This is a genomic window from Verrucomicrobium sp. 3C, from assembly GCF_000379365.1.
Lineage (GTDB): Bacteria > Verrucomicrobiota > Verrucomicrobiia > Methylacidiphilales > Methylacidiphilaceae > Methylacidimicrobium.
Genome location: NZ_KB901875.1, coordinates 1,769,317 through 1,820,132, shown reverse-complemented (window position 1 = coordinate 1,820,132; position 50,816 = coordinate 1,769,317). Strand labels below are relative to the sequence as shown.

44 protein-coding genes, 3 tRNA genes, 3 rRNA genes and 2 pseudogenes are annotated in these 50,816 nt (G+C 60.3%); 22 read left to right on the top strand and 30 right to left on the bottom strand.

What is annotated here, in order from left to right; all coding sequences use genetic code 11:
* Window positions 1-421 (top strand): annotated as a pseudogene (locus tag A37A_RS21415) (hypothetical protein); the annotation flags it as partial.
* Window positions 422-485: 64 nt separating this feature from the next.
* On the opposite strand, the gene A37A_RS16875 reads toward A37A_RS21415, so the two are convergent.
* The 7 genes from A37A_RS16875 to A37A_RS0109565 form a co-directional block, all read right to left on the bottom strand.
* The gene (locus tag A37A_RS16875) at window positions 486-1,331 is read right to left on the bottom strand and encodes an S-adenosyl-l-methionine hydroxide adenosyltransferase family protein (RefSeq protein ID WP_020494253.1); all 846 of its coding nucleotides are present in this window, start codon (window positions 1,329-1,331) and stop codon (window positions 486-488) included.
* A 10-nt stretch (window positions 1,332-1,341) separates the two neighbouring features.
* Entirely contained in the window at window positions 1,342-2,373 is a 1,032-nt protein-coding gene (locus A37A_RS16870; RefSeq protein ID WP_018291286.1) for a lysylphosphatidylglycerol synthase transmembrane domain-containing protein, read from the bottom strand.
* A gap of 24 nt (window positions 2,374-2,397) precedes the next feature.
* Window positions 2,398-3,717 (bottom strand): aspartyl protease family protein, encoded by a 1,320-nt coding sequence (locus A37A_RS16865; protein WP_018291285.1) that lies wholly within the window; start codon window positions 3,715-3,717, stop codon window positions 2,398-2,400.
* A gap of 25 nt (window positions 3,718-3,742) precedes the next feature.
* On the bottom strand, window positions 3,743-4,723 hold the full coding sequence (locus A37A_RS0109580; RefSeq protein ID WP_018291284.1) for a hypothetical protein: 981 nt from the start codon (window positions 4,721-4,723) through the stop codon (window positions 3,743-3,745).
* Window positions 4,724-4,747: 24 nt separating this feature from the next.
* Window positions 4,748-4,930 (bottom strand): hypothetical protein, encoded by a 183-nt coding sequence (locus A37A_RS20115; protein ID WP_155996551.1) that lies wholly within the window; start codon window positions 4,928-4,930, stop codon window positions 4,748-4,750.
* Window positions 4,931-5,006: 76 nt separating this feature from the next.
* Window positions 5,007-5,984 carry a hypothetical protein gene (locus tag A37A_RS0109570; protein ID WP_196799569.1) on the bottom strand — a complete coding sequence of 326 codons (978 nt, stop codon included), beginning with the start codon at window positions 5,982-5,984 and terminating at the stop codon, window positions 5,007-5,009.
* Window positions 5,985-6,402: 418 nt separating this feature from the next.
* Complete coding sequence (locus A37A_RS0109565) at window positions 6,403-7,362, bottom strand: hypothetical protein (RefSeq protein ID WP_018291281.1); 960 nt, start codon at window positions 7,360-7,362, stop codon at window positions 6,403-6,405.
* Window positions 7,363-7,809: 447 nt separating this feature from the next.
* On the opposite strand from A37A_RS0109565, the pseudogene A37A_RS16860 reads away from it, so the two are divergent.
* From A37A_RS16860 to A37A_RS16845, 5 genes and pseudogenes are all read left to right on the top strand, one after another.
* A pseudogene (locus tag A37A_RS16860) lies at window positions 7,810-8,365 on the top strand (IS607 family transposase).
* Window positions 8,362-9,216 (top strand): hypothetical protein, encoded by an 855-nt coding sequence (locus A37A_RS20650; RefSeq protein WP_040887708.1) that lies wholly within the window; start codon window positions 8,362-8,364, stop codon window positions 9,214-9,216. Before A37A_RS16860 ends, A37A_RS20650 begins: the two are co-directional and overlap by 4 nt.
* Window positions 9,213-9,995 carry a hypothetical protein gene (locus A37A_RS20645; RefSeq protein WP_196799568.1) on the top strand — a complete coding sequence of 261 codons (783 nt, stop codon included), beginning with the start codon at window positions 9,213-9,215 and terminating at the stop codon, window positions 9,993-9,995. Before A37A_RS20650 ends, A37A_RS20645 begins: the two co-directional genes overlap by 4 nt.
* 34 nt (window positions 9,996-10,029) lie before the next feature.
* Complete coding sequence (locus A37A_RS0109550; RefSeq protein WP_018291280.1) at window positions 10,030-10,269, top strand: hypothetical protein; 240 nt, start codon at window positions 10,030-10,032, stop codon at window positions 10,267-10,269.
* Between the two features lie 37 nt (window positions 10,270-10,306).
* Window positions 10,307-10,669, top strand: a complete 363-nt coding sequence (locus tag A37A_RS16845; RefSeq protein ID WP_051076262.1) for a type II toxin-antitoxin system VapC family toxin — start codon at window positions 10,307-10,309, stop codon at window positions 10,667-10,669.
* Between the two features lie 70 nt (window positions 10,670-10,739).
* Here A37A_RS16845 and A37A_RS0109540 read toward each other — a convergent pair.
* The 3 genes from A37A_RS0109540 to iscB all read right to left on the bottom strand — a co-directional run bounded on the left by A37A_RS0109540 (window position 10,740) and on the right by iscB (window position 13,653).
* A tRNA-Gln gene (locus A37A_RS0109540) sits at window positions 10,740-10,813 on the bottom strand.
* 12 nt (window positions 10,814-10,825) lie between these two features.
* The gene (locus tag A37A_RS0109535) at window positions 10,826-12,271 is read right to left on the bottom strand and encodes an NADP-dependent isocitrate dehydrogenase (protein WP_020494252.1); all 1,446 of its coding nucleotides are present in this window, start codon (window positions 12,269-12,271) and stop codon (window positions 10,826-10,828) included.
* A complete protein-coding gene (iscB, locus tag A37A_RS16840; RefSeq protein ID WP_081616243.1) occupies window positions 12,268-13,653 on the bottom strand; it encodes an RNA-guided endonuclease IscB in 1,386 nt (461 codons plus the stop codon). Before iscB ends, A37A_RS0109535 begins: the two co-directional genes overlap by 4 nt.
* Before the next feature lie 137 nt (window positions 13,654-13,790).
* Between iscB and A37A_RS21410 the strand changes: the two genes are divergently transcribed.
* The 6 genes from A37A_RS21410 to A37A_RS0109500 all read left to right on the top strand — a co-directional run bounded on the left by A37A_RS21410 (window position 13,791) and on the right by A37A_RS0109500 (window position 17,775).
* On the top strand, window positions 13,791-13,973 hold the full coding sequence (locus A37A_RS21410; protein ID WP_020494249.1) for a hypothetical protein: 183 nt from the start codon (window positions 13,791-13,793) through the stop codon (window positions 13,971-13,973).
* Between the two features lie 206 nt (window positions 13,974-14,179).
* Window positions 14,180-14,770 (top strand): hypothetical protein, encoded by a 591-nt coding sequence (locus A37A_RS0109520; protein ID WP_018291276.1) that lies wholly within the window; start codon window positions 14,180-14,182, stop codon window positions 14,768-14,770.
* A complete protein-coding gene (locus A37A_RS16835; RefSeq protein WP_018291275.1) occupies window positions 14,767-15,375 on the top strand; it encodes a hypothetical protein in 609 nt (202 codons plus the stop codon). Before A37A_RS0109520 ends, A37A_RS16835 begins: the two co-directional genes overlap by 4 nt.
* Window positions 15,376-15,533: 158 nt before the next feature.
* Window positions 15,534-16,073 carry a hypothetical protein gene (locus tag A37A_RS16830; RefSeq protein ID WP_020494248.1) on the top strand — a complete coding sequence of 180 codons (540 nt, stop codon included), beginning with the start codon at window positions 15,534-15,536 and terminating at the stop codon, window positions 16,071-16,073.
* 9 nt (window positions 16,074-16,082) lie between these two features.
* Window positions 16,083-16,742 carry a hypothetical protein gene (locus A37A_RS16825; RefSeq protein ID WP_020494247.1) on the top strand — a complete coding sequence of 220 codons (660 nt, stop codon included), beginning with the start codon at window positions 16,083-16,085 and terminating at the stop codon, window positions 16,740-16,742.
* A 7-nt stretch (window positions 16,743-16,749) separates the two neighbouring features.
* Window positions 16,750-17,775 (top strand): methyltransferase domain-containing protein, encoded by a 1,026-nt coding sequence (locus A37A_RS0109500; protein WP_018291272.1) that lies wholly within the window; start codon window positions 16,750-16,752, stop codon window positions 17,773-17,775.
* Window positions 17,776-17,820: 45 nt separating this feature from the next.
* Here A37A_RS0109500 and A37A_RS0109495 read toward each other — a convergent pair whose 3' ends face one another.
* Window positions 17,821-18,603, bottom strand: coding sequence for a hypothetical protein (locus tag A37A_RS0109495; RefSeq protein ID WP_020494246.1), 783 nt, complete (start codon window positions 18,601-18,603; stop codon window positions 17,821-17,823).
* 174 nt (window positions 18,604-18,777) lie between these two features.
* On the opposite strand from A37A_RS0109495, the gene A37A_RS0109485 reads away from it, so the two are divergent.
* Entirely contained in the window at window positions 18,778-19,356 is a 579-nt protein-coding gene (locus A37A_RS0109485) for a MarR family transcriptional regulator (protein ID WP_018291269.1), read from the top strand.
* Window positions 19,357-19,532: 176 nt separating this feature from the next.
* On the opposite strand, the gene rrf is transcribed toward A37A_RS0109485, so the two are convergent.
* From rrf to A37A_RS0109460, 5 genes are all read right to left on the bottom strand, one after another.
* A 5S ribosomal RNA gene (rrf, locus tag A37A_RS0109480) occupies window positions 19,533-19,648 on the bottom strand.
* 95 nt (window positions 19,649-19,743) lie between these two features.
* Window positions 19,744-22,601: ribosomal RNA gene (locus A37A_RS0109475) — 23S ribosomal RNA — on the bottom strand.
* Between the two features lie 178 nt (window positions 22,602-22,779).
* Window positions 22,780-22,856, bottom strand: a tRNA-Ile gene (locus tag A37A_RS0109470).
* A gap of 31 nt (window positions 22,857-22,887) precedes the next feature.
* A tRNA-Ala gene (locus A37A_RS0109465) sits at window positions 22,888-22,960 on the bottom strand.
* 201 nt (window positions 22,961-23,161) lie between these two features.
* Window positions 23,162-24,692: ribosomal RNA gene (locus A37A_RS0109460) — 16S ribosomal RNA — on the bottom strand.
* Together the 16S, 23S and 5S rRNA genes with 2 tRNA genes alongside form the textbook arrangement of a ribosomal RNA operon.
* Window positions 24,693-25,269: 577 nt before the next feature.
* Here A37A_RS0109460 and A37A_RS16820 point away from each other — a divergent pair.
* Complete coding sequence (locus A37A_RS16820) at window positions 25,270-27,015, top strand: glycosyltransferase family 39 protein (protein WP_018291267.1); 1,746 nt, start codon at window positions 25,270-25,272, stop codon at window positions 27,013-27,015.
* A gap of 79 nt (window positions 27,016-27,094) precedes the next feature.
* Here the strand turns inward: A37A_RS16820 and nadB are convergent, their stop codons facing one another.
* Genes nadB through A37A_RS0109430 form a run of 6 tightly spaced genes read right to left on the bottom strand, consistent with a single transcriptional unit; the run spans window position 27,095 to window position 32,439 of the window.
* On the bottom strand, window positions 27,095-28,711 hold the full coding sequence (gene nadB, locus A37A_RS0109445) for an L-aspartate oxidase (RefSeq protein ID WP_020494243.1): 1,617 nt from the start codon (window positions 28,709-28,711) through the stop codon (window positions 27,095-27,097).
* A gap of 23 nt (window positions 28,712-28,734) precedes the next feature.
* Window positions 28,735-30,480, bottom strand: a complete 1,746-nt coding sequence (gene yidC / locus A37A_RS0109440) for a membrane protein insertase YidC (RefSeq protein WP_018291265.1) — start codon at window positions 30,478-30,480, stop codon at window positions 28,735-28,737.
* Between the two features lie 50 nt (window positions 30,481-30,530).
* Window positions 30,531-30,812 carry a membrane protein insertion efficiency factor YidD gene (gene yidD, locus A37A_RS21895; protein WP_304412317.1) on the bottom strand — a complete coding sequence of 94 codons (282 nt, stop codon included), beginning with the start codon at window positions 30,810-30,812 and terminating at the stop codon, window positions 30,531-30,533.
* Window positions 30,813-30,829: 17 nt separating this feature from the next.
* The gene (gene rnpA / locus A37A_RS19260; RefSeq protein ID WP_196799566.1) at window positions 30,830-31,189 is read right to left on the bottom strand and encodes a ribonuclease P protein component; all 360 of its coding nucleotides are present in this window, start codon (window positions 31,187-31,189) and stop codon (window positions 30,830-30,832) included.
* A complete protein-coding gene (rpmH, locus tag A37A_RS19255; protein WP_081616240.1) occupies window positions 31,182-31,355 on the bottom strand; it encodes a 50S ribosomal protein L34 in 174 nt (57 codons plus the stop codon). Before rpmH ends, rnpA begins: the two co-directional genes overlap by 8 nt.
* A gap of 16 nt (window positions 31,356-31,371) precedes the next feature.
* Window positions 31,372-32,439: a polyprenyl synthetase family protein gene (locus A37A_RS0109430; protein WP_018291263.1), complete on the bottom strand. Its 1,068-nt coding sequence runs from the start codon at window positions 32,437-32,439 to the stop codon at window positions 31,372-31,374.
* A gap of 465 nt (window positions 32,440-32,904) precedes the next feature.
* Between A37A_RS0109430 and A37A_RS0109420 the strand changes: the two genes are divergently transcribed.
* Both A37A_RS0109420 and A37A_RS0109415 read left to right on the top strand, forming a co-directional pair.
* Window positions 32,905-34,104: a hypothetical protein gene (locus A37A_RS0109420; RefSeq protein ID WP_020494241.1), complete on the top strand. Its 1,200-nt coding sequence runs from the start codon at window positions 32,905-32,907 to the stop codon at window positions 34,102-34,104.
* Between the two features lie 213 nt (window positions 34,105-34,317).
* Window positions 34,318-34,980 carry a MotA/TolQ/ExbB proton channel family protein gene (locus tag A37A_RS0109415; RefSeq protein WP_018291259.1) on the top strand — a complete coding sequence of 221 codons (663 nt, stop codon included), beginning with the start codon at window positions 34,318-34,320 and terminating at the stop codon, window positions 34,978-34,980.
* Between the two features lie 35 nt (window positions 34,981-35,015).
* On the opposite strand, the gene A37A_RS0109410 is transcribed toward A37A_RS0109415, so the two are convergent.
* From A37A_RS0109410 to A37A_RS0109385, 6 genes are all read right to left on the bottom strand, one after another.
* Window positions 35,016-36,125 carry an ABC transporter permease gene (locus A37A_RS0109410; protein WP_020494240.1) on the bottom strand — a complete coding sequence of 370 codons (1,110 nt, stop codon included), beginning with the start codon at window positions 36,123-36,125 and terminating at the stop codon, window positions 35,016-35,018.
* 13 nt (window positions 36,126-36,138) lie between these two features.
* The gene (locus A37A_RS0109405; RefSeq protein ID WP_018291257.1) at window positions 36,139-37,260 is read right to left on the bottom strand and encodes an ABC transporter permease; all 1,122 of its coding nucleotides are present in this window, start codon (window positions 37,258-37,260) and stop codon (window positions 36,139-36,141) included.
* The gene (locus tag A37A_RS0109400) at window positions 37,257-39,002 is read right to left on the bottom strand and encodes an ATP-binding cassette domain-containing protein (protein ID WP_018291256.1); all 1,746 of its coding nucleotides are present in this window, start codon (window positions 39,000-39,002) and stop codon (window positions 37,257-37,259) included. Before A37A_RS0109400 ends, A37A_RS0109405 begins: the two co-directional genes overlap by 4 nt.
* 9 nt (window positions 39,003-39,011) lie before the next feature.
* Window positions 39,012-39,890 (bottom strand): efflux RND transporter periplasmic adaptor subunit, encoded by an 879-nt coding sequence (locus tag A37A_RS0109395; RefSeq protein ID WP_040888847.1) that lies wholly within the window; start codon window positions 39,888-39,890, stop codon window positions 39,012-39,014.
* 47 nt (window positions 39,891-39,937) lie between these two features.
* Window positions 39,938-41,248 (bottom strand): TolC family protein, encoded by a 1,311-nt coding sequence (locus A37A_RS0109390; RefSeq protein WP_040888844.1) that lies wholly within the window; start codon window positions 41,246-41,248, stop codon window positions 39,938-39,940.
* Window positions 41,249-41,390: 142 nt separating this feature from the next.
* On the bottom strand, window positions 41,391-42,146 hold the full coding sequence (locus A37A_RS0109385; protein ID WP_020494239.1) for a YSC84-related protein: 756 nt from the start codon (window positions 42,144-42,146) through the stop codon (window positions 41,391-41,393).
* Window positions 42,147-42,327: 181 nt separating this feature from the next.
* On the opposite strand from A37A_RS0109385, the gene A37A_RS16810 reads away from it, so the two are divergent.
* The 3 genes from A37A_RS16810 to A37A_RS0109370 all read left to right on the top strand — a co-directional run bounded on the left by A37A_RS16810 (window position 42,328) and on the right by A37A_RS0109370 (window position 46,742).
* Window positions 42,328-42,957 carry a DUF3365 domain-containing protein gene (locus A37A_RS16810; protein ID WP_018291252.1) on the top strand — a complete coding sequence of 210 codons (630 nt, stop codon included), beginning with the start codon at window positions 42,328-42,330 and terminating at the stop codon, window positions 42,955-42,957.
* A 31-nt stretch (window positions 42,958-42,988) separates the two neighbouring features.
* A complete protein-coding gene (locus A37A_RS0109375) occupies window positions 42,989-44,101 on the top strand; it encodes an LptF/LptG family permease (protein WP_018291251.1) in 1,113 nt (370 codons plus the stop codon).
* 109 nt (window positions 44,102-44,210) lie between these two features.
* Window positions 44,211-46,742: a TonB-dependent siderophore receptor gene (locus A37A_RS0109370; RefSeq protein ID WP_018291250.1), complete on the top strand. Its 2,532-nt coding sequence runs from the start codon at window positions 44,211-44,213 to the stop codon at window positions 46,740-46,742.
* 22 nt (window positions 46,743-46,764) lie between these two features.
* Here A37A_RS0109370 and A37A_RS16805 read toward each other — a convergent pair whose 3' ends face one another.
* Together A37A_RS16805 and A37A_RS0109355 are read right to left on the bottom strand one after the other, a co-directional pair.
* Complete coding sequence (locus A37A_RS16805) at window positions 46,765-47,667, bottom strand: vitamin K epoxide reductase family protein (RefSeq protein WP_020494237.1); 903 nt, start codon at window positions 47,665-47,667, stop codon at window positions 46,765-46,767.
* 150 nt (window positions 47,668-47,817) lie between these two features.
* The gene (locus A37A_RS0109355; RefSeq protein ID WP_018291247.1) at window positions 47,818-49,341 is read right to left on the bottom strand and encodes a peptidylprolyl isomerase; all 1,524 of its coding nucleotides are present in this window, start codon (window positions 49,339-49,341) and stop codon (window positions 47,818-47,820) included.
* Between the two features lie 294 nt (window positions 49,342-49,635).
* Here A37A_RS0109355 and A37A_RS21405 point away from each other — a divergent pair, with 294 nt between their 5' ends.
* The 3 genes from A37A_RS21405 to A37A_RS22030 form a co-directional block, all read left to right on the top strand.
* Complete coding sequence (locus A37A_RS21405) at window positions 49,636-49,893, top strand: hypothetical protein (protein ID WP_020494235.1); 258 nt, start codon at window positions 49,636-49,638, stop codon at window positions 49,891-49,893.
* Window positions 49,894-49,989: 96 nt separating this feature from the next.
* On the top strand, window positions 49,990-50,589 hold the full coding sequence (locus A37A_RS19250) for a reverse transcriptase domain-containing protein (protein ID WP_020494234.1): 600 nt from the start codon (window positions 49,990-49,992) through the stop codon (window positions 50,587-50,589).
* 6 nt (window positions 50,590-50,595) lie between these two features.
* Window positions 50,596-50,816, top strand: a 221-nt coding sequence (locus A37A_RS22030) for a reverse transcriptase domain-containing protein (protein ID WP_343122725.1), incomplete at its 3' end; no start/stop codon positions are given.

Below are 50,816 nucleotides of genomic sequence, written 5' to 3'. Positions count from 1 at the left end.
TGACGGCTGGTATCTACTGGAAACCAATCTGCCCCCCACCGAGGCGTCCGCCAAAGAGGTCCTGGCCCACTATAAAAGCCTCGGCGAGGTCGAGCAGGCCTTTTGCGAATTAAAAAGTTACCTCGAGGTCCGGCCGGTCTTCCATTGGCGGCCCGACCGTGTCCGCAACCACGTGAGGATCTGCTTTCTCGCGTATTGGATGACGGCTCGTTTGGCCGCCGAGTGGAGCAAGCTCGGTGTTTTTGAACACGTTCCTGCGCTCCTGCGCCGCCTCCAGTCGATCCGCCTCGGCGTTCTCTCCGTGGAAGGCAAGCCGATCGTTCGTCTTTTGAGCAAGATTCCTCGGGAACTGAATCGGCTCCTGGAAAAACTTCGTCTGCTCCCGCTCTTCGCGCAGCCGCCGGCCTGGGCAGCAATGTAGCCAGTAGCGGAAAGGCCTGTCCTTCCGCATCAAGGAGTTATGCTGCTACTCAGGGGAAGTCAGGCTAAGGCCGCACCAGGATCCGGGCCCCTTCCGAAATCTTGAGCTGGCGGGCCGCCGAAGCCTTGTTCATGACGAGCTCGAGGTAGTCCGAGCTGTTGAAGAGAGCCCCCAGCTTTCCAGAGGGGATGTCCGCGTAGGTCCCAACGAGGGGCGCGCGAATCGTCTGCTCCCCGATGGAGATTCGCAGCAGAATTCCTTCCTGCAAGCGGGAAGAGAGATCCCGGGGGATATTGGTAATCACATTACCGAAGCGGTCGACGGAGATCACCTGTCCTTGAACCCCCTGGCCGAGAACGCCAGCCGGGATCAGGTTGAGCGACTCCACCTTCTCGATTCGGGAGCCGAGTTGCTCCGGATCGGTGCCGGCGGCCAAGTGGGCGGCTCCAGGTCCGAAGATGTCCCGGCCGTGAAAGGTGCGCGAAGGCGTTCCCGCTCGACGGAATGCGGGCTTATCGAGCTTCCAGGCCCGCCGCATCCCTTCGCGCTCGACCACAACCGAGAGGATTCCGTTATCCGGCGCAAAAAAGAACTTGTTCGAGCGAGTCTCGAGCAGGAGCGGCACCCGCGGGGTTCCGACGCCCGGATCCACGACGGTAACGAAAATCGATCCCTTCGGAAACTCCCGCGCGGCCTCCTCGACCAGATAAGCGGCCTGCCAAATCTGGAATGGCTCGATTTGATGGAGCAGGTCAACGACTCGGGCGCTGGGATGGACCGAATAGATCACTCCTTTTACCTCCGCCACATAGGGATCGCGCAGCCCGAAATCGGTGATCAGTCCGATCACGGGCTCATTCCGCGGCTCCTTCGGGGAACAACCGGCCAGGACCATGGCAAACCCTAGCACCCAGAAAAGCTTACCGATTGTGAGATCTCCTGCATTCCGCGCCCACAGGGCTCGCTCGATAATAGAGATAGACGATTCCGCCGATCAGGCTCCAGACGAGTCCGACCACAAACAGGAGCAGGGAGAAGGCAACCGCCTCTTCCCGGCTCACTCCGAAGGAGCCGAGAAGGTAGAGAAGCGCCCCTTCCCGAATCCCAAGGCCCGAAATGCTGACCGGCAGGGCGACCGCCACGTTCACGACGACCATCGTTGTGACCAGGAGCCAGAACGGCAGCTCCAAACGAAGCGCTTGCATGAGCGCCCAGAGCAAGGCGGCGGAACTTCCGTGAGCGAGCACCGAGAGACCGACGGCGATCCAATTCGCCCGCGCGGCCTTCCGATAGAGACGCGTCGCGATGAGGATCTCTTCTAACGCACTTTGGGCGCGCGCGGCCGTCCCCCAATGGCCCGGCAACCGAAGATGTCCGCGCGCAAAGCAATTGAGCAGAATAGGAATCGCCGCCAGGGTAGCGAGCGTCAAGAGGAAGAGCGCCAGCGCCGCGTTGCGAAGCACCCCGCGCGCCGCGAGCTGCGGATAAAAGGCTGCCGCGAGCAGCGAACCCAGAACGAGAAGAACGACCCCTTCGAGGAAGCGATCGTAGAGGACCGAGAAGCCGGCCATCGCCCCCTTGCCCGGAAACGCCCGCGTCGCATAGAAGATTCGGACAAAATCGCCGCTGGTCGAACCCGGCAGAATCGCATTGAAGAATTTCCCGACGAACCCCAATGCCAGCGCCTGCCGAAAGGAAAGGGGAAGATCCAACACCTGAATCAGGATGCGCCAGCGAACGGAAGTAATTGGAGTCGAGAGCCCGGCAAAGAGGATGGACATCCCGAGCCAGATAGGCCTCGCGGAAGCCGCCAGCTTGCCGATCTGTCGCCAATCCACTCGGGTCGCAATCCATCCCAGGAGAATCGCGGAGACCGCCGCTCGCGCCGCCCACTTCCAGGCATCTGTCCTCGACGGGACATCTCGGCCTTCCGCCGCTCCCTCGCGCTCCATTCTCCTCCGCCTCTCGATTCCGAGTTATCGCTCCGCGACCGGGTTCGCGACGCGCACCCGGTCGTCCGTCGCTCCGATACTCTTCGAGGGCTCGAGCATGACACGCGTGTGGCGAAAATCCAAGGTTAGCCGATATGCTTGGAAGAAGGCGTTTCCCAGGATGCCGTCGATCGGAAACCCCTGCATATGATCGATCGAGGGGGGGAAATCGTACATCGTGCCAATATCCGCCTTCTGCTCGCTTTGGACGATGGGTCCGATCCGCAGCTCCCGGAACTCCGTATACACCCAAGGGAAAAGACCCGCTCGCCGCAGGCTGATGATGTAGCCGCCATGCGCGGGAAGATGCGCTCGATGGATTAGCCGGCGCGAGAGGGTCACCGGCCGCCCCACGGCAACGGTGTCCAACAAAAAGACCGCATCCGTGCCGTTGACCTGCCCTTGCAGCACGATCTGTCCGCCCGGCGTCCAAAAGAAGGGGAGAACGATCCGTTCCCTTCCCGGGTCTTTGTCCGCTCGCCGAGCTTCCGCCAAATCTGGGTCGGCCTTACGGAGAAAGAGCTCCCTGCGCGGGTAATCGATCACCGTTTCGAAATGAGAAAGGAAATCAGTCCCGAGCAAGCCGTCCACCAACCCTTTCCAATTCGGCAGGAGCACAGGGACTCGCCTGACCTGCATTGACCCCAAGTTCAGAGTTTCCACCCGTCCGAAGCGATTTTTGACCGACCATTTTCCGGCGGCCCAGAACCAGAACTGGAGAAAGTTGCTCTGCTGCCGCTCGACCTTTGCCGCCCGCGCAACGGTGTCATTGATGGCGCTCATGCCTCCCCGCGTATCGAGGAAGAACTGCGCATCCTTCCCATTCACGCGCACCGGAAACTTTGGCCGGAGAGATTCAGGGAACAAGCCGAGACGAACCGAAGTCGCCCCCTCCAGCGCGTACGCCTTCGGCTCAAGCGTCGCCACGAGCTCGGCTAGCGCATCATATCCGAGGTCATCCTGCATCGCCGCGGACTGGCTCAGATCCCCCGTCCGATACCAAGCAAGGGAGAGCAGCGCCTTGGTCTCCCGATCCGACGGATCGAGCTTAAGCGCGCGTCGCAAGTGGGCCCTGGCTTCCGGGAGCCGGTTTTCCATAAGCTCGAACCAGCCCAGATTCTTCCAGGAAGACGCGGTGTTCGGATCGCGCTTTGGCAACTCGCGGACCTCCTCGGAGGCTCCGAGGAGGTCGCCATCACGCAAGCAGCGCTCGAACGCCGTTTGAGCGGACGAGCCACCCGCTGCCGTCCAGGGTGCGTTAACCAGCGCCAGTCCGATTGCCGCCGCTGCCAACCTCGCAAACATCGCTCTCCATTCTTAGCTTCTTCCTTTAGAAAAGCAGATGAAATTTCGCGATGAGGGCGTTGGCATATTTCTCCTCGATCGTCGAATGCTCCAAGGCAATCTGGTAGCCGATCCCGAAGTAGTAACGAATATCCTCCTTGAGGGTGAAACGGCCGATCAAAAGCTCCGGCGTCACAAAGAGCCCAGGCCCACCATAGGCCAAAAAGCGGGTGACGGTCGGCTCCGAGTTGAGCTCGAGGCAAGGGGTGATGCGTCCGATCCGGTACTCGAAGGCCGCATTCCAAACAATGGGCGCCGACAGCTTGCTGCTGTCTCCATCCGCCCACTGGCTCCCAAGGTTCACGATGAAGTTGAAGTTTCCCCAGCCCTTTCCGAAGAGCAGCATGGGCGTCCAGACCCAATGGTTTTCCACGCTCGGGATGTCGCCGGTTGGCGCAAGCGCAGCCAACTGGACCGAGAAGACGTAGTTCTTCTGATTCTCCGGCGAGGCCATGATCCGGTGCCTCCACTGAAGGACCTCTCCCTCCCAGCCGGTAGACGAAGGAGACGCTGGCTCGTAGAAATAGTTGGGTAGGGAGAAGGTAAATTCGTCGGTCGGTGTGACGATCAGGCTGACCCCCTTCCCGGCGCCGAAGTTATACGCCTTGTTGCCGTTTCCCTTCGTCTCGTCGTAGACGTCGTAGCGAATACGCTGCTCCAACCGGGACGTCGTGGTGACCAGCGGGGTCATCCAGTTCGTCTGACGCTCCTTGGTCTCCGCAGTCATCCTCCGCCAGCGTTCAAACCAGCTCGTCCCCGGATCCTTATCGCTCATCGACTCGACCAGATCCTGCGCGGCAATCTCCTCGCCGGGATAAAAGACAGGATCCGCTCGCGTCTGCCGGCAACAAGCAAAAAATAGAATCGCAATAACGACCCAGGAGGAAGCGATCCCTGATCCCGCCTCCAGGCCCGCCGCATCCCAGGGAAGGCCACACGTGGGTAGGCGGTATGCTCGAAAGGCCAAGGAAAAGTATCCTCGTTCGGACGATTATCCGGTCGGGCAAGCAAGAATCAGGCCAAGAGCCGACTTATCGTCGCCAAACGGCCTTTTGCCTTCCTGGGTCCGCGCGCGGCGCGGCCCGGCTCCCATGCCATTGGCATCGGGGGAGCTATGGCCTTCCGGGCCGGAACCCTCGGCGACGACCCCGGCCATCTCTCTCTTCGTAGACACATGCCCTGGATTAACCCGCAAACCGATGGATCGTTGCGCGCATTTTCTTCGGCTCGCCCCGGAGCGAGGACTGACCTCAAAAAAGAAGGTGGAACTTGGCGACGACCGCATTGGCATACTGTGCCTCCACCGTCGCTGCATCCAGCGCCATCTGATAACCGATCCCGAAATAGAGGCTGTAGTGATTCCGGAAATGGAAGCGCCCGATCAAGACCTCGGGAGTCACGAAGAGCCCTGGCTGGCCGAAAAAATAAAACTCGCTTACCGACGGATGTGAATTGAGCTCGAGCGTCGGGCAGATCACCCCAAACCGATATTGTAGGGCCACACCCCAGACGATCGGACTGCCTAGCTGCCTGTTATCGCCGTCGGCCCAGGAAGTCCCCAGGTTCACCATGAAGTCGAAGTTTCCCCATCCTTTGCCGAACGTAACGATTGGCGTCCAGATCCAATGCTCGGCCATTCCCGGCATCGTTCCGGTCGGCGAGAGAGCTTCGAGCATGACGGAAAAGACGTAGTTCTTCTGATTCTCCGGCGAACACATGATGCGGTTCTTAACCATGAAGCTTTCGCCCCGAAACCCGTCGTTCGCCCCGTGTCCCGGATAGTAGAGATACTGGGGGAGCGAAACTGCGGCCTCCATCGTGGGAGCAACGATGAAGTTCACTCCTTTCCCCGCCCCGAAGTTCCACTTCTTGTTCCCGTTCGGCAAGGTTTCGTCGTAAACGTCGTAGCGGATCCGCTGCTCTAAGCGAGGGGTTTCCGTGACGATCGGCGTCAGCCAGTGAGTCTGCTTTTCGCGCGTTTCGATCGTCATCCGGCGCCAGCGACCAAGCCAATCTTTGCCGGGACTCTCCTCGTTCATCGTTTCCACAAGATCCTGGGCCGCGACCTCGACTCCCGGATAGAAAACGGGATCCGCCCGTAGCAGAGTGGTTCCCTCGAAGACCGGAACGAGAAACAGGGAGAGCAGAACGCCGCGAATGCATCCCCAATGGTTGCTGATCCGAACTCTGCCGCGCGTCCGCGATCTCTCTCTCGAACGCAATCCCATGCTCGTTTTGCCGGGTGTCCTCGACCCGGACGCAGTGCTGCACTGCGCAGAAAGGTTGTATCCGCCAATCCCTGGATGATTCCGTACCGCTTTGCGGGAGCACTCGGGATGGGAGCGTTGCCACTCCTTGCGGACCGGAAGCGCGGCTAAGGGATCGAGGGACTTTTGGGGAGGATATTCTCGGGAACCCAGGAGGTAGCGGTGGATTGTGCTTCGCCACTTCATGGGCCGAAAACTTAGCGGAACATTAATGCAAGCGCGAGCTTTCGTGCGGAGCCTCCCTGGTCCTTTCCGTGGGTAGAAGGGGAAGGCCTGACCGCAGCTTTCCGAAGTGTCCGCTGGCTTCCGGTCACCTTCCGTTCCGGACCCGGTTATGACAAGTCTGCTCCCTCCACCCACTCCACACCGCAAAGAGCCCTCAAAAAAGAAGGTGGAATTTCACGATGAAGGCATTGGAATAGTCGGCCTGCACCGTCGCCGCATCGAGCGCCATCTGATAACCGATCCCGAAATAGAGGCTGTAGTTGTCTCGGAAGTGAAAGCGGCCGATCAGTACCTCCGGAGTGACAAAGAGGCCCGGCTCGCCGAAAAAGTAAAATTCGCTCATCGATGGATGCGAGTTGAACTCGATCGTCGGGCAGATGACGCCGAAGCGATACTGAAGAGCCACATTCCAGATGATGGGACTCCCGAGCTGCTTGTTGTCCCCATCGGCCCAGGAGGTCCCCAAATTCACCATGAAGTCAAAATGTCCCCACCCCTTGCCGAAGGTAACGAAAGGGGTCCAAACCCAGTGTTCGGCTACTCCGGGCAGCGAGCCCGTCGGGGTGAGTGCGATGAGCATGACGGAGAATACATAGTTTTTCTGGGTCTCCGGAGAAGCCATGATCCGGTTTTTCACCATGAAAACCTGTCCCGCAAATCCATCTTTCTGTCCCGCTCCCGGATAATAGAGGTAGTTGGGGAGAGCGGCAGCCACTTCCATGGTCGGAGCCACGATCACGTTCACCCCCTTCTGATTGCCGAAATTCCACTCTTTCTTCCCGTTGGGGAGCGTTTCGTCGTAGACGTCGTATCGGATGCGCTGCTCCAAGCGGGGCGTTTCCGTGACGAGCGGCGTCAAATAGTGCGTCTGCCTCTCGCGGGTCTCGATGGTCATCCTGCGCCACTTTCCGAGCCAATCCTTCCCGGCCTCCTGAGCGTTCATGGTCTCCACAAGATCTTGCGCGGCGATCTCTTCCCCCGGGAAAAAGACCGGATCCGCGTGAAGGACGCAGGGTTCCATCCAAAGCAGGAGGAGCAAGACGAAGCAGCGCCTGAACATGCTTCCGAAGCGGCATCGGGGTTGAAAGGCTTCCTCCTCCCTTGCTTCTCTCATGGCTCCTTCGCGCACGGGACTCCATCGAGTCCGCGCGCTGCGCCTTGCCCAGCGCCACGGTACTTATAAACGCTTAATTACGTCCACAGGCGCTGTCCAGGCACGGCAAATCGCTTCCAAGGTCTTCCATGGCGTCTCCATGCCAGCGGCAGGGCAAGGAGCGATGGGATGGCCTTTCGATCCAACAAGTGATGCCGATGACTAGCCTGCCTGTCTGACAAAGTTCGTCCCCGAGGCGCAGCGAATGGGCCTGGATGCAAGGCGGGGCGCAAGTTTTCCCCCGAAGTTGTATGACGACATCCTGCAAGGAGGGAAAACCAAGTCCCGACGAAGCAAACAGGTCCATTTCGCAAGCTGCAGGAGAACGCTTGGGACACAGGCAGGCTAGGGTTGCCAACTTCTAAATAATATATGGATAATAAGGATAGTTCATGGCAATATATCCGCGTGCAGTTGAATGTCTGGGCCAAGCGACAGGGCGTTGGCTACAAGACGGCTTGGCGGATGTGGAAGGAAGGGTGTTTGCCCGTTCGAGCAGTTGCCGACTGGAACGCTGATTGTTCATGCGGAGTCCTCACACGCCCGATGGCGTGGCCCTCTACGCGCGGGTCTCCAGCGCCGATCAAAAAGCGGATCTGGACAGGCAATTGGCGCGGCTTCTCCGAGTTCGCTCTCAAGCAACCGGTTGCCGATCGTCAAGGCCGTCAAGGAGGTCGGCTCCGGATTGAACGGCCATCGGAAAGGCATGATTGGGCTACTACGAGACCCTAAGGTCGGCGTCATCCTGGTCGAGCATCGGGACCGGCTGATGCGCTTCGGCTTCGACCACCTGGAAGCGGCATTGGCCGCGCAGAGCCGGTCAGTCCTGGTGGTGGATCCGGACGAGAGGACCGACGACATCGTGCGCGAGCTGCATGAGGTCATTGTTTCTATGTATGCCAGGCTTTACGGGAAGAGGTCCGCGCAAAACCGCGCCAAGAAGGCGCTCGAAGCGATCGCATGAGTAAGCTTCCTGTTTTCACCTACCAGACCCGTTTGACGCTGACCCCCGAGCAGTCGGCGTCGCTCGACGCCTATGCGGCGCTCCACGGGCGGGCGCTGCGGACGACTCTCTTCGCCAAGATGCGGGCGGGCGTTCCCCGGAACGAGCTCAAGCGGTCGTTCCTGCGCCGGTTCGGCATCACCGCCCGGCAGTTCAACGCCATCCGGATCGAACTCGAAGGCAAGATCGCCTCGATCCAGGAGAGGCGGCCCGAGTTGATTGAGGAGACCAAAGGGCGGATCAAGAGAGCAGAAGGGGCGATCGGCCGGCTGGAGGAGAAGAAGCTGGGATCGCACGTCTTACACCAGAAAAAGCGGCGGCTTGCCATACTACGGACGAAGCTCGATGCGCTCCTGGCCGATCAGGAGTCCGGACGGGTTCGGCTCTGCTTCGGTTCCCGCCGGTTCTGCCACAAGCAATTTTCCTTGGAAGAGAACGCCTATGCGGACCATACCGATTGGAAGAAGGATTGGCAGGCGGAGCGGAGCAGTCAGTTCTTCGTGCTCGGGTCGAAGGACGAGACATCGGGCAACCAGTCCTGCCAAGCCGCAGTCGCCCCGGACGGCAGCCTGCGGCTGCGGTTGCGGTTGCCGGACGGATTGGGAGGCCCGAGCAAATACCTGGTGCTGGAGGGCGTGCGCTTCGCCTACGGCCAGGAGGCGATCCTCCAGGCCCTCTCCGCCAGCCGGATCGTGACCGGGACAACCAAGACGGGGAGGCTTGTCCGCAAGCGAGAGGGATCCGCAGTGAGCTACCGCTTCGTGCGGGACCGGAAGGGAAGGGGTGGCGGGTGTTCGCGAGCGTCGAGGTGAAACCCGTTTCTGTGGTGACACGCCGCCTTGCCGGAGCGGTCGGCATCGACATCACCGAGGACCATCTGGCTGTAGCCGAAACGGACCGCTCGGGCCTCCTCGTGGAGATCCGCCGGATCGGATTGAATCTCTACGGGAAAAGCGAGGAGCAGGCGAAAGCCGCAATCGGCGATGCATGCCAGGAGATCGTCCGGGCCTGCACCGAAGCGGGCAAGCCGCTCGTGATCGAGCGATTAAATCTTCGCAAGAGGAGGGCTGAGCTTGAGGCGGTCGATCCCGTCCGGGCGCGAGCGCGCTCTTCCTTCGCCTACGCCAAGACGATCGCGATGCTGAAAGCGGCCTCTTTTCGTGCCGGAGTCGAGGGGATCGAAGTCGACCCGGCCTACACTTCCGTGATCGGCGCGGTCAACCACGCGCGCCGTCATGGCATCGGTTCTCACCAGGGCGCGGCCTATGCCGTCGCCCGGAGAGGATTGGGTCTATCCGAACGCCCGTCCGTGCGGGAGGCCGTCGTGCCGACCCGCAATGGACGGCTCACGCTCACCTTCGCCCCCCTACCCGCGAGGAATCGGACGAAGCATGTATGGTCGTTCTGGGCGGGCGTCCGGAAGAGGCTCAAAGCGGCGCATGCCCGGTCGGGAGGTAATCGACTGTCTCCCGCGCCTCTGTCCCCGAAAGCGCGGGCATTGGGCGCTACCCGGACTTTGCCGGCGAAACTCCGGCACGCGAACCGTCGGCAGCGCTGTTCGGCCGACGTCCTGGACGATCTACCCTGGTAGGGGAATGGTTGTATATGGTTTTAGGAACGGCCCAATGCCCGGGAACCTGCATGTGCGCAATCTGGATGATGAGCTGATCGCCCGCTTGAAGCGCCGGGCCGCCCGCCACGGCCGCTCCGCCGAGGCCGAGCACCGAGAGATTCTCCGCCAGGCGCTGACCAGCGAGGAAGAGCCTTCCCTCGACAAACTGGCGGCCGAGTTGCGGAAGCTGACGATGCGTCGGAAGCAAACGCCTTCCGAGGTCCTGCTCCGCGAAGGACGCGAAGAACTGTGAACGCACTCGCATCGATGCAAGCATCGCCATTAAATAGGTGGTCGAAGAGGACGACACGGCGGAAGCCTTGACGCTTCGCCGGCGCGCCAAGGTGATCGCGCCGGAACTGCTCGTCGCCGAGTGTGCGAACGTCCTATGGAAGAAGGTCCAGTGCGACGAACTCTCCAAGGAGGAAGCGTTCCTCGCGGCACGGCTTCTCCAAGCCGCCGATATCGAGTTCCTGCCGACACGCTCCCTGCTCGAGACGGCGACGCGGACCGCGATCGAGATCGATCATCCGGTATATGACTGCCTCTACCTTGCCCTTGCCGCCGCCGAGACTGCCGCTTCGTCACCGCCAACGAGCGCTTTGTGCGTAGGCTGCGCGAAGGACATCGGCGGAAGTTTCGTGATCGAGTGATCGGGCTGCGACAAGCTGCGGAAGAACTTTAGCCCGTCAGGATGGCGCCGTTCCACCGGGGCATCCGTTTTGGCTGCCCGGCATGGATTCGAACCATGACTAAAGGCTCCAAAGACCTCTGTGCTACCGTTACACCACCGGGCAAAATCCAAAGAGTTAGGCTCCCTGGCTTCGCGAGAATCCTTCCGTGCCGTTAAACGTATACAGGAGCTCGGTCTTTGTGAACTCAATTCCCCCGGCTTCCACTGAGCCGAGAAGATCGACGATGGCTCGCTGCGAAAGCCCCAAGGACGCGTCCTTGGCGAGAAACCGGCACTGGAAGGGTCCCGCGAGCAGGGTTTCGCCCAACCCGAAAGGCCAGACGCTCATTCCACGGTTCGCGATGGATTCCAGAGCCACTCCCTCGCCGCCGACCTCCCGCAGCGCCGCCGCCAAATCCTCGATTCTTCCCGGGAACTCGACAAAGACATCGACGCCGACCAGGAGCTTCCGTTCCTCGGGCGGGCTATAGGGAAAACTAGAGCGCGGATTGCGCATCTCCTCCCCATATCGAACCGGCTTGAGTGTGCGCGGCGTCTTCCCAAGGTTTCCGATCACCGCTTGGCCGAACTCCTTGGTCCCCACCTTTTGGCGACTCTTCCCGTCACGGAAAATATCATACGTATGGATCCCATCCTCGAGCGTGCGCAACCAGGCGTTGTGCATCCGCTCGGCCGCTTCCCGTTGCCCAATGTGCAGGAGCATTTGCACCGCCGCCAGGAGAAGGCCGGAGGGGTTCGCCAAGTTTTGCCCGGCGCGGCGCGGGGCCGAACCGTGGATTGCCTCGAACATGGCATATTGGGCGCCGATGTTGGCGGATCCCGCCAGCCCGACGGAACCGGCGATCTGGGCGACGATATCCGACAGAATGTCGCCGTAAAGATTCGGAACCACGACGACATCAAAGGCCTGCGGGGTATCCGCAAGCTTGGCCGCCCCGATGTCCACGATCCAGTGCTCCTTCTCGATCTCGGGATATTCCGCGCCGACTTCCTCGAAGACCTTGTGGAACATCCCGTCGGTCAGCTTCATGATGTTGTCCTTCGTGAAGCAGCTGACCTTCTTTCTCCGGTAGGAGCGGGCGTACTCGAAACCATAACGGACCAGCCGCTCGGTTCCCGGCCTCGTCATGATCTTGAGGCACTGAAAGGAATCGACGCTCTGCCGGTGCTCGATCCCTCCATAGAGATCCTCCTCGTTCTCCCGAACGATCACGACGTCTAGATCGGAATGCTTGCTTTCCACGAAGGGGACATAGGAAAGGCAAGGACGGATGTTGGCGTAGAGTCCCAACGCTTTTCGCACCGTGACGTTGAGGCTCTTGTAGCCTCCGCCCTGCGGCGTCGTGATGGGGGCTTTCAAAAAAACCTTCGTCCGCCGCAAGCTCTCCCAGGCCGTCGGCTCGATCCCGCTCGCATTACCCCGGAGATAGACGCTTCTCCCGATCTCGATCGTTTCCAAGGCTAGCTCGGCACCCGCAGCCTCGAGCACTTCGAGCGTTGCGCTCATGATCTCCGGACCGATGCCATCCCCATACGCAACCGTGACTCCTGCTTTACTCATCGCTTTCGCGCGGGAGACCCCGGGCATTTATGCCGGGGAGGGATAGCGCGTCGGCCTGAAACCGCCCCTGTTCCCGCATCCTTTCGTTCTGCTATCTTGGGTTTGATGGCGTATCCATAGCCATCCGCTCGCTGAATCAACGCGCAGTTGCGATGACCGATGCCTTGCACCACGCCATGAAGCGTCTGGATGTTGAAGCTGCCGCTTTTGCGTACTGCCACGGGGCCGAGATGAATCCCAACTTTCTTGCCACTCGGCACGGCGGCTTTCACCAAGTCCCCAGTCTGAAATCCGAAGTGGCGCTTGCTCCGGGTAAGGCAGCCGCGAGGGAAGCCATGCTGCGTCAGTCGTGTCCGCTGGTAGCTGCCCCGACCCGCAGCCTTAATGTTCAAGACCGGCGCATCCCAACCGAGCAGTGTCTTGAGTTCCCCCACGCAGGCCGCATCCAGACAGTGTGTCTTGGGGATATTCAGCTGGCTGCGATTGTACTTCGTCCGCCCGCCGCTGCCAGTCTCAATCGGCAATCCGGTGTCCTTGAGCCTGTTGTAGAGAGCCCATCGAGTGCTGTTGATGGCGGCCGCATCGTGTAGCGGCGCTTTCGCCTTGGCTAATATCGTCGCCATCCGGTCGGGCCGATTGGCAAGGAACTCGTCGACCTTCCGGTTGTCTTTAACCTGTTTGCATTCGTGGCACGCCAATGTGAGATTGCTCACCCTATCCGAACCTCCTCGACTTTTGGGATGGATATGATCCACCTCCAGAGGCACGTCTTTCGCGCCGCAGTACGCGCACTGGCGGCTCCACTTCTCCAGCAGGTATTCGCGAACCTCATATCCGGCCAACGCGCCCTGCTGGTATTCCACGCCGGTTATCTCCGGATTCTGGATGGCCTGCGTGTCGAAACGTACCAGTCCCTGGCTCATCCCGGTAACGGGAGCCAAGCGCCGCAACCGTCCTATCCAGGACATTGCCGTATCGACTCTGTGCCGAAGACTCGGCGCGAGATGATCGTCCGTCCTCCTGCGATTGTCGAAGCGGGCAGGCCGATAGCGCAGTTGCGCCCGTCTCCGCCGCCTGAACGCCCGGCGCGCAATCAACCGGCCGCGTATGACGGAACCTCGATGCTCCAATTCGGCCAACCAGAGCACATGCTGCCCTCCGTTTGCGTCCTCTCGTACCAGAGCTAATCCGGTGGTTTTGCTGCCGGGATCGATCTTCAGACGTAGCGGTTGTGTCCGTCCGTCCTCTCGATCTTTGAGCCGGATCGTGAACGGGTAACGCCGATGCACGATAGCCCGCTTTCGCGTCAGGAGCAGCCGAGCGCGCCTTTCCGTACACGGCATCAGCGGCTTCTTCCGCTTGTCCAATACCAACACAGCCATAGTATCACTTCTTAGTGATCGCCCTTACGGGCCCAGTAACGGACGTCTTTCGGACGTCGCTCCCCTCGGGAAGGTATGCAACCGGCTTCCGCCTCGCGGCAGCGGGAAGAACCTTTGGGCCTTTGCCTTTGCCCAACATGATCCTCCCCTTCCAGGGTCCGGGACTGAGGAAGCATCCCGGAGTGGGTCTTTTCACCCGTTGCATACGTAGCCAGTTCTGGCTCTCCCTGGTCAACCTAGCGATCGGTTTCCCTCAAGCCCCTCCCTTCAGGGAGGGGTGGTTGACCGCCCTTCCGTTTCCTCCCGATGCATCCGGTTAGTTCACTCCCCAGAGCGCAGTTAGCAAAGAGATTCTTTTTGCGGGTCCTACTTTTTTTGAGTTTTTCGACCGAGTGGCTTCGGCTGCTTGACAGCCAGTTTTCGCCTTTACTATATCTGAACACAATCGGCCTCCTTCCCGGTTATCGTCGCCGCAGTGCAGATATAGCTTGGTCACCAAAGCAAAAAGGGAGGCTGCGAAGACGCTATGCGAACATTGCGGGGTCCATCTACGTGCCCGTTCCCCGCCTGCCTCTATCTGTTTTTGCCGGCTGCCGCGATCGCTCTGCTCGGAGGCTGTGCCCAGACCCATTATTATCCCTATGTCGGAGCGAACAGCCAGTTAGGCAAAGGGGGGGGCGGCGAGAGGATCATCAACGGGATCGAGGTCTGGAGCGACGGCCTACCGACTCGCCGCTACACGATCATCGGCGTGATCCACGATCACCGGAGCGGGATCTTTCACGCCACCCTGCTTAAAGACGTCACCAAGCAAGCGAAGAAGATGCGAGGTCAAGGCATTCTCGAGTACAAAGCTTATGCGACCGCCTTGAGTTCCTTCGCCGCCTCGGCAAGCGGCTTCGGGAGCAACGCCGATCAGCTACCGCAAGCATACGGCCCAACGGCTTCCTCCTGGCTTGCCTTTGCCGGACCCGCCTCGGCAGGACTAGGCGGGGGTTGGGCGGGCACTTCCCGCTGGTGGGTCTTCCGTTACCAGGATTCTTCTTCTAAAAAGGCCACTCCGCCGAACGCCCGGCCAGCAAAGGATCAGCACCAAGGATCGGCCCACTCCTCATGAATGTCCGGAGCCACTTGCATCCCGGTTTCCTGCTTCTGCCGCTTTTCTTCTGCTCCTGCGCGAACACGACCTACATCCCGTACAAAGGAGGAGCGCGAACCGTCGGCAAGGGTGCCAGTCTTCACAAAATCAATGGGATCGACTTCTGGACCGACGGGCTCCCCCCTCGCCCGTACAAGCTCGTCGGAGTCATCCACGACAGCCGAAGCGGGCTTCGTAGGGACGACCTTCAGCAGGACCTTGCAAAGGTCGCCAAGAAGATGGGAGCGGATGCGATCCTGGAATACCACGATTATGCCTTGCAGATGGGCGGAGCCACCGCTGCAGCCGGAGCCGCTGCCGGGAACATGATCTGGGTGGGTTCCCTCGTGGCGGCGACCGGCCCGGGCATGCTCATTGCCGGACCCGCCATCATCGCGCTCGGTGCCGCCCAGGGGGGCACCTCGCGCTGGTGGGCCGCCAAGTATCTGCCGGCAGAGCCCAAAACGACCATCGCAGGGCCAAAAACGCCCTCCTCCGCCGCTTCGAAGCAGACCGCTGTTCCCACCACGGCCGCCTCGCAGCTCCCGCCCGGTCAACCAACGCCGACGGCGGTCGCGCCCTAGCCGGCCGGCTGACTTTTTCCGCGTAGCCGCATCCTCTGTTTGACAGGGCGTCCACTCTCGATTAACCCTGGAGCGCGCCTGAACGGAGGCATCCGTCTAGCCCAGCCGAGAAAACCTGCGAAAGAGAAGACAAGTAAAAAGGACGTCGTCAGCAAGCCATGCGTCTTCGTCGAAAGCCGCCCACCCGCTTCCTCTCGACCCGCGCAGTTCTTGTTGCCGGCTGCTACCTATTGCTCGCTGCCTGCGCTCAGACGCGGTATTACCCCTATGTCGGCTCCAACGAACAGCAAGGGAAGGGCATTGCCGCCAGGCGGGTGATCAACGGGATCGATGTCTGGACCGACGGCACGCCCCCCCGCAAGTACGAGATCATCGGCCTCGTCGACGACAGCCGTAACGGCTTCTTTCGCGATTCGATCCTCAAGGACGTCACGCGAAAAGCAAAGCGAATGGGCGGAGAGGGCATCATCGAATACCAAACGTACACGGGGGCGGCGAGTGCCGCCCTGGCAGCGGCAGGAGGAGCGTCGGGCAACTTGGGGGCTTCGGCTCCAGTCGGCTCGGGAGCCGCTACGGGTGCTGCCTACGGTGGTGCCGCTACCGGAGGGCTTTCCGCCGCAGGGTCCGGACAGTCGCGCTGGTGGGTGATCCGCTACCTGCCGGCCGGCATGAAAAAGAAGGGAAATCAGGCCGGATAGCAGCGCACAATGGATGCGACCCCCCGCTCGCTCTTCGTGAAAATCTCCCTTGTGCGTCCGCCGATTCCGCCCAGCCGGAAATCGATCCCGCTTCCTCTCCTCTTTTTACCCCTCCTGCTCTTCCTGACCTCCTGCGCCAACACGACGTACATTCCTGTCGAAAACGGCAAAAGAACGGTGGGGAAGGGAGCCATTCTCCACAACGTTGATGGAATCGACATCTGGTCCGACGGCCAGCCACCGCGCCCATATCAAATCATCGGGGTCATCCATGACCGACGCAACGGTCTACGCAAGGGAGCGCTGCTCCAGGACCTAGCCAAGGTCGCCAAGAAGAGGAAAGGGGATGCGATCCTAGCATATCAAGCCTACGGGGCAACGGCAGGCGGGGCGACGGCTGGCGCGGCTTCAGCCGCTCAAAGCACCCTCATGCTCGGCGCATTGGCCAGCGGCCCGGCAGTCACCTTCCTCGGTCCGGTAGCCGCCGGCGTCGCGGCCACCGCAGGAGGAGCCTCCCGCTGGTGGGTAGCCAAATACTTACCCCAAAACCCCAAGGCCACGGCCGCTAAAAGGCAACCTCGGCCTCCGCTTCCTCCGCATCAAGCCTCGACTCCCGAAACCCCGCATCTTTCCGTCCCTCAAGGATCGGCTGCGCCAAGCACAGAGTAGAGCAGTCGTGGCTTTCGTCTCCACCCTCCTACTGGTCATTGCGACAATCGCAGGGCTTTTCGCGGCGTATAACCTGTTTCATTACCTCCTCTTCCTTCTCGTCACGCATCCCAAAGACGCAGAGGAGATCGGTCATGAGCTCAATAAATTCGAACGACGGCAACTGGTGGAGTGGATTCCGAAGCTCGGCGACTTGCTCAAACATGACGACCAGAATCACACCTACGACGATGTATTTCGTCTCTACCTGGGCGAAAACGAGCACTATTGCACGTGCGTCTTCCCGCCTGCGCTCTTCGCCCATCCTTATTCTGCCGTATATTCCCTTCTTGACCCGGTGCCGGGAATGCGTCTTTTGGACCTCGGGTGCGGTTCGGGAGCGGCGGCCCGCTATCTTGCCGGACGATGCGATGTTGAGATCCTTTGCGTCACGAACTCTCCCTTCCAAGCGGACCTCTGTCGACGGCAAGCGAAGAGTTTCGATCTTCCCGTTCACGCCACCGTCGCCGACTTCGATCACCTGGACCTCCCGGAAAAGACTTTCCATGGCATCTATTCTCTGGAATCCATCGGCTACACGAAGAACCTGGACGCCTGGCTGGCGCGTTGCTGGCGGCTCCTCAAGCCAGGGGGAAGCCTTTTGATTCTTTCGCCCGGATCCCTGGACGCCTGTCGCCGCGAGCGTGATTACCGAAACGTTACGGCGTTCTTTGAAAACTGGCATTATAACTTTTTTGGCGCCAATCTTCTGGTTTTCAAGATGCGCCAGATCGGATTCGACCCGATCCGCTACAGGCAACTACCGTTCTGGGCCTGGGGTCTGTCCTGGAGTTTCATCCGCCGCGTGATGCTCTGGAAGCTCCACCTCCGCATGCGAACCATGGTCCAGTTGGAACGCATCATTTGGAGCACATCCAAGGCTTTCGTATTCGGCAACGCGTACAATATCGTGCTCGCCCGCAGGCCCCTCACGGAGCCCGATTCCGGCTCGGCCCATGAAGGCCGTGCTACGCGCCGCCCCGCGGACGACTGACTGCGTCTCCCGCCGCGGCGGGAGAGCGCTTGTGAGATATGCGGCCTAGAACGCGTAGCCGATCGTCATCATTACGATTGGCTCGTAGAGGTAGGAACTGCCGCTCACGTTCAGCGTTTTGCCGCCCAAGTTCTGATTGTAGCCGTTCAAATCGCCCTCGAAGGCGAAAACCCCTACCATGCCTACGAACCAGTGGCTGTTTGGAATGAAGTACCGGATGCCGAGGGCAGGACCGAACACGAAGGACCAGACGTCCCCGTGGGTGCCTCTGGTACCACTAACCTGGCTGATCTGTCCCCCGCCGTAGAAACCCACGAAAGGCTCGTAGGACTTGGCGATCCGATAGCCAATCGTCCCACCGAGAACGAGATCGCCGAAAGTTGCGCCAGAGCTGGAGCCAGCGCTACCGACCTGGCTGTTTATCGTCGAACCGTCGTACAGGCCGACCGCATCCACGCTAAAGCTCAGGTTGCCCCACTTGTCTGGGTCGTGCCAGTAGTAGCCGCCAATTAAGCCGCCTATAAAGGCTTCATTCAGATTTCCGCTGTACGGGGTGTTACCGATGGACCCTCGGTCAAACCACGACCACTCCATGCCCGCAGCGCCGGCCAAGTACCAGCTTCCGGAGGAGTGCTTCTCCTGCGGAGCCTCCTTCATCTGCTCCTTGGCAGCTTCGTAGGCCTCTTTGTGCCCCTGCGGAACGGTCACCCCGTCTTCCTCGTTCTCCTGGGGGGCGGCCGTTCCTGCTCGCAGCGGCAGAGCCCCCAGCATCGTCACGCAACTTACCCATGCCAGGAGGGCTGCTGCTTTCCCTGCTTGTTGCTTCATCGGCTTCCTCCTCTTTCCCTCATCTTTCGGTTGGACCGGATATCTCTCTACCCGCTGCCTCGCGTCGGCAAGCTCGACGGCTACTCCTTGGTTTGCCAATACAGCTGTTGCGAGCTTAATATCTTTAAGCGAACGTGTTTCGCCCTAGTCAAGGCTTAATTTCGACTAGCAACCATGTCCCTCTCGCCCAAGGCTCTGGAAGCCGCCCATCTGATCGACCGCCTCGATCGACTGGCGCGAGCCGGCGAACAGGAAGGGCGCCTCAATCCGGTTCAGTGGGAGGCGCTGCGCTACCTTGCACGCGCCAACCGCTTCTCGCGCAAACCCGCCGCTTTGGCTGACTACCTCGTATCCACGCGCGGCACGGTCTCACGGACGCTCGCCTCGCTCGAAGGAAAGGGCTACGTGGCGCGGAAGCCGGATGCCCGGGACCGCCGCTCGGTCGACTTCGCGCTCACCAGGAAAGGCAGCAAGACCCTGACGCGCGACCCCCTGCTCGTCTTGGCTCGGAATATCGAGCAGGCCACCGGTGGAGATGCCACCGGCCTGCTCGACGAGCTACGGCAGACGCTCCGCAACGCTATCGCCCGCAACCAAGGACGTGCTTTCGGGGCGTGTCACACCTGCCGGCATTTCCGTGCGCATGTCCGCCGCCTCACGCGCACTCCGCATCACTGCTCCTTGCTCGATGAACCGCTGTCCGAAGCCGATAGCCGTGCCATCTGCGCGGAGCAGGAACCAACCCCTGCGTAGTCAATCTTGCTAGCTCTGAGAAGTTCGTAGCCGAGGCGCGGCGAATGGACAGCCACCTCCGCGCCGGCGTGCCACGAATCAGCCCGCCGAAGAGCAAGGCAACCGCCGTCGGCTTCATTTTCAACAGGAACAAAAAAAAGCCCCCCTTCCACTCCGAGGAGCAAAAGGGGGGACGAACCTGGCAATGACCTACTCTCGCACGCCCTACCGGCGCACTACCATCGGCGATGACGCGTTTCACTTCCGTGTTCGGAATGGGAACGGGTGGTTCCACGCCTCTAGGATCACCAGGCCTCTGCGGGTCATTGCCTCCTTCCGCAGACGCCTGGTCGCAGCCGTTCCTTGAAAACTACAGGCAAACAAAAAATCAGCTCATTAGCCTGCCGTGACGAAAAGCCAATCAGGTAATTAGTACCGCTTCGCTCCACGCATTGCTGCGCTTCCACGTGCGGCCTATCAACGTGGTGGTCTACCACGACCTTGATGGGGAGACCTCATCTTGGGGAAGGCTTGGCGCTTATATGCTTTCAGCGCTTATCCTTTCCGGACATAGCTACCCGGCGCTGCGTCTGACGACACAACCGGAACACCAGCGGTCCGTCACTCCCGGTCCTCTCGTACTAGGGAGTGAATCCCTCAAGTCTCCTGCGCCCACAGTGGATAAGGACCGAACTGTCTCACGACGTTCTGAACCCAGCTCGCGTACCGCTTTAACCGGCGAACAGCCGGACCCTTGGGACCTTCTCCAGCCCCAGGATGCGATGAGCCGACATCGAGGTGCCAAACCGGGCCGTCGATATGGACTCTTGGGCCCGATCAGCCTGTTATCCCCGGCGTACCTTTTGTCCGATGAGCGATGGCAATTCCACATTCTACCACCGGATCACTTGGTCCTACTTTCGTACCTGCTCGACCTGTCGGTCTCGCAGTTAAGCTCCCTTCTACCCATGTGCTCGACGCACGATTGCCAACCGTGCTGAGGGAACCTTAGAACTCCTCCGTTACCTTTTAGGAGGAGACCGCCCCAGTCAAACTGACCCGCTGCCATTGTCCCAAGGCCCGCTTCAGGGCGCTTGGTTAGAATCCCCACAATGGAAGTGTGGTGTCTCATTGGCGACTCCACCTTCCCCAAAAGGAAGGCTTCGCAGTCTCCCACTTACGCTGAGCAACCATAGCAGAGATCCAGTAACAGCTTACAGTAAAGGTGCACGGGGTCTTTCCGTCCTACTGCGGGTAGGCGGCATCTTCACCGCCATTACAACTTCGCTGAGCCTCTCTTTGAGACAGTCGTCAACTCGTTACACGATTCGTGCAGGTCGGAACTTACCCGACAAGGAATTTCGCTACCTTAGGACCGTTATAGTTACGGCCGACATTCGCTGGGACTTGGGTTCAGAGCTTTGCCTGGCCGAAACCAAGCTGACCCCTTGCCGTAATCTTCCAGCATTGGTCACGTGTCACACCCTATACGTCGTCTTCGCGACTTAGCAGAGTGCTGTGTTTTTGTTAAACAGTCGGTTGACGCTGTTCACTGCGGCCCCTTGCGGGGCGCCCCTTCTTCCGAAGTTACGGGGCTAACTTGCCGAGTTCCTTAAAGAGATTTAACTCACGCGCCTGAGTATACTCTACCCACCCACCTGTGTCGGTTTACGGTACGGGCGCCTTAGTGTACACGTGGGCTTTTCTTGGCACCGTCTTTGAAGAATCCCGTCAGGATTGCTCCATTCGGTCCCCTTGCGGGACAAGGGCATTCATCACCTCGCCCTTCTCCAACGATGCGTCCCCCACGTTTAAATGTCGGCGGTGCTGGAATATTGACCAGCTAGACATCGCTTACGCCCATCGGCCTCAGCTTAGTTCCCGACTAACCCTGGGCGGACGAACCTTCCCCAGGAAACCTTGGGTTTACGGCGGATCGGATTTTCACCGATCTTATCGCTACTCATGTCTGCATCCTCACTTCCAAGCGCTCCACGGTCGGTTCCCCTTCCGCTTCACAGCACTTGGAACGCTCCCCTACCATCCCTTCCGATCGAAATCGAAAAAGATCCGCGGCTTCGGTATGCAGCTTATCGCCAATCATTTTCGGCGCTGGATCTCTCGATGAGTCAGCTATTACGCACTGTTTAAATGGTGGCTGCCTCTAAGCCAACATCCTCACTGTCTCTGAGACCCAACATCCTTTTCACTTAGCTGCATTTTGGCACCTTAGCCGGCGATCTGGGTTGTTTCCCTCTCGACGATGAAGCTTATCCCCCACCGTCTTACTCCCGTGCTGCACCCTGTGGTATTCAGAGTTTGGTTAGATTCGGTACCCTGGTGTGGGCCCTAGTCCATCCAGTGCTTTACCCCCACAGGTTAGCACACGAGGCTAGACCTAAATCTATTTCGGGGAGAACCAGCTATCAGGGGGTTTGATTAGTCTTTCGCTCCTACCCACAGTTCATCGGAGACGTTTTCAACCGTCACCCGTTCGGACCTTCATCACCGGTTAAAGTGACTTCATCCTGACCATGGGTAGATCACCTCCCCTTCGGGTCTACTACTTGCGGCTCATCGCCCTATTCGGACTCGCTTTCGCTTCGCCTCCGTCCCATCAGGACTTAGACTTGCCACAAACAGTAACTCGCAGACTCATTAAGCAAAAGGCACGCCATCACCCTTTCGGGCTCTGACACCTTGTAGGCACATGGTTTCAGATCTATTTCACTCCCCTCGCCGGGGTTCTTTTCACCTTTCCCTCGCGGTACTGGTTCACTATCGGTCGCTGACACGTATTTAGCCTTACGCCGTGGTCGGCGTAGCTTCACGCGAAGTTTCACGTGCATCGCGTTACTCAGGATACCACCGAGCGTTGCTTGGTTTTTGGTTACAGGCCTCTCACCTTCTATGAGGCGACTTTCCATCCGCTTCACCTAACCGCACAACTACCCATACGGTGGTCCTACAACCCCGAACGGCAAGCCGTTCGGTTTGGGCTGTTCCGCTTTCGCTCGCCACTACTTACGGAATCGCATTCGCTTTCTTTTCCTCCGCTTACTGAGATGTTTCACTTCGGCGGGTTTGCTCATCTGGCCTATGAATTCAACCAGAAGTGGCGCGACGTTACTCGCGCCGGGTTACCCCATTCGGAAATCCCCGGATCACAGCGTGCTTCCCGCTCCCCGAGGCTTATCGTAGGTAGCCACGTCCTTCGTCGCCGTTCAGCGCCAAGGCATCCACCATGCGCCCTTTGTAGCTTTTTGATCGCCATCTTGCGAGCATCCACGCCAAAGCGCAGATCTCTTCAAGACACCGGCAGAAGCTATAATGGCTTCTTTTTTGTTGCCTGCAGTTTTCAAAGAACGGCTTCGCCCTAATGGCAATGGAATGAAGACGGGCGATTACTTCCAACCGCCGCTCTCCATTCCGTTACCTCCCGATTGGTGGGCCTGACTGGGCTCGAACCAGTGACCCTGCGCTTATCAAGCGCATGCTCTAACCAACTGAGCTACAGGCCCCTGGAATTACAGGCTCCACAGCGAACTTACCTGGAGGCAAGGGGATTCGAACCCCTGACCTACAGCGTGCAAAGCTGTCGCTCTACCAACTGAGCTATGCCCCCTTCTATCGGAAAGGACATACCTGCTCGCCCACTCATCGGACTGCGAATTTTTACGAATCAGAATTGAACTGTGCGTGACGCCCGTGGAACTCCTTGCGGAATTCCACTTCCCTCTTCAGCCATCCAAAGAGGGAAGTCGACCTAGTCCGGGAAATTGTCGAAAGGTTTTTCTCCCTTCTCCAACCCGAACCTACTCCTTAGAAAGGAGGTGATCCAGCCGCAGGTTCCCCTACGGCTACCTTGTTACGACTTCATCCCAATCACTAGCCACACCTTCGACGCTCAAGAGAACGGCTTCGGGTACAGCCAGCTTTCAGGATGTGACGGGCGGTGTGTACAAGGCCCGGGAACGTATTCACGGCGCCGTAGCTGATGCGCCATTACTAGCGATTCCGGCTTCATGAAGGCGAGTTGCAGCCTTCAATCTGAACTGGGCTCGGTTTTGGGGATTTGCTACACCTCGCGGTCTTGCGTCCCTTTGTACCGAGCATTGTAGCACGTGTGCAGCCCTGGCCATAAGGGCCATCCTGACTTGACGTCGTCCCCACCTTCCTCCCCCTTGAAGAGGGCAGTCTGTCTAGAGAGCCTTTCGGCAACTAGACACAGGGGTTGCGCTCGTTGGGGGACTTAACCCAACATCTCACGACACGAGCTGACGACAGCCATGCAGCACCTGTGCAGCTCGCCCTTGCGGGCCATCCCGTTTCCGGGACTGAACGCTGCATGTCAAGGCCAGGTAAGGTTCTTCGCGTTGCATCGAATTAAGCCACATGCTCCACCGCTTGTGCGGGCCCCCGTCAATTTCTTTGAGTTTTAGCCTTGCGACCGTACTCCTCAGGCGGTGCGTTTAATGCGTTAGCTTCGGCACCGGCGGGGTCGAATCCGCCAACACCTAACGCACACCGTTTACGGCTAGGACTACCGGGGTATCTAATCCCGTTTGCTCCCCTAGCTTTCGTGTTTCAGAGTCAGGTTTCGTCCAGGAAGCCGCCTTCGCCACCGGTGTTCCTCTCGATATCTACGCATTTCACTGCTACACCGAGAGTTCCGCTTCCCCATCCGAACCTCTAGCCGGGTAGTTTCGAACGCAGTTCCTCCGTTAGGCAGAGGGATTTCACATTCGACTTTCCCAACCTCCTACACACCCTTTACGCCCAGTAAATCCGAGCAACGCTCGGGACCTCTGTATTACCGCGGCTGCTGGCACAGAGTTAGCCGTCCCTTCCTCTCCACATACTATCAAGTCCTCCCGCTTATTCGGCAGGCGAACCTTGTTCTGCGGTGACAGGAGTTTACAACCCGAAGGCCTTCCTCCTCCACGCGGCGTCGCTCCATCAGGCTTTCGCCCATTGTGAAAAATTCTCGACTGCTGCCACCCGTAGGTGTCTGGGCCGTGTCTCAGTCCCAGTGTGGCTGGCCATCCTCTCAGACCAGCTACCCGTCATCGCCTTGGTGGGCATTTACCCCGCCAACTAGCTGATAGGACGCGGGCTCATTCCGAAGCGCGAGGCCCTTTCGAGTCCCCCGCTTTAATCTAGCTAGGCTAGACCACATGCGGAATTACCCCGGCTTTCGCCGGGCTATTCCCCACTTTGGAGTAGATTCCCACGCGTTACTCACCCGTTCGCCACTGAACTCGCCTCCTATTGCTAGGAAACAAGCTGCGTGCGACTTGCATGTCTTATCCACGCCGCCAGCGTTCGCTCTGAGCCAGAATCAAACTCTCCGTAATGAAGAGATGATGCTGACTTTCCCGGTCAAGCCGGGATTGCTATTCCTCCCCTCGTTGCCGAAGGGCGGACAGCGTCACAAAGCTCTTTGCAAAATTTGGGCGTCCCGCACAATTCAATTCTGTTTCGCTTTGGCGAAACCATTTTCAAAGATCATCCTCCGCGCGCTCTCGCGCAGAGCCGCCTTATTTCCGGCGGAGAAGTTTGACTATCGTGAAAGGGCCCTCGGAAGGCAAGGCCTTTTTGATAAAAAAAAAGCGCGTCCAGGGTAATGGGCCGTCTTTTTTCGTTCTCCGAATGCCAGGCTCTAGATTTGACAAGATGTCCTCTAGCCGCCATTTTTCACAAATTTCGTAGCCGAGGCGCCGCAAATGGGCTTGGATGCAAGGCGAGGCGCCGGTTTTCCACCGGAGCTGTATGAAGACATACTGCAAGGATGGAAAACCAAGCGAGAGCCAAGCAGACGAGCCCATTTTGCAAGCCACAGGAGAAAGCTTGTGAGAAATGGCGGCTTAGGCTCCATGGGATAGTCCCCTCGTGAGCGAAGCCTCCGCTTCACCGCCTGACCCCCGGCCTCCGGTGCTTTCGGATCCAGCGGAATCGACGGCCGGATCCCGGCTGCTTCTATTCGCCCTTCCGCTGCTTTCCCTCCTGCTCTCCTTATCTGGGTCGGCTGCGCTGCCGCTCATCGACCGGGACGAGCCCCGCTTCGCCGAAGCGACTCGCGAAATGGGAGAACGAGGCGAGTGGAGCGTGCCATTCTTCAACGGCGACTATCGCCTCGACAAGCCTCCCTTGATCTACTGGCTCATGGGCGTATGCTTCCGCATTTTTGGCGAGAACGAGATTGGAGCCCGAATGCCTTCGATTCTCCTGACCGCCCTCCTCTGTCTCCTCCTCTTTCTCATGGGCCGGTCCCTTTTTGGCCTCCGAGCCGGAGTCGTCGCGGCGCTCTCGGGAGCCACCTCTCTTCAGTTTCTCATTCACGGCCGGCTGGCCGTGGCGGACATGCCGATGGTTGTCTCGATCGTCGCTGCTCAGTGGGCGATTCTGCGTCTCTTGGAAGGCGGGACAGCAGCCTGGACTTGCATCCTCTGGGTCGACCTCGCCCTAGGCTTTCTGGCCAAAGGCCCGGTCGCCTGGGCCGTTCCGCTTGTGGGCCTCCTGCTCTGGCGCTTTCTCCTTTGGAGGAGCCCCGCCCCATGGAGGCGGCTGCATGCCTTCCGGGGTTCGGCCGTCGCGGTCGGCATCATTGCGCTCTGGGGGATTCCAGCGCTGCTTTCAACTCATGGAGCCTTTTGGACCGAGGGGATGGGTGAACACGTTCTCCGCCGCGGCGTAGAAGCGTTCGATGGCCGACCCCATTTCTGGGGTTACTACTTGGTTTCCTCGCTGCTCAGCCTCTTCCCATGGTCCGCGTTTCTCGGCTGGATCTTGGTCTCGCTCCAGAAGAACTACTCTTCCCGCTCCGCCTTTCTCCTCTCCTGGCTTTTCTCTCCCTTCCTCCTCTTCACTCCCTACGCCACGCAGCTACCTCACTACCTCTTGCCCGGATTCCCTGCGTTCTTTCTTCTCTTGGGGCAAGCAGCGGCCACGGTTCGTCCTCGACGGATGAGCCTCGTCATTTTCTGGTCACTCTGGGGTGTGGGCTTCCTTGCGGGAAGCTTCACCCTCGCGGCAACCCTGACACGCCCTTGGGAAGGGCACTATGCGGCGCTTCGGACCGCTCTTTGGGCGCTCGGCGGCGTCCTCCTCTCGCTCTGCCTTTTGGCGCTGGTTGCGAAGGCAACCCTGTTTTCCGCAAGCGCAGCTTCGCCTTGGGCTCGTCCTTCTCCTCTCTTCCTCCCCATCGGCCTGGGGCTTTCGCTGCTCGCCCTCGCGGGCAGCTTTCATCTGCTGGGGACGAGCTTGCGGAGCGTCGAACCGGCGCTGACCCTCCGCGGCCTATGGAAAGATCTTCCCGGCGATACCATCTTCGTCTCTTCCGGCTATACGGAACCGAGCCTTGTCTTCTACTCCCATCACCGATGGATCATGACGTCAAAAGAGCAGAGTCCGGGCTCTTTGTCCGGAACAAGCGCACCCTTTTTCTTCGTCCGCCTTGAAAGGGAGAGAACTTTACGGGACGCGCTCCAGTGGCTTTTTTTGTCCGGGCGGACACCCATCGAGGTTTCCCCTCCGCTCTCGCTCTCTTCCGTCCAATCGAACGATGTCGGGATCAAGGCGGCCCGCATCGATGGTTTCGATTCGGCCCGCTTTTCCTGGGTCGACCTGGAAGTTCGCGTTCGTCCACGTCCGATGGAGATTCCGGAAAAGCCGCAATGAGGCCGCCACGCACGCGCCCGTCGTGACGCTCGCGAGCCTGCATGCGGCTCTGCCTGGAGGGCCGGGCGCGAGCAGACGCTCACTCGTCGATCGAAACCTCCGAGCGGCGAAGGATCGTATCGCTCGGAGGATGAGAATCGTCGAGTTTGGGAAAGTCGAGGATGTAGTGCAACCCGCGGCTTTCGGGGCGCTCCAGCGCCGAGTCGACGATTAGGGAGGCGACCAGAACGAGATTCCGGAGATCGATCAAGTCGGCGTTGAGGCGATAGCTCCAATAGTATTCGCGAATCTCCCTAGCCAGATTCTGGAGACGCATGCCCGCGCGCCGCAGCCGTTTCCTCGTCCGAACGATACCCACGTAATCCCACATGAGTTCGCGAACCTCGCGCCAGTTGTGCGCCACGACCACAAGCTCATCGGGATCTGCGGCCGACCCCTCGTCCCACGGCGGAATGGAGATTTTTCGCGAAAGGGGCCCTGCCGCGACGCTCGCTCGCGCTGCCCGGTAGGAAACGACAACGGCCTCCAAAAGGGAGTTGCTTGCCAGCCGATTCGCTCCGTGCAAGCCCGTGCACGCCACTTCCCCCGACGCCCAAAGTCCCGGTAGTTCTGTGCGCCCGTCAATATCCGTAACCACCCCGCCGCACTGGTAATGGGCCGCGGGAACCACAGGGATCAGATCCGCGGCCATGTCAATGCCGCACCGAAGGCAAGCGGAATAGATCGTCGGAAACCTCCCCTGGAGGTACTCCTTCCCCTTCCTGCGGATATCGAGATAGACGCAGGGATGCCCGCTCCGCTTGATTTCCGCATCGATCGCACGCGCCACGATATCGCGTGGAGCCAGCTCGGCTCTCGGATCGACGCCGGACAAGAATCGCTGTCCCGCCTGATTGAGCAGCAGCGCCCCCTCCCCGCGCAGAGCCTCACTGATCAGGAAGCTCTTCGCCTGCGGATGATAGAGACAGGTGGGATGAAACTGAATGAACTCCATGTTGGCGATCGGCACGCCGGCTCGGAAGGCCATGGCAACGCCGTCCCCGGTCGCCACATCGGGATTGGTCGTGTAGAGGTAGACCTTTCCGCAACCGCCCGTCGCCAATAGGGTGTGGTGGGCACAGAACACCTCCACCCTGCCCGAGGTGCGATCCAGGGCATAACAGCCCATGCAACGATTTTCCGCGGAGTATCCCAACTTCCCGAGCGTGATCAAGTCGACGGCTTGGTAGCGCTCAAAAACCTGGATCCGAGGATTGAGGCAAACGGCCTGCAAGAGGACCTGTTCAATTTCCTTCCCCGTGGCATCATCCACATGAAAGATCCGGCGGCGGCTATGCCCTCCTTCCTTTCCCAAATCCCACAACTCTCTCTCCTCCCCCGGACGGGTCGTGAAACGGACCCCCAACCGGGCTAGATCACGGATGCGGTCGGGTCCATCCTCGATAATTCCGCGGACAACCTCTTCCTTGCAAAGCCCGCTCCCAGAAACCAGCGTATCCTGGACATGCAGGTCGAACGTGTCGGTCGCGGAGGCGACGCAAGCGACCCCTCCCTGAGCATGAAGCGTGTTCGACTCCTGTGCGCGCCCCTTCGTCAGAATCGCCACGGTTCCGGCTTTAGACGCCTCCAGCGCATAAAAGAGGCCCGCCAGTCCGCTGCCGAGGACTAAGAAGTCAAATTGCTTCGGGGATTCCATGCGCTCCCCATTTTTCTCGCTCGTCACTTCCGGAGCGAAAGCCCCGATGCCTTTTGTTTCTTGACGCGATGCAGCGTAGGCACGGGCTTACGCAGATTCCAATAGGTCTGGGCCATTGAAACGATGTTGTTCACCGTCCAGTAAAGAGGCAATGCCGCGGCGAAGTTGTAAAAGAAGGCGAGGAAGAAGACTGGCATCCATTGCATCATGCGAGTCTGCGGGTTCTCGGCGGCCGGGGAACTCATCCGTGCCAGGATGATCTGCGTGCCCACCATGATCAGTGGCAGCGGATTAATATCCAGGCCAATGACCGGGAGAGTCGCTACGGTGTCCGGCCGAGTAAGATCGTGGATCCACAAGAAGGATTGATGCCGCAATTCCACCGCGCTTTGCAGCATCGTGTAAAAGCCGATGAAAATGGGAACCTGTACGGCCACGGGAAGACAGCCTCCGACCGGATTCACCCCGAACTCCCGGTAGAGCTTCATGAGTTCGGCCTGCATCTTCTCGGGCTGTTCCTTGTATTGGGCCTGCAGTTCCTTCACGCGCGGACTGAGCGCTTGCATCTCCTTCATATGGCGGTTTGCCTTGGATTGAAGGGGCCAAAAGACAGCCTTGATCCCAAGGGTGAAGACAATGATGACAACTCCGTAGTTCGGAAGAATCTGATGCAAATGGACCATGCACCAGATCAGGGGTTTTACGATCCAGCCCCAGAATCCGTAATCCAAGATTCGATCGGTCTCGGATCCCAGGCTTTTCAGCAAGCTGTACTCTTTGGGCCCAGCGAAAACGGTATACGTCGTTGCGAGCGAGGAGCCGGGCGGAAGCACGATGTCCGGAAAGGAAGCCCAAGCCTTCAAACCCGACGGCGGCTGGCCTTTCCCCCCTCTGGGGAAATCCAGCAGGGGCTCGGAAACGCAGATCAGACGATCAGGCGGAAGGGTTCCAGGAGGGAGAAGAATCGTAGCATAGAACTGGCTTTTCACCGCGACCCAGCGCATCGACTCTTTAGGACTGTCGATGAGAGAACGGGGACTCCGCCATTGGAAGCCAAGGAATCCAGCGGAGCCAAAATCTGGCAGACTAATCCGACCCAGCTTTCCCTGGGCGGAGAGCCAGTTCGCCGCAATGGAGCCCGGCGGATCCTGCCGGTGGATTGGCTCCCCCACCCCGACGAGAAGTCTCCACCGAGGGAGCGTGACCTCCCGAGGTGCCGGATTGGCCCACTGTTGGTCGAGCCGGATCTCATACTCCGAGTTGAGCCGGTATCGACGCCGCAGTTCCACGCCGTTGACGAGGGTGCGGGCAAAAACGACCTCTTTTCCCTCCTGGCTACAACGATAAGCCGCCAGAGCCGATCGTTCCTCCCATCCCGTCACATTTAAGACCGGCTCTCTGCTGAACCGATTCAGGACAAGCGGCTCGTCTCCATGCGCGCGCTGGTTTTTGAGCTCGATCGAGCGGATGGCCCCTCCCCAGGAGGTCAAAATCACCTTCAACTCCGAATTCTCGAGAACAGCCGTTTCCTCCGGAGGGAGATTCGTCGAGTTCGGCAACGCTTCTCCCGGCTCGATTTCGCCGATGCCCTCGCTCGCCGTTCCCTCCGACACGGTAGAGGGGAGCTTGAGCCCTGCCTCGGGATTCGGGTTCGTCGTTTGCTCCGCTTTCGGCGCGTGGGGCGGACCATAGTGAGTGATCACATACCACTGCCAAGCGAAAAGGCCGATCACGCACAAGCTCAGCCCAAACCATCCCTTTCGATCCATCGTATCCTTTCCCGATTTACCGACGTTCTACCGCTCCGAGCGGAAGACGATCATCCGCGACTCCTGGTCCGCATAGAACCGTCCGTTCCGCCACGCGTGCCCCTTCCTTCCGGCGCAGGCCAATCAGACCCAGGAACGGGATCCCAGCCCGAAGTGCCCCACGGATGGCACCGAAGGAGTCGGCACAAACAGAGCCAAAGCCCCCGCCCGTACCCGTATCTCTTCACGGCTTGGGAGCAATATTCCGAACAGGTCGGCACATGTCGACAACATCCGTACAATCCGAATGTCTGGCGCAGCGGGGTCAGCACTACGCGGTAGATCGCCAGCATCCAATGAGTGCCTCGCTTCACTTTTCCTGAGCCCGGGTTGCCAAGGCCACCATTTTCTCTTTCAGCCGCCAGAAGTCGAGCGAAGCCGCTGAGCGTTTTGCAACCCACCCATACATCCAAGGATCGTCGGCGCGATAGACCCAGCGACGAAATACCTCCCGCATTCGGCGCCGAACGCGATTGCGGACGACGGCGTTCCCGATCTTTCGAGGCGTGACGAAAAACACCACTCCCTCGCTCTCAGAAGCGCGCGGCAGGATGAGCAAGAGCAGCGCGCCATCGTTCAAACGTCTTCCCGACGCAAAAAATAGCCCGATTGCGCGCGTCTTTCGTATCGTCTTCGTCGACGGAAGTCCGACCAGCGACCCACTAAGCACCCGCGTGGCGGGCAAACTTGCGCTCCACACTCTTGGGGACAAGTCGGTATCGGCCCTTTGCCCGGCGACGCCGCAGGACAATCCGCCCGGTACGTGAGCGGGTCCTCTCAAGGAAGCCATGCTGCCGTACTCGACACCGCTTCGAAGGTTGATAAGTTCGCTTCATTCGTTTTCCCTCACTTTTACTCCGTCTCCTCCCCTTGCGAGCCGTTGCCGGGTAACGATCCCGCCAGCTTCCCTTCTACCAGACGATCCGCCTGACTACCGAGGAGATCGGCCACCTCTTCCAGCGCTTGCTTGGAATCACCCGGCGAGAGCGTTGCTAACTCGTTTCTCGCGCTTCGGAGAATGCCCTTCACCTTTTTCTGGGTCCTCGGCAAAACTCCATTTTCGGCAAGCAAGGGGAGAAGATCATCCCTGCTCATAAACTCTCCTCGATGGAACGCGTCGATCAACTCGTTGCGACGCGTCACGTTTCCCGAATCGAGAAGATAGAGAATCGGCAGGGTCGGTTTTCCACCTCCCCAATCGGTGCCTAGAGTTTTGCCTATGACCTCTTCCTTCCCCAGGAGATCCAAGCAGTCATCATAAATCTGGTAGGCGCTTCCTAAAGCCATGCCATAACGGCCCAAGGCACGGCAGAGATCATCGGATACCCCATTGAGCCACGCGCTCACCTCGCAAGGCATCCGGAAGAACTCCCCGGTTTTTCGCCCGATAATTTCGAAGTAATCTTCCTCTCGAAGATCCCAATCGAATCGGCGCTGAGTCTGCAAAATCTCTCCAGAGCAAACGGTGCATACGGCAGACGCCACCCGTTCGACAGCGCCTTCCGGCAGCTTCGCGCAAATCCGGAGGGCGTGGGCAAACAGGGTGTCTCCCAACAGGACCGACACCTCGTTCCCCCACCGCGAGGTCGCCGTCGGCTCCCCTCTCCGAATCCTAGCGTCATCGAGGATGTCGTCATGAATCAACGTCGCCACATGGATCATCTCCACGACGACAGCTAAGTGAATGTGGTCCGCCCGCACCCCGCCACTAGCGCCCGCGGCAAGAACAACCAACAGAGGCCGCAAACGCTTCCCTCGGTTGGCCAGAAGCGAATGGAAATGAGGTCGAATCCAAGGGTCCAACTCGTCTGCCTGCCGGACCACCTCCCGATCGATCTGGGCCAGCGCCGTCTCAAACGCGGCGACGGCGCTAAGACGGTCCGCCACATGCTCTTGCCAGTTCTGGTCATTCCGCTTCAAAACAATCTCCGTGCCCGCAGGGGATCCTTGTTCACACTTGAAAAGCGCCGATCACCATACGCATCTGTTTTTTCTTCTGTCAAACCAGGAGAGGCGGCTTGCGGATTTCCGCATGAGGGGGCTGGTCGAAAAAAAGGTATGCGAATCCCATCTCTTCCCAAACGTTCTTTGCCGCCTGCTGTCCGCGTGCCACGAAAGGGCCAAGTCGCGGAAAGGCCGCGAGAAAGCCCTCTAGCCGGCATGTCTTGACAAAGTTCGTATCCGAGGCGCGGGGCGATGGGCCTGGATGCAAGTCGCAGCGCCGGTTTTCCCCCGCCGCTGTAGGATGACACATACTCGAGGAGCGCCAAAAACCCAAGTCCCACGAAGCAGCCGGATCCATTTCGCAAACCGCAGGAGAACGCTTGTGAGCCATGCAGGCTAGTCATAGGCAAGAGGAACTCCGAGTGCTATACTGCGAAATCGATGGAGACCAAAACGCGATCTCGAATCGGCGGGTTCCTGATCGTCTCGCTTCTTCTGCATCTCATCTTCACCCTCCTTTTTACCTCGGGAATCGGTATCCACCTCTTCCCGTCTGCTCCGCCGCCCAGCCCTCCGCCGCCCAGCCTGACCATGCTCCAAATGGTTTCCCCCGACACCTTCATGCCCACCGAAGAGTGGCAAAAGAGCGACCAGGTCGACCCGCGAACGCCCTTGCAGTCGGATCGCAATACGGCGCTGCGGAGCGAGAAGCGTGACGCGCAAAAGGATTCGCCCATCCCTCAGATGCAGGGGCATCCGCGCGCCTCGATGACCTATCAGGATCAACCAGCGAGCCGTCCCGCCCCGCGGAGGCCTTCCGGCCCGTCGCAGCCTTCCCGCCCCCAGCCGCAAAGCCAACCCTCTCCGCAAGCGTCCCCATCCAAACCCACGCCGGTTCAAAACAAATCGGCGGAAAAGCCAGAGAAGGCCGAGGAGAAGCCAGCGGAGAAGCCGAAACAGGAAGAGAAAAAGGTGGTCAAAGAGGAAGCCGAGGCGCCAAAAGTCGCCGATCCTCGGCGTCCCGATGTTTTCCCGAGAGATATCCCGGATGCCAAGCCGCTGCTCCCCTTTTCTCCCGAAAAGCCCAAAAACCCCGAGGAGGCGGCAAGCCAGAAGCAGGGAGAGAAGCTCGCCGACGAAACTTCGCGGCCCGAGGCCAAACGCCCGCGCACGCAAGATCCTGCGGAGGAGAGCCAGCAGCGGCCGGAAGAGAAACCCGAGCCCGAAGCGACTCCACCCCCCGCTCCGCCCCCCTCCCCGGCTTCCCTCCCTAGGCACCGGATGCAGCTCTCCGGGGGCCACACCGCCGAGATCGGTCCCGCCTCCCCTGCCACTCGGGAAACGGAACTGGGCCGCTACAAGGCCCGGATGTATCGCGCCATCGGCTCCCGCTGGTATCTCGAAGTGGAACAGAATATGGCGCTGCTCGCCCTTGGAGCCGTCCAGCTTCGGTTCTATGTCCAATCGGACGGAACCATCCGGAACCTGCAAATCGTCTCCGAAGAAGGGCGCACGGAGGTGCTGAGAACTATCTCCAACGACTCCGTCCGGCTTTCCGCGCCCTTCGAGCCCTTCTCCGAAGGGATGAAGACGCAACTGGGCGGGGGATTCTGGGAAGAGATTACCTTTAGCATCTACTAGCCGGCATGTCCCCTCCTCATTCCGTCCCCCATCCTTTCCTGCCGCGCCATCCGGCCGGTTCGCAATTTTCAGCTAGCACCCGATCTCCTATCGTGGTAAATGTCTTTTGCCTGCAAGTCTTCAGCTCGACCTTTGCACGGATCCATCCTCTCCAGCGGAGTCTGTCATTCCTGAGGCGGGCGCAAGTGAATGTTCACAACATGAGGTTAGAGGATGCTTAGCCAAGCGAACCTTTCCGATGTCTTCGGTTCCGCCGGCCGCTTCATCGACGCGGCCGGCATCTTTATCTACCCCGTCGTCCTCTGTTCGATCATCGGCTTGGCGGTCATCCTGGAGCGGGGCTTTGCGCTTCGCCGCCGCCGCATCATCCCCTCTCGGCTTGCCCGCGCCATCCAGGAGCTTGGCTGGGGAGAAAGCCCCGAGCGCATCGAAAAGCTCTGTGAGAAAGAGAAAACGGTGCTCAGCCGGCTGGCGCGCTCCTGCCTGCAAAATATCACCTGGTCGAAGTTCGAGAATACGGAAGCCCTGCAGGTGAAGGCGCGAGCCGAGATCGCCCAGCTCGAAAGAGGACTCGTCCTCTTGGAGATCATTACGGGCATCGGGCCGCTGCTCGGCCTCTTAGGGACGCTCTCGGGCCTGATCACGATCTTCGGCAACGTCGGAACCCATGGGATGGCCACGCAAGGAGCGGCGATCGCCCACGGGATCTCGGAAGCGCTCCACACGACACTGGCTGGCCTGGCGATCGCGGTCCCCTGCCTCATCGCGCACAGCATCTATACTCGTCGGGTGGAAGCCTTCGGCGTCGAACTCGAGAATCTCTGCTCCGATCTCCTCGCCAAGATCTATACCGAGGCGCCGGCTCCCGAATATTAAGCAGTTTGATCAGAATTCAGCAGTTCGATCGGAACCTATCCCACCCGTCGCCGAAAGACCCACCAAGCCCCGAGCAAGCTCCCTGCAGCAATCAGCGCCATGGGGATGAATGGCGGCCAAACTTCTGCAAAACCCGCCCCCTCGAGGAACACCCTCCGCGTCACAACCAACGCAAAACGCAAGGGATTCAGAAACGTCAGCCACTGAACCAGCTCCGGCATGTTCCGGATCGGCGTGGAAAAACCAGAGAGCACGATCGCGGGGCTCAGGAAGAAAAAACTGCCCAGAAGCGCCTGCTGCTGAGTCATCGAGATCGAGGAGATGATCAGCCCCACCCCGATCGTCGCCAGGCTAAAGAAGGCAAGCCCCACGTAGAGCGCAAACAAGTTGCCGACGAACGGGATGCGAAACCAGAAGATCGCGGCCAGAAAGATCAAGGTGACCTCGCCCATGGCCACCAGGAACCCAGGAATCACCTTTCCCAAGACGATTTCCAATGGGCTCATCGGGGTCACCAGGAGCTGGTCGAGAGTGCCTGCTTCGCGTTCTCTGGCGACCGACAGGCCGACCGTCATGATCGAAACCACCAGAGTCAGGGTCCCCAGCAGCCCGGGCACAATAAACCAGCGGGACTCCAGGTTGGGATTGAACCAGGCACGCGGCTGAAGGACCGCCGGAGGAGGCTTGATTCCATGCAGCGGAAGCCAGCTTGCGTTGAAATTGGCGACGATCTGGCCGACGTAGCCGAGCAGGATGCCGGCCGTGTTCGAGTTTCTCCCATCGACGATCACTTGCATCCGGGCAGGAGGAGAGGCGAAGAGATCCCGGCTGAAGTTGCGCCCGATATGGAGCACGAGGAGGACCTCCTTCCGGTCGATTGCCTTCGCAAGCTCGTCATCCGAATGAATCCGCCCGCGGAGTCGGAAGACTTGGGAGCCCTCGAAGCGGGCGAGCAGGTCGCGCGAGACGCCGCTGTTCTCCTCGTCGTAGCTGGCGTAAGGGATGCGGTTGACATCGAAGGTGGCCGCATAGCCGAAAATGATCAGCTGGATCAGTGGCGGACCAATCACGACAAACCGACTCCTCTTATCGCGGAAGAGCGCTAGGAGCTCCTTGACGATCAGTCCGAAGATACGATGCCGCATGGTCTGTCCTTGTTCATTCCAGGCTGCGCCGGGACTTCTTCCAGGCAATTCCGAGAAAGAGAGACGCCATCAGCGAGAGCGCCGCCAGATTCGGCAGGATCACGGTCCAGACGTTTCCGGCGAGAAAGATCGTCTGGAGCAGAGCCACGAAATACCGGGCGGCAAGGAGATAGGTGAACAGGCGGATCGGTCCAGGCATCGAGCCGATGTCAAAAATAAAACCCGAGAGAATGAAGGCGGGCAGAAAGGTCGCGACGACCGCAACCATGCTCGCCAAGAACGTGCTTCGAAACACGGTGGAGATCAAAAGACCCATCCCCAGCGAAGAAAGCAGGAAGAGAGCCGCGGCCAGGAAAAGCACCCAGAGAGAGCCGACGAGCGGCGCGCCAAAAAGGCCAACCGCCATCCCCACGGAGACCGCCATCCCCCCCATGCCGAGAACAAAGTAAGGGCCGATCTTGCTCCAGAGGATCTCGGAAACCGAAACCGGAGTCGAGAGGAGGGCTTCCATGGTCCCCCGTTCCCACTCCCGCGCGATCACGAGCGCGGTCAATAGAGCCCCGACCAAGGTCATGTTGATCACGATCACGCCGGGAGCCAGATAGTGGCGGCTTTCGAGCGCGGGATTGAACCAGATGCGGCTCTCGACATCGACGGGCGTGAGAATCGGCTCTCCCGAGGTCTTCGCCTCCCAGTTCAGCCATTGACTCCAGACTCCTTGAAAATATCCCTCCATGAGCCGCGCCGTATTCGCATCGACTCCATTGACGATCAGAGAGAGCGGTGCATTTCCCTCGCGCAGTCCGCGCCTCGTGAAATCGCCCCAGAGCCAGAGAATTGCCTCCACCTTCGTCCGGCTCATCGCCTCTTCGGCAACTCCGATGCTGCCATACGGATGGGGAGCGAAGTAGCGCGACTCTTCCAGGCCCGCCACGAAGCTTGCCGTGAGCGGGTTGGGCTTTTCGACGACGACTCCGATGGGAAGGCGCAGCGCGTCGAGAGAGATCCCGTAGCCGAAGATCAGGAGCAAGAGGGCGGGAAGAACGACTCCGATTCCGATGCTGGCCGGATCCCGCCGAATCTGGATCCACTCCTTCCGCCAGAGCGCGCCCAAGCGCATCGGCTCGAAGCTCATCCCTCTCCTCTGCTCCGTTCGATCAGCCGGACAAAAGCCTCTTCCATCGAAGGTTCCGGTGCTTGCGCCGTGCGAAACGGCGCTTTGATCTCGCCCGGGGTTCCTTCGGCGAGGATGCGCCCTTCGGCGATAATGATCAGCCGATCGCAAAACTCCGCTTCTTCCAGATGATGTGTCGTCACCAGGATGGTCACGCCCTGTTGGGCCATCTCCCCAATCCTCAGCCAGAGCTCTTCTCGAGCGAATGGGTCCATTCCCGATGTCGGCTCGTCCAGGAAAAGCACGTCAGGCTCGTGCAACAGGGCGCAGGCGAGCGCCAGCCTCTGCTTGAAACCCAGGGGTAGCGCCTCCGCATCCGCATCGCGGTAAGGAGCAAGCCCGAACTCCTCTTCCGCCCAGCCAATGCGTTCCGCTTGCTCCTTCCGCGGCAGACCGTAAGCCCTCGCAAAAAATTGCATGTTCTGCCGAACCGTCAGCGAGGCGTAGAGTGAGAACTTTTGCGCCACATAGCCGATGCGGGCCCGTGCCGAGGCCGCTCCGGTCCGAAGATCGACCCCTGCGACCCGGGCTAAGCCGGCGGAGGGAGGAAGAAGGCCGCAGAGCATCCGAAAGGTCGTCGATTTCCCGGCGCCGTTGGGGCCGAGCAGGCTGAAGACCTCTCCGGCCCGCACATGAAAGCTGATCTTCTTCACCGCCTCAAACTTTCCAAAGAAGCGGGAAAGATCGCGGACGACGATCACGTCTTCCCCGCTCCTGCGGGGATGCTCCGCCGAAGGAGTCCCAGGCGCCCTTGACCTCCCCTGGCCCTCCCCCTTCTCGCCGAGGGCGGCCAGGAAAGCGTCCGAAAACCGGGGCGCCACCGGCTCCGCCCGGCAGCCGCCTAGTCCGCCTTCCTCCGCCAGTCCCCCGAGCGAACCGCTGGCCACGAGGACCCGGACGCCCGTTCCCTCGATCGAGGAGCTCAAGACTCCGGGAATCCGGGCGAGCCGGGAATGGAGAGCACGTGGCCCAAGCTCGTTCGACTCGACACGGAACGTTCTTCCCGCAGCCTGGGCGGCAATCTCCCGGGGATCGCCCACGCTCAAGAGCCTCCCCTTGGACAAGAGCACCACCTGCTGGCAGCGTTCGGCTTCTTCCAGATAAGAGGTGCTCACGAAGATCGAGAGGCCCTTCTCGTCCCGCAGCCGGAAGAGAATGGCCCAAAGCTCCCGACGCGAGAGGGGATCGACTCCTACCGTCGGCTCATCCAAAAGCAGGAGTCTGGGGCTGCCCACGAGCGTGCAGACGAGCCCCAGCTTCTGCTTCATGCCTCCGGAAAGATTGCCGGAGAGCCGCTCGCGGAAAGAAGCCAGGCCCGCCATGTGCAAAAGCTCCGAAAAACGCGCCGCTCGCTCTAATTTCGGCGCGCCTTGCAGGTCGGCATAAAGGTCGAGATTCTCGCCAACCGTCAAGTCTTCATAGAGGCCGAAGCGTTGCGGCATGTACCCGAGCGATGCGGCAAGCTCCTGCTGCTGCCGCGTGGCATCGAGCCCCAGGACGGTGACCCGCCCTTCGTCGGGCCTAAGGAGACCCGTGATGATTCGCAAAAGCGTCGTCTTCCCGGCTCCGTCCGGCCCGACCAACCCCGTGATCCGGCCGGAGGCGATCTCCACCGAGACTCCATCGAGCGCTACGACCCTCTTCTCTACTTTTCCGAAGCACTTGGAAATTCCGTCCAGGGATATGCAGGGCGCGCCTCTCATCTCCCCTCCTTACTCCACGGTGCACGGAGGAGGAGGAGGCGGATAGGGCTGGTTTCTCCGAATCTTCACCGTCGCCGGCATCCCCAATCGGAGACGGTAGTCCGGATTGCAGGCGTAGACGCGCACCTCGTAGACGAGCCTCGTCCGCAACTGCGGAGTTTCGACGTTCTTGGGAGTAAATTCCGCCGTGGGTGAAATATACCCGATCCAGCCGGGAAACGCCCGTCCCGGATAGCTGTCGGTGTAGATCTCCGCCCTCATCCCGGGGAAGATCTTGCCGAGGTCGGGCTCGGGGACGTAAATGCGCGCCCAGACCGGATTGTCGAGCGCGACGGTAAACACGGGAGCCTGGGGGGTCACCATGTCCCCGGGCTCCAGAATGCGCACCTCGATGACGCCCTCCTTCGGCGCCACCAGCTTCCCGTCGTGGAGCTGCCTTCGGGCCAGGACGAGAGCCGCTTCGTCGGCCTTGAGCCGATCCCGCGCCTCCTTCAACACGGCAACCGCATTATCTCGATCCTGAAGGGAAACATAGAGATCCTTTGCCAGGGCTTCCGTCCGTCGAAAGGTGATGTCGGCATTCTCGAGAGCGGCCTGATCCACCCGAACGGTCGCCTCCGCCTTTCGCACCGCATCGTCCAGCCGCGAGATGTCGAGCTCCGCGAGGATCTGCCCTTTCCGGACCCGATCGCCCTCCTGCACCAACATCCGCTCGATGCGGCCCTCATCGTAAAAGGCCAACTGGATCTCGCGAATGTCGACATTCCCGTAAAAGGTCAGCCACTCCTTGGATTCGGCCTTTGCGCGGAGCCAGAGCAAGGTGCCGGCGACGGCCCCCAGAAAGACGATCCCGATCAGAATCAGCCCAACGATGCGCTTTCGATTCATGGCTCGCGGATCTTGTGCAACGGGATGGTTCGCCATCGCCTTCCCCTCTATCCCTTCTTGAGGAGTTCGTTCAAGGCCCGGACGTCCTCCACCGTCAGCACGCCCGCCGCACCCTTCAATTGCACTCGATTGAGAAGATGGTTGTAGAGGGCGACGTAGTAGTCCCGCCGCGCGCTCCCATAATCGGTAATCACGGTCAGCAGATCCACGATCGAACGGGTTCCGATCTCGTAGCCCTTTCGCGTGCCGTCCAAGCTCGTTTTCGCCGACTCCACGGCAGTTGCTGAACTCTGGAGCTGCGGAACGCTGCTTTCCAAGTTCAAAAAGGCCTCTTCCGTGTCGAGCTTAACCTGATCGACGGTATTATCGAGATAGCGTTGAGTCGCCCGCGCCTGGGCCTTCGCCTGCTTGACCCGAGCGCCGATCTGCCCGTCGAAGAGGGGAACCGAAAGCGTGAGGAAGCCCGCTTCGGACATGATGTTGAGCGGCACCGCATTCACCCCGAGAGCCGCCGACGATCCCACCACGGAGAGCACGGGCCATTGGGCGCGCCGGTTCTGCTCGATCTGCTGGACCGCCGCCGTCAGGAGGGAGCGGGCTTGATGGAGTAGCGGCTGATTGTCGACCGCGGTTTTTCTCCAGATATCGATTTGATCCGGTTGCGGCCCCAGCGGCTTCAGCACCCCGACATCCACGAGCTTCCCGACCGGGCCATGCGTGATCCGTTCCAAGACCTTTCGGGCGATCCCGACCGCATTGGTGGCCGTCGTCAAGGTCGATTGCGCTGCATCGAAGCGAGCCTTCGCTTCCGAGGCGGCGATGACATCGCCCCGACCGACGGCGAGAAAAGCGCTCGCCTGCTTCCAGACGCTCTCGAAGAGCTCCTGCTGCTCGGCGGCCACCCGCCGGTTGGCTTCGGCCTGAAGCACGGTCAGGTAGGCCTGGACGACGCGGAGGATCAACTGTTGTTCCTGATAAAGGACCATCGCATGCTGGGCCTGCACTTCCGACTTCGCGACCCGCAACGCCGCAATGCTCTGCCCGTCGAGAAGAGGCTGCGTCAGGAGCACCGTGTAGTATTCGGCGGTGGTGCCGGTCGCCAGGCTGAAGACGTTCCCGAAGGACAGGTTGAGGCTCGCGACCCCCGCTCCACCATAGGCCTGCATCTTCGGTCCGAGCGCCCAGCGGGCCACCGAAACGCCCGCCGAATTCGCGTTAAAGAGGTCTTTCTCCCGCGCCAGGATGGGATCCTTTCTTGTCGCCTGCTCAAAAACTTCAAGCAGATCCTCGGCGCGGCAAGGCCAAAGGCCGAACAGGCCGACCAGCGCCAGCGCGCCGAAGCACCGCAGGAAGTTCATGGCTATGCGCCAAGCTCCCGCGCCAAACCGTCGCCTCAACATCTTTGCCCTCCCCCGGCTCCGCCCGAGCACTCCTTTCCCGGAAGTCGAATGTCCGGCCTGCGCCAGCATCTTGTTCCCGGAGGAGAAGTTTCTACAACTCCTAATTCGCCGGCGAGAAATCTCCAGGGTGTTCGGCGCTTGGTGCCTGGTCCTGCGTCGCCGGCTTCTTGGAGAAATCACCACGGTTGTAGGGCTTCTCGAGGGCTTGGACGAGGATCTTTGCCCTTGCCGGAGGCTGGATCTTCCCTGCGAGAATGTCCTCCGGATTGACTTCCCGCCCGTAGTATTCCCGATTGGTTTCCGGAGCCTCGGCGATCACCGTCCCCTCGAGCGAAAGTCCTCCGAAGATCCCCTGGCTGCGGCTATAGGTGTAAACTGCGGCAAAGGGAGTGACCGCTCCTTCCGCGGTACGGCCCACTGGGCCTGCCGCCGCGCTGATATCCCCACCCAGGGTTACGTTGCCGCCGCGGGCGAACGCCTGAATCGCTTCCGGGGTGTTGAGGACGAGCACGAACTCGGTCACCTCGGCGCCGATTTGGAGTCCAAATCCAAGACCTCCGGTAGCCACCGCCGAGGGTCCCGACCAACCCTGTCCCGTCCTCCCGATCACCAAGCCCCTGCCGCCCCGCGCACTCACCAGAAATCCCGCCTTGATCACCGTGAGAATCGCCAGCCCCTTGGCATCGCCAAAAACCGCCTCGGGAATCCCCCCCTCGGGGAGCGACTTGAACCGGCGGATGATCTCAGCCGACTGCACAACGCTATCCTGGAGGTTCCAAGCGCGGGCATTTTCTATCCCGAACCCACTCCAGAGCAGAATCACTCCTAGAATGCCGACAGCGCCTCTGACCTTCACCGCCCTCCTCCCCTGCCGCCCGATTCGTCTCCTTCCCTGCTCACCCCGCTTGCCGTTTGTGACTCGCCGGACAGGAGAAAGCAAGCGCAACTCCCGCCGGATCGAGCCTCGGTTTTTCTTTCCTCATGGCGCAAACCGAGGCAGACTTGAACCCGGTTCTCCGGCCCGCTCGGGGTAGCGCATGAGTGCTCTTCTTTCGATCTTGCTGCCGCTCCTCCTCGTTCTGAGCGTCCAGCACTCTTCGGCTCAAGCACAGGATGAACCGGTCGTCCTCCAACCAACGCTTGCGGAGAGCGATCGGGTTCGCGCCATCGCCCAACCGGTCGCGCGGACCCTCCTCCGGACGATCCGGGAAGAACTCACCCATGCCCTGGCGAAAGGGGGACCGGTCGACGCCATCTCGGTCTGCCAGATCCAAGCACCGGCCCTTACCCAGCAGGTGCGCGACGAGGCGCGCCCGTCCGGTGCTGTTTTCTCCTTGAAGCGCACCTCCAACCGATTGCGCAATCCGGCGGATGCCCCGGACCCGGCGGAACGGCAAGCTCTCCAGATCTACCTGGAAGCCGAATCGCGACACGAGCCTCTCCCGCCGGACCTTCTGCAGAAAGTGGAGACGGCGGGAAAGACGACCTACCGCTATTATCAGCCAATCCGCGTTGCCGCACTCTGCCTTTCGTGCCACGCGGATCCGGCCGCCCTCTCGTCCGATGTGAAAGCCCTGCTCCGCGAGCGTTACCCGCAAGACCAAGCGGTCGGCTATAGGGACGGGGACTTCCGCGGCCTGGTCGTCGTGGGTTTGACCCTCCCCTGAACGGCCCTCCCTCCGCACGATTCCAAGCCCGGTGAAGATCCTTACGCGCTACCTCTTCTCCTCCTTTCTCAAGCCCCTTCTCTTTTCCATCCTCGGCTTCCTCTCGCTGCTGGTTTTGGCCGACCTGTTCGGCTCGCTGGAAGACTTCATTACGAACAAGACCCCCACGGCGATCGTGATTTCCTACTACACCGCTTTCCTGCCCGCGGCTCTGATCATCGTCGCCCCGCCTGCGACTCTCTTTGCCGCCCTCTACTGCCTGATGCAATTTCAGCGGCACAGCGAGCTGATCGCGATGCAGAGCTGCTCCGTTCCCCTCAGCAGAATTTTCCTTCCCTTCCTCATCGTCGGCATCGGGTTGACCGCCGCGCTCCTCGCGGTGCAGCTTGGTCCCGGCGGCAACTCCCAGGCCAAGCGGGACCAGATCATGGAGCAGATCAAAGGGAATCGCTCCGTGGCAACCTCGTTCCGTGGAATGATCTTCCGGGAGGAGGCCCACCATCGAACGTGGTATTTTCAGGAGATCAACCTGGCGGCGAAGGAGGCTTACAACCTCGAGGTCATTGTGCAGAATGCCCTCGGCGTCGATCAGAAGAAATATTTTGCCCGCAGGGGCCGGTGGCAGGACGACCATTGGGTCCTCACCGAGGTCAACCGCATCGACTACGACGCAACGGGAAATTTTCGCAGCTCCACCTGGTTCCCCGAGCTTTCGCGGCCTTCCTGGAATACTCCCCCTCACCGCATGGTGGCCCTTCAGACCAAGCCGCGCGACCTCGACGCCCGGGAGCTTTGGAAGCTGATTGAAAAGCCGGGGCACCTCTCGACAAAGACCTTGGCTCCCTATAAGATCCAATTCTACAACCTCTTCGCCGAGCCCTGCTCCGCCTTCGTCCTCCTCTTGCTTGGCCTCTCGGAGGGAGCCCGGCTCAACCGGAGGCATCCGACCGCGGGCGTCTTCCACGCGATCTTCATTCTGATTGCCTTCTTCCTCATCTATCGATTCTTTCTGATCCTCGGTCAGGGCTCCCGTCTTCCCGCCCCCCTTGCCGTGAGCATCCCGCTCGCCGGCTTTCTATTCTTCGGGCTTTCCCGGCTGGCTCCGCTCTTCGGCATCGAGCCCCGACGCCTGCTGACGGGGTAAGTCGGCATCGGCATGCCTCACAAAGTTCGAACCCGAGGCGCAATCCACCGTCAAAAATTCGCAAGAGAGCGATAGCGGATTCTCATCCTCTCTTCTACTCTGGGGCCTCATGAGGCCTCGGCGGCGGAAATCCAGACTTTCCCTGCCTCCACCCCGCCCAGGCTCCGGAATCTTCCGTAGTTCGGCTGCCGCACTCCTTTCTCTCTTCCTCCTCTGCGGGAACGCGGGTTACGGCGAGCCTTTCGAGCCGTCCGCCCCCGCTGCGGAAACTCCGACCGTGCTGCCCGAAGTCTCCGTGACCGCCACGTCTTCCCCCGAATCGGACGTTCTGCCGACCGACAGCTCCTCGGTCTACGGGCTGGATCTTTCGGTCCTCGACACCCCGCGGCAGGTGACCCCGATCAACCAGACGATGATGCGCTCCTCGGGCATGACCGCCCAAGGCTACATCGATCCCTTGAGCACCGCGTTCCTGATCCCGGGCGCCATCAGCGAAAACAGCGGTGGGATGATGGCCGCCCCTTCCGTCCGGGGCATGGCCGCACAGCCCTACATCAATGGAATCCAGTTCACGGCTCTCGAAGCGGGCATGCCGCTGACCCCCTTCAACTGGAACATGGTCGAGTCGGAGGACATCACCGAGGGGCCGGCCAATGCCGTCTTCGGACAGGAGCAAGCGGCCGGCGGAACGGTCAACTACATCACCAAACAGCCCTATTTCGACCGATTTCGCGGGCAGATGTGGGATACGACGGGCATGTACGAAAACTACATGTGGGGAGCCGACATCGGCGGTCCGATCGACAAGGAGCACAAGGTCGCCTATCGGCTGAGCTACATGGGCATCGAGAACGGAAGCTACTACCAGCCTGACGTCCACAACGACCAGCAGAACGTCTACCTTGCCCTGGGCGCCCGACCCACCGACAACTACTCGGTCGACCTCTATTCGGATTTCGGAACTTACGACTTCACCCCGATGATGGAGTGGATGAACCGGCCGACCAGCTCTCTCATCCAAAACGGCCTCTACAGCACCGGCTCCCTTCCCGTCTCCCAAGTCCAGATCGGGACAATCAACAATCCCGGCTTCGCCTCCTACGCAGGCCCCTTGGAGCCGATCAGCCGCAGGATGATCGCCAATAACCCCGAATCCCAAGGACTCGGCTACACAGGATTCGTCCAGCTCGTCCAGCGGCTCCAGCTCGGGGAGGGCCTCCAGCTCCGCAACAACACCTTCGCCTATTACGGGCGCAATTCGGTGGTGGCTCCGGCCGCCTACTATACCGAAGTCGCCATGGGGGATTACGAAATCGACAACCGCACCGAACTCCTCGCCCAGTTCGCCACCCCGATCGGCCCATCGAAGGAAAGCTCATCCCTAGAAAGCGGGCTCCTCGGCAAGCTCCTGCTCCAACACCAGATCGATACCGGAGTGGAATGGGGATTCGAGCACAACCTGGATTACGAATCCCAAATGTGGTTCGGCAGCTCGAACGCCTGGGACATCCTCCGCACCAACCCGACGAGTTGGAACCTCACCCAGACCGCCTTCTTCCGATCCCTGATCCGCAATCCCTCCGCTCCGGGAGGCGGGGAGTGGCCGATTCCGGGAATGCCCGGCGTCTACTTCGAGCCGCTCAATGGAAGCGCCGGAACAACCGACTCCAACTACTGGACCCTCGCGCCCTTCTATCAGCATGATCTCCAGATCACCGACAAGCTCTCGCTCTTATTCGGCGCCCGTGCCACCACCTATTTCGTCTCGAGCCAGACCCCGCCCGGAACCCCGCCCGAGCTCTTCGTGCAAGCGCAAACCATCCAAGAGCTTCCCATGGTGAACGCGAGTGCGGTCTACAAGATCTATCCCTGGTGGACCGCCTACTTCACCTACAACTGGATGTATGTCGCCAACGTGGGGGCGGTCGGTGGGTTCAACGTCTACCCGACCGGCCTCCCCAACAGTTCCTTCGACTTGCAAGAGCAGCTCTTCGAGGGAGGATTCAAGTGGAGCCTTCTTCACGACAAGCTCTATGCCTCGGTTGCCGGCTTTTCGCAGCAAATCCCCCTCTTCAACTTCGTCGATGTCTCGCCTACTCCGGCGACCGTCACCGGGCTGGAAGCCAACCTCACCTACCAACCCGATCGCCATTGGTGGATGCGCGCGGGTTACTTCTTTGCGCGCGGCGTCGAAGACTGGTCCGGCTTGCCCTATGGGCCACCCATGTCGCAGACCTACTCCACCGCCCTCGCCCTTCGGGCCGACCTCCCGCTCAACAATAACGGCAATTATCCGCCCGGCGCCTATCCCTTCATCGGCTGGCCCCAGCAGGTCCTCAACGCCATGGTCACCTACCAGGCCGATTCAGGCTTCGGGGCGACCCTGAGCGCGCTGGTGATGAGCCAACAGTTCCTCGGGTACAACTATGCCACGGCGATCCCCTGGCAATATCTCCTCAACGCCCGGATCTTCTACGCCCAGCCGAAATGGGAAGTCTCTCTTTGGATCTACAATCTGACCAACGAGCCCTACTGGCTCCCCTACGCCATCGGCTCGATGCCGGATCGCACCAACGACTATGGGGGCATCGTCGCGGGGCTGCCGTTCTGGGTCCAAGGAACCTTCGCCTGGAAGTTCTAGCCTGCAGGCTATTCCGCCCTTCTCACGGTTCGGCCGGAGGATTTCCCTTCCGGAGAGGCCGGGGACGAAAACCTGTAACTTCGGCCAAGGCTTCGGGCGTCAAGATCCCCTCGTACTTTCGACTGCCGATCGTCCAGGTGGGAAAGATCCGGACTCCGATCTCCTTGCACGGCGCGGCCATGGGGCCCCCTCGTCCGTCGGGGGCGCAATCAACAAAGGGGAGCAGCTCCTCCGCCTTTCCAAAGAGCGCACGCTGCAGGCGGCAATGATTACACCAGGTCGCTCCGTAGAACTTCACCCCGCTCTTCTCCAAGTGCTTGGCCAGATCCTGAAGCCAGAGGAGATCCTCCCCTTGCTGCCTGGCCACCATCGCGGCGCGAGCCGCCTGCTCGCTGCGGATGGCCGAGAAGTGAAACCAAGCGGCGGAGGAACTCCCGAGGACAAGGACGATGGGCAGCAAGCCGAACCAGAAGCGGCGGCCCGGCTTCGCCCCCGGCGTAACCAGGAGCAGGACGAAGAGAGCCAACAAAAGGCCAGCCGAAGTCAGGCAATAAGGACAAGTCGCCCCAAGCACAAAGAGGGAAACCGAGACAAAGAGAGCGCTCCACACCAGCCCGAAGAGGAGGAGGCCGAGCGCCCACCCCCGCCGACCAGCGGTCCAGCGCCGGCACGAGAGACCCACGAGCGCCCCGTAAAGGCCAAACCCGTACAGGCTCACCGGCTGGCCAAAAAGCTTTGACCAGGCGCTCGTCAAGACGGTTCCGCAGCCCCCGTCGACACGGCAGCCTGCCGGAAGCTTCCCCCACCAGTGCAGCCCCGTCAAGTAGCCGGCCAACGCCATTCCGGCGAGAGCGATACCCACAAAGAGCGGGCGAAGAATGCCCCCTGCCCTGATGGCCGGGTCCGAGGAAGACCTACCCGACATTGCCCACCTTCCTTGCCCCACCGCCGATTCGGACGTAGGCGCTCTTCGCCCTCTTCTTCTCGGATCTTGCTCCGCCCTGGATTCGCCTGCCGGACGAGAGACGGTTTTCGGGAAACACCCCCCGTAAGGAGAGCTCCACCCAAAAGGGGATCAGGGCTCCTCCTGCCCCATGCTCGCCAAGCCCTTCGGCAACTGGTACCCCGGCTTCCGGTTCTGCTCCGTGAGCCACTCCTCCAAAAATTCCTGCTGATGGCTTTCGCGGAGCCCCTCCTCGATCTGACGCCGGAGCTCCTTGCTTTCCGGAACAGCGGGAGCATCCCGGGCCTCCAAGTAGACGAGGATCCCTCCACCCGGGACCGGCGTAAAAGGGCTGAGGTCTCCGGGATCGAGGAGATGACTCACGAGCGCAATCTCCGCGCCATCCCGCAGCTCTTTCGAAGGCTCGGCGGGGACAAAATGGACTAGCGTCTCCGCCGCCAACCTCTTTTCTCGGACGAGATCGCCAAAGCGCTTTCCCCCCGCCAGATCCTTCCTCAGGCTTGTCGTCAGCTCCTTTCCCTCCTGGAAGACCTTCTCCAACGCGAGCCGTTCCGTCAGCTTCTGCCTCAGGATCTCGCGAACCTCCGCTTGCGGCCGCGCCTGGCTCGGCTCCACCTCTGTCAGCACCATCACCCGAAAGCCTGCCGCTCCCCGTACCGGCTCGCTGACCGGATTATCCTCGGAGAGGGCAAAGGCCGCTTCGGCCAAGCCTGGCCCGTCGCCCTCGGGCAGATCCGGAGGCTTCTCCTCGGAAAACAACCCGATCTCCCGAATCGTTAGCCCCTGCTCCTGCGCTTTCTGGAAAAAAGCCCCCTTCTTCCCTTCCTCCCGGCTCAGCGCCGCCGCGAAATCCTCCGCTCGCTGCAAGAGCTTCTCTTCCGCCTCCTTCTTTTCTTTGTCGGGAAGCTTGCGTTGTTCCGGAGAGAGAGCAAACTCCACAAACGCAATTTTCCGCTGCTCGGGGACCCGGAGGGAAGGATCTGACCCGTGTCGCCGAAGCTCCTCCTCCAATTGTTCCGGAGTCACCGTAATCGACGGAAGGAACTGCTCCGCGGCCAGCCGAACGACGCTCAGCTTCGCCGGGCCGAAGTCGGACCGATAGACCCTCTCCACTTCTCCAGGCCCCACTTGGATCGGAGCGACGAGCGAAAGCTTGACCTGATCAATGAGGAGGTTCTCTCGGACGATCTCCACAAACCGCTCACCCTTGATTCCTCGCGCGCCAAGAAACTGGTTCACGAACTGATTGTAGAGCTCTTCGCTGTACTTGCCCTCCTTTTGCAGGAAGGGGAGTGCCTCGATTGCCCGAACGACCAGGTCATCGGGTACGACGCAGTCGAGTCGCTTCGCCTCGGCCAGGAATATCAGCCTCCCCCAGGCAATCTCGTTGAGCAGACGATCCGCACCGACTTGACGAGGGAGACGGCCTCCCGAAAAAAGCGCCATCTCGAACTCCGCGGCCTGCCGAGAGAGCCGAAAGCTCTCCAGAGAAACTTTCTCTCCTGCGATCTTACCCAGCGAACCGCTGCGCAATCGGCTCAGAGCGGGAACATTGTAAAACAAGAGAAAGGAAAGGCCGATTATCCCTAAAATCAGGACGAGAAAACCCGAATGGGAGCGGAAGAGTTTGAGCATGGCAGCGGATACTGATTCCTTCGGCAATCGCCGATAGCATAACGTTCCGAGAAAAAAAAGCCTTGATCGCAAATCCCGGCTTTTCACGGGGGGAAACGGCCACCGTCTAGCCTGCCTCGCTCGTGCGCCGTGAAAAGGGTGCATCGCCCAGTGGAGAGGGAGTGATCTCCACCCGGCAACGATTGCTCCAGCCGGAAGCACTCGGAGCGGCTACTGGTGGTAACGCCAGCGGTCGAAGCCTCTGGGGGAAAAGGCCCGGGAAGCGGGTCAGCGAGCAAGCAGGCCCTAAGGAAAGTGAACGCTGAACAAAGCCTCGAAACGGGCAATGCGGACGCCGAGCTCGTGAGAGAGAAGCGAAGGCCGTTGTCTTCCTGGGAAGGAGAGCAAATCGATGCACTGGGGAGAGCCGCCGGGGTATTGGGCGAGGGCATGCGGGCAAAGGACGATGCATCAACACGGGAGGCCCACTTGGCCGGGAGCTCGGGTAGACCCCGAGCGGACCGACCGCTGCCCCGCGAGGGGCCGAAGCGGGACCAGGTGGGAGTCGGATAGGTCCACAGTACCTGGGAGCTCGAAGAAAGTCCGAGGGAGGGAAGGGGCCTTAGTTCAAGGGAAACGTACGAAGGAGCGAGAGCACGGAGATTGGCGATGAGTCTAGCACCTCCCTTGCGTGTTCGGAAGCTCCAGATGACGTTGCAGGAGAAAGCGAAGGCAAGTCCGACCTATCGCTTCTACTCCCTCTACGACAAACTCTACCGGGAGGATGTGCTCGCCTACGCCTGGCAGCTCTGCCGAAAGAACGGCGGGGCAGCGGGAGTCGATGGGCAGACCTTCGAGCGGATCGAGGAAGAAGGGGTAGAGAGGTGGCTGGACCGATTGGCGGAAGAAATCCGAAACAAGACCTATAGGCCAGAGGCGGTTCGGCGGGTATGGATCCCCAAACCCGACGGGAAGCGGAGGCCCTTAGGCATCCCAACCATACGGGATCGGGTGGCACAGATGGCAGCGGTCCTCGTGTTAAGCCCGATCTTCGAGGTGGATTTAGCAGAAGAACAGTATGCCTATCGGGAAGGGCGAAGCGCCTTGGATGCGGTCAAGAAGGTGCATGCTCTCCTCAACACGGGCTACACCGAGGTGATCGACGCCGACCTCTCCGGCTACTTCGACAGCATCCCACACCATGCCGTGAACATGAGCTTGGCCCGGCGGATATCCGACGGCGTCATGCTTGCTCTTTTGAAGACATGACTGGAAATGCCCGTCGAGGAAGAAGACGAGCGGGGAGGAAAACGGCGGACGACCCAGGCCAAGGATCGAGAGCGAGGGACCCCCCAAGGGGCTCCCATCTCTCCGCTTCTGGCCAACCTCTATATGAGGCGGTTTATCCTGGGATGGCAGCGACAAGGATGGGCTGCAAAGTGGGCGGCGCACATCGTATCGTACGCCGACGACTATGTGATCCTCTGCCGCCACCA

Excerpts from the sequence above, each read along its gene's own strand:
- A37A_RS0109550 (WP_018291280.1), top strand. The coding sequence starts at position 10,030 with ATGCCCGGGAACCTGCATGTGCGCAATCTGGATGATGAGCTGATCGCC.
- A37A_RS0109415 (WP_018291259.1), top strand. The coding sequence starts at position 34,318 with ATGCTTAGCCAAGCGAACCTTTCCGATGTCTTCGGTTCCGCCGGCCGC.
- A37A_RS0109520 (WP_018291276.1), top strand. The coding sequence starts at position 14,180 with ATGCGAACATTGCGGGGTCCATCTACGTGCCCGTTCCCCGCCTGCCTC.
- A37A_RS16825 (WP_020494247.1), top strand. The coding sequence starts at position 16,083 with ATGGATGCGACCCCCCGCTCGCTCTTCGTGAAAATCTCCCTTGTGCGT.
- A37A_RS19250 (WP_020494234.1), top strand. The coding sequence starts at position 49,990 with ATGAGTCTAGCACCTCCCTTGCGTGTTCGGAAGCTCCAGATGACGTTG.
- A37A_RS21410 (WP_020494249.1), top strand. The coding sequence starts at position 13,791 with ATGATCCTCCCCTTCCAGGGTCCGGGACTGAGGAAGCATCCCGGAGTG.
- A37A_RS0109565 (WP_018291281.1), bottom strand. The coding sequence starts at position 7,362 with ATGAGAGAAGCAAGGGAGGAGGAAGCCTTTCAACCCCGATGCCGCTTC.
- A37A_RS0109355 (WP_018291247.1), bottom strand. The coding sequence starts at position 49,341 with ATGCTCAAACTCTTCCGCTCCCATTCGGGTTTTCTCGTCCTGATTTTA.
- A37A_RS16810 (WP_018291252.1), top strand. The coding sequence starts at position 42,328 with ATGAGTGCTCTTCTTTCGATCTTGCTGCCGCTCCTCCTCGTTCTGAGC.
- A37A_RS0109420 (WP_020494241.1), top strand. The coding sequence starts at position 32,905 with ATGGAGACCAAAACGCGATCTCGAATCGGCGGGTTCCTGATCGTCTCG.
- A37A_RS0109400 (WP_018291256.1), bottom strand. The coding sequence starts at position 39,002 with ATGAGAGGCGCGCCCTGCATATCCCTGGACGGAATTTCCAAGTGCTTC.
- iscB (WP_081616243.1), bottom strand. The coding sequence starts at position 13,653 with ATGGCTGTGTTGGTATTGGACAAGCGGAAGAAGCCGCTGATGCCGTGT.
- A37A_RS16830 (WP_020494248.1), top strand. The coding sequence starts at position 15,534 with ATGCGTCTTCGTCGAAAGCCGCCCACCCGCTTCCTCTCGACCCGCGCA.
- A37A_RS16805 (WP_020494237.1), bottom strand. The coding sequence starts at position 47,667 with ATGTCGGGTAGGTCTTCCTCGGACCCGGCCATCAGGGCAGGGGGCATT.
- yidC (WP_018291265.1), bottom strand. The coding sequence starts at position 30,480 with ATGGATCGAAAGGGATGGTTTGGGCTGAGCTTGTGCGTGATCGGCCTT.
- A37A_RS0109370 (WP_018291250.1), top strand. The coding sequence starts at position 44,211 with ATGAGGCCTCGGCGGCGGAAATCCAGACTTTCCCTGCCTCCACCCCGC.
- A37A_RS0109535 (WP_020494252.1), bottom strand. The coding sequence starts at position 12,271 with ATGAGTAAAGCAGGAGTCACGGTTGCGTATGGGGATGGCATCGGTCCG.
- A37A_RS0109405 (WP_018291257.1), bottom strand. The coding sequence starts at position 37,260 with ATGAGCTTCGAGCCGATGCGCTTGGGCGCGCTCTGGCGGAAGGAGTGG.
- A37A_RS0109410 (WP_020494240.1), bottom strand. The coding sequence starts at position 36,125 with ATGCGGCATCGTATCTTCGGACTGATCGTCAAGGAGCTCCTAGCGCTC.
- A37A_RS0109485 (WP_018291269.1), top strand. The coding sequence starts at position 18,778 with ATGTCCCTCTCGCCCAAGGCTCTGGAAGCCGCCCATCTGATCGACCGC.
- A37A_RS0109395 (WP_040888847.1), bottom strand. The coding sequence starts at position 39,890 with ATGAATCGAAAGCGCATCGTTGGGCTGATTCTGATCGGGATCGTCTTT.
- nadB (WP_020494243.1), bottom strand. The coding sequence starts at position 28,711 with ATGGAATCCCCGAAGCAATTTGACTTCTTAGTCCTCGGCAGCGGACTG.
- A37A_RS16870 (WP_018291286.1), bottom strand. The coding sequence starts at position 2,373 with ATGGAGCGCGAGGGAGCGGCGGAAGGCCGAGATGTCCCGTCGAGGACA.
- A37A_RS16865 (WP_018291285.1), bottom strand. The coding sequence starts at position 3,717 with ATGTTTGCGAGGTTGGCAGCGGCGGCAATCGGACTGGCGCTGGTTAAC.
- A37A_RS20650 (WP_040887708.1), top strand. The coding sequence starts at position 8,362 with ATGAGTAAGCTTCCTGTTTTCACCTACCAGACCCGTTTGACGCTGACC.
- rpmH (WP_081616240.1), bottom strand. The coding sequence starts at position 31,355 with ATGAAGCGAACTTATCAACCTTCGAAGCGGTGTCGAGTACGGCAGCAT.
- A37A_RS16835 (WP_018291275.1), top strand. The coding sequence starts at position 14,767 with ATGAATGTCCGGAGCCACTTGCATCCCGGTTTCCTGCTTCTGCCGCTT.
- A37A_RS0109390 (WP_040888844.1), bottom strand. The coding sequence starts at position 41,248 with ATGAACTTCCTGCGGTGCTTCGGCGCGCTGGCGCTGGTCGGCCTGTTC.
- A37A_RS0109570 (WP_196799569.1), bottom strand. The coding sequence starts at position 5,984 with ATGGGATTGCGTTCGAGAGAGAGATCGCGGACGCGCGGCAGAGTTCGG.
- A37A_RS0109495 (WP_020494246.1), bottom strand. The coding sequence starts at position 18,603 with ATGAAGCAACAAGCAGGGAAAGCAGCAGCCCTCCTGGCATGGGTAAGT.
- yidD (WP_304412317.1), bottom strand. The coding sequence starts at position 30,812 with ATGCTGGCGATCTACCGCGTAGTGCTGACCCCGCTGCGCCAGACATTC.